Below are 57,671 nucleotides of genomic sequence, written 5' to 3'. Positions count from 1 at the left end.
CATTGTAGGTGGGTGCTGGTGCGGGGTCGTCACTACTCGAGCATCCGCTCATTGCCATAGATATGGTCAGTGCTACGACTGCCACTCTCAAATAATTCATAAACTTTTTCATCTTTGTTTTCTATTTAATGATTTATATTGGGTTGTTAACTCATTTACTTCTTGAAGAGCTTGTTGAGCACCGTAACCTGGTACTCGTAGAAGGCGCGTGTACGTGCGTCGCCGCTACCCATTCTCGACTTGTAGAGATTGTGTATCTTCTTGAGGGCGGCGGTGATGAGAGGACGGCCCACGCCGGCAGAGAGCTTGGAGCCGCTCATGTTGTGGCGGGCATAGGATACCTCGTCGCTGCTGGCGGCACAACCGGCGTTGCAGAAGCTGTGAGAGTCGGCTGTGGCCTGGGCCATAAACTCGCTGAGTGCAAGCTCGGGATCCTTCTCGGCAAGGCCTCTGCCACCAAGGGGTGACTCCTTGGACATTGAGGGGTCAAGGTTAGAGAATTTGCTCAATGCCAGGACTACTGTAGTCTGCAAGTTCATGTCCTCCTGGGTAAGATTCTTGCCCTGGATGGAGTTGCGGAAGACGATACCATAAGCATCGTTGAGATAACCGTCAAGGGTATAGAGTCCCTTCTGGCCTGAACGCTCGCCCTCGTAGATGCCTCCCATCGCTCCGGGGCTGTATATCTTGGCTGCAATGGTCGACTGGAAGTTGTCAAACGAGTTGGAATCGATGCCCAACACACGCATAATTTCTTTGGGGAGCATGATGTCGCTGCAGTGGAGGGCCTGGTTTACGAGCCACTCCATCGCTGCCTTCTGCTTGGCCTTGGGAATGTATGCCTTGGCATACTCCTTGCTGCCGTCCTGAACCAGGTCGGTATATTCTACACCGCCGAGGTAGGGCATCACATGGGTGAGGTAGCGCATGTACTGGCTAAGACAAGCCTTGTACATCTCCTGGATTTCCTCGTAGTCGTCGTTCTTGACGCCGAGCCACTGGGGTATGTTGGCGATAATCTTCTTGAGGTTCTTGATACCATAGTTGTTGGCCTTCATGTGGTCGTCGCCGAGGTCTTCCATCTGGTCGGTGGGGTCGACGGTGAGGAACAGCTGCTGGGCACCGAACTTATACATGGGGTCGCCCTTCTTGGCCTCGATGATGGCGTTGAGATACTTGTACTCGTCTTCGGGAGTTTTGGCGTCCTTGAAGAGACGGTAGCCCCAGTTGATGGCGTGTATATCGTATACACCGATGATTGGGGGAACCATGCGCACACCGCGCTCGAGGTCGCCGGGCTGTGCCACGTAGTTGTTGCGGGCGTAGTCCATGATACTGGGCGTGGTGCCATACTTCTGGGTGAACGAGGGGCTGCGCAGTGAATCGACGGGGAAGGCGTAGCTGGCGCCCATGTTGTGCATCAGACCCAGGGTGTGGCCCACCTCGTGAGAGGTGACATAGCGCAGCGACTCAGACATCACGTCGTCGTCGAAGGTAGACTTGCGCACGCGGGCGTCGACGGCTGCGGTCTGGGCAAAGCGCCACTCATGAACGAGGGCGATGACATTGTGATACCACATCACCTCGCCCACCAGGATTTCTCCGGTGCGGGGGTCTACGTAGCTTGGTCCGGCGGCGTTGGCAGTACCGGTGGCCATGTAGCGGATACAGTTATAGCGGATATCGTCGGGGTCGAAGTTGGGGTCGTCGGTGGGGTAGTCTTTGGCGACCATCACGTTCTTGAAGCCGGCAGCTTCAAAGGCCTGGTTCCAGTCTTCGATACCAGCCTTGATGGCTCCTCTCCACTTCTCGGGGAAGGCAGAGTCTACATAGTATACTATCTGCTTCTTGGGCTCAACCAGCTCGCCGTTGTAGTACTTCTCCAGGTCTTCGTCCTTGGGCTCCACGCGCCAGCGGTGGATGAATTCCTTGGGGTCGATGTAGTCCTTGTTGGATGAATAGGTGTAGAACTTGGTGCTGAAGTATCCCACGCGGCTGTCCTGATAGCGCATCTTCATGGGCTCCTTGGGCAGAGCCACGATAGAGCGGCGCATCTGCACGGTGTAGGCTCCCGACTCGGCGTTGTAGTTCAGTCGGCTGGTAATCTCAAGGTTCTTTTCAAAGCTCTTTACTCCCATCAGCTTGGAGGCAGATGCGTCGAACGAGGCCGACTTGGTAGAGCGTGTGTTTACACTCTGGCGGATGGGGGTGATGCACTTCTCGTTGGATACGAAGAACGATGTCATGTCGATGAGCAGTGTATCATTGCGCGAAGCCTTTATCTTGAAGGTCTTCATGATGGGGTGTACGAAGTTGCGGTTGAAAGCCTTCTCAATGGGGTCTCCGGGCACTACGCGCTCGTAGTTCTGGTAAGAGTGCATGTATACGTTGGCCGTGTCGGCAGAGAGCGAGAACATGAAGGGAGTCCCCACCATTTCGCCGGCATTGAAGTTGGCGTTCTCGCTGGTGCTTACCATGCGGTTGGCCATCAGGTAGAGCACATCGAGGTTGCTCTTGGTAACCTGCAGCAGCAGCTCGCCCTTCTTGTTGACATAGGCTGTGAACATACCGTGGTAGGCGGTAGCGCCGTTGATGGCCTTGTCAAACTTGTCGGTCTTCTTGGCAGATGACGAGGCTTCGGTAGCTGCTTTCTTCTTCTTTTTCTTGAAAATGCTCATTTCTACATTGGCAGCAGCGTCGGCAGTAATCGCAAGAGCCATCGTGGCTAACAATAATGATTTGATCTTCATCATAATTTAGTTGATTATAGTATAGTTTATATTAAAAATTCTTGTAACTGATATTGACTATCTCGGGGAAGCCCTTCCACACGTGCTTCTGGCTGACCTTAATCTTGTCGGCGGTATCGGTGACGGCAAACTTGTAGAACTTGCCGCCGCGCTGGTTGCTGGCGCCGTCGCTATAGGTGGCCACATAGAAGCAGTCGTTCTGCTTTTCATCGGTCACGATATCGTTGAAGATGGCGGTAGCCGTGCCGTCGAACGTGCAGAGCAGCACGGGGTCCTTGCCGTTGCGGAAGTTGTAGCCGTAGAGGTGGTTGCCCTCGGCGTAGATGAGGTAGCCCTGCTTGGTGGTGAGGCTGAAGAGGCGTGCCTGGTAGAAGCCGGGAGCCGTGAGGGGTATCTCGTAGCGTTTGCCCTTGGTGGCCACACCGCTCTGGCGGGTGATGGTGTAGGTGTAGATATAACGCTTGCCGCCGATGGGGTCGTAGAGGATGGTGGCGGTCTGTCCGCCGCTGTAGAGCGAATTGACATTGGCCACAAAGGTGAGTCCGCCTGTGGTGAAGTCCTTCTTGGTGTCCCAGCTGAAGGGCTCGTCGGTGTCAGAGTCGGCGAGGTTGTTCATCGAGGTACCCATGGCGCGGAGGTTGCAGAACACGCGGTCGCGCGAGTTGTACACGACATACTGCTCGATGGCAGCCGCCGAGTTGTCCTCACCCGTGTGGTTGCAGGCGATGCCTGGCGCGGGGGTGAAGTAGTCGTAGCCGTTGCTCTGGAGATAGTAGCTCACCGGCGTACCAAACTCTCCCTCGTTGAGGCTGTTCAGCGCGTAGGCATACTTGTCGGCAAGGAAGAGTGCAGGCTTGTTGCTAATCTTCTGGATGTCGTGCATCACGATGGAATGGCGGTAGCCCTTGATGTCGGGGTCAAAGATGGTCAGCTCCTGTGGGTTGTCCAGGTCTTCGCGACCATAGCGGTAGGTGCCGTTTTCGGTGCAGACATACACCTGGTTCTCATACGACTCGGGGCTGTTGTCTGTCCACACCATGATGGGCTGCTTGAGCGCCAGGCCCTTGTTGGCAAGGATGTCGGTGAGGTGCAGGGTGTCGCGGCTGATGGAGAGCATGTCTACCACCATGTTGCCAGATTGGTCCTTGCCGGTGAGTATCCAGCCGCGGGTATAGAGGTTGTTCACCTTGAGCGTAGCCTGACGGCTGTAGACGATGCCCGTGGCAAGGTCGGTAACCTTGAAGAACAGGTGGTAATCGTCGGCCTTGAGCTTGACCTTGTAGTCCAGATTGCGGTCGGTTCCCAGCTGGGTACGCTGACCCACATGCTTGTTGGAACTCACAGCTACCCACTCGTAACTGTAGCCGCCAGCCGACTCCTGACCCTCACGGTAGCTCAGTTCGGGGCTGATTTTAAGGTCATCCACGTCGGAACGCAGCAGATAGACGGTGTCGCCGTCGAAGCCTTTCTGTCCGATGGTGACATCGTTGATCTGGCTGTAGCTGTAGTTGCCCTTGTCGTCGAAACAGGCGCTAAGCATCACGCCAGCCAGGGCGAGCAAAAATATGTTTGTTCTCATCTCAGTCTTAGTATTTGATGCCTTCGCCGGCAGTCATCTTCACGCGCTTGCCGTTGGCGTCTCTATAATCTTCATAAATCGTATTTCCCTTGCTCTCCTGGTCCTTGAGGTACTGGTCAAACTTGATGGCGAGTGCCTTGGCCTTGGTAAACGACATGCTGTCCTCGGTGGCGAAGTCGAGCAGCGTCAGACCGAAGAGGCTGCATATCAGCTTGCATTTCTTCTCGGAATAGGTGCCGAAGAAGTAGGTGCGGAAACCTGGCAGCTGTACCCACTTGTTGCTGATGGTGATGGTGTGGTGCAGCACGTCGACTCCGGTCTTGTCAGAGCTGTTGGGGCGCAGCCATTGGGCCATCGGGGTCGCGAAGTCTTCGTTGGCGACGAGCTCGAGCTTCAACTGGCGCTCCTTGCCCTCAAGGTCGTCTCTCAGGTAGAAGTGTATGGGGATGAGCACATAGACCTCGCCAGCCTTGACGGTATAGCTGTTGTCCAGCGCGTCGTAGTCCCAGCCTTCCTTGGCCTGCTCGGCATCCTCGGGAGCCACCACCTGTACCGTCACCTTGCGGTCGTGGCCCACGGCGGGACCTATGACCTTGGCTCTCACCATGAGGGTGGTGTCGCTGATGGTGCTGTATACGGCAAAGGGTATCTGGGTCTCTGCGGTGTAGTCCTGCTTGCTGTCGTCGAGTCCTCCCTTGGTGGCCGACATGGCAAAATAGATGCCGCTCTCGCCCGAATAGGTCTCTATCTCCTCAGTACATGCGGCGAGCATCCATCCCGCCAGGCATGTGAGTAATATATGGATATGTTTCATCTTGTCTCTTATTTGCGTAGTTGCTGTTCACTGTCGGGCAGGTCGAAGACATAGGTGCTGTTGGTTATCTGCATGTCTTGGAGGTTGGGGTTGTAGAGTCGGGGGATAGAGGTGATGCCCTTGCGCTTGTAGTACCAGAAGAGCTGGCCCTCGCCGATAAACTCGCGCACATACTCGTCCTCGATATATCCGTTGAGGCCGATGTTAGACTTGAGCTGGGGTATGTTGCGGGCCTTGCGGATGGGGTTCAGCGCCTTGTAGTCCTTCGTACATTCGGCCTTGATGAGATACATCTCAGACATACGAATCATGGGCAGCAGCCGGGCAAACTCAAAGCCGTTGTCGGTCACGTCGCCGTACTTCACGAAGAACTGGCCCACATTGCCCTCGGTGTCGCGCTGGGTCTGCCACTGACACTTGCGCAGGTCGCCGTCGTCCTCGTAGAGCTGGCTTATGCCGTAGTCACTCATCTTGAGCACGTTTTTGGCTTCGAGCTTGTAGGAGAATATCTTGTCAAAGATATCGGTGGTGCGCTTAGAGTGGTAGTTGCCGAAGAGTATCTCCGACGAGAAGATGCGGTCCTCGGCACTGGTGTTGGCAGAGCCCGATGTGGCCTGGCCGTTCACCTGCTCACGGGTGGCAAAGGGGAAGAAGCGCGAGGCTCTGTCTATCACGTCGTTGGCATATTTCACCGCATTGCCGGTGTCGCCGGCATAGAGGTAGACTCTCGCGGTGAGAGCCAGGACGGCGAAATAGTTCATGCGCTCGTTGCGGAATCTGTAGAAGTTGTTGCCCGAGGCATCCTCGGTGGCGAGCTTGCCCTCGGTGATGACGGGGTCATAGTCTGCCAGCAGCTCTTCGGCTGCCTTGAGGTCGGTGGTGATGTTGAAGATCACGTCCGAGGCTGGTAGGAGCGGCTTGACCTTACGCTCGGTGTCGTTGACATAAGGGATGCACTCCTTGCCGGGCTCATACTTGTAGATGGGACCGAAGATGCGCAGCAGGTCGAAGTGGAGCATGGCACGCAGCGCCAGCGCCTCGCCCTTGATGATGTGGTAGCCCTTGTCAGAGAGCACGTTGCGGTTTTTCTCACAGTGCTCCAGCAGCGTATTGATGTTGCCAATCAGCGCGTAGCCCTTGGCCCAGGTGTCGCTTACGGCGTCCTTCATCTTCTGGTGGTCATAGTTGGCCAGGAGCACATAGGCGTGGGTGTTGAGGGGCTTCGAGGTGTCGTAGTATTGGGCCAGCACGTCAAAGGTGGTAGTGGTGAGTGTCTGCCCGTAAAGGCTGCTGTTCAGCAGGTCGATGTAGATACCGTTGAGGGCGGTGCGGAAACCGTTCTCGTTTGAATAGAGTGCATCTTCCATGATGCGGTCTTCTGAGTCGACCTTCAACCACTCCTCGCAGGATGTGCAGCAGAGCAGTGGGATAATCAGCAGGAGTGCCAGTTTATATTTGTTCATATTTTTAGCTTTTTTCTTATCGTTAGAATCTGATATCAAATGACAGCGATACGCTTCTGGAGAACGGATATTCGGTTCCGCGTTCCTCCTTGAACGAGGCGAGACGGAAGATGTCGTTCATGTAGACTCTTACCGAAGCTCCCTTGGCTCCGAGGGCACGTATCCACTTGGCGGCGGTCTCATAGCCCACGCTGAACGACTCGCCAGTGAGCACGTTTTCGTCCATCACGAAGCGCGAAGACATTGGGGTCGACTCAAAGTTGTTGATGGCTTTGAAGCGGGCAATGTCGCCAGGCTGCTTCCAGCGGTCGTACAGCGCGCGACGGTCCACGTTGTAGTACATCAGGTCTTCCGACAGGTTTTCCACCTTATTATATAATGTAGAGGCAAAGACCTGGGCGCCGAGACGGTAGCGCAGGTTGGCGCTGGCAGAGAACTGCTTGTAGTAGAAGCTCACGCCCACCACGCCTTGCAGCTTGTCGGCGGTAGTACCTACTACGACCTCGTCGTTCTTGTCGTACTGGAAGGTGTAGGTGCCGTCCTTCTTGATGAATATCTCCTGACCGGTAGCGGGGTCGATGCCGGCAGAGCGCACGGCCCAGATGTCGTCGGGGCTGCCGCCGTCGTAGTAGCGGCGGTAGGAGTTGTTGTTGCTCGCAGCCTCATTCATGGCCTGCAGCTTGTTGCCGATGTTCTTGTACTGGGTCTCGCTGTGGTTGAAGCTCAGGTTGAAGTTGAGGCGCATGTCGTCGCGCTTGATGGCATTGACCATCACCGTACCCGAGAAACCCTGCGAAATCTGGCCGCCGAAGTTGGTGTAGAGCGAGGTGAAGCCCAGCGATGGGGGCATGGTCACCGATACCAGCAGAGGGTCGGTCACTTTGTGGTAGTAGTCTGCCGAGATGCGCAGACGGCTCTTGAAGAGCTCCAGGTCTATACCCCAGTTCTTGTCGATGGTCTTCTGCCATGCCAGATTGGTGTTGGCAAACTTCGACAGGATGGCGCTGGTGCCGAAGTGGTTGGTGTAGCCCGAGTTGTAGATGTATGTACCCGATGAGAGGTAGGCGTCAAAGTTCTGGTTGCCGGGGTTACCGATAGAGAAACGCAGTTTGACCAGGTCGGCCCATGGCAGATGGAACCACGATTCCTTGTTGATGTTCCAGCCCACACCCACAGCCCAGGTATTGGTGAATACCTTCTGGGCGCCGAAGACTGAGGAACCGTCCCAACGCAGGTTGGCGTCAAAGAGATAACGGTTCTTGTAGGAGTAGTTGCCGTTGAAGTAGAAACTGGTCGAACGGCTTATCGTTTTGTTGTATGTCGGCTTGTCGCCTTCGGTAAATCCAGCCGAGAACTGTGGGTTCTGATGCAGGTCGCTGGTAAATCCATAGACCATATAGGCGTTGCGGTTCACGGTCTTTTCGCTGAAGTACCAGCCGCCCACCAGGTTCACGGTGTGGGCGTCGTTGAACACCTTGCCGAAGGTGATGGTGGTCTCGCCGTTGTAGGCGAAGTTGTCATCGTTTTCACTGCCGTAGCTGCCCTTGAGCGTGGCGCTCAGGAAGTCGGGGTGCTTGGGCGACTTGAAGGTCTCGTTCTTGGAGACCGACTTGCTCAGACCCAGTCGGCCACGCAGCTGGAAGGCGTTCCAGAACCGCCAGATGAGGCTGAAGTTGTTGCGCAGCGTCATCTCGTTGGTGTGGTTCTTGTTGACGATATTGTAGAGATACAGGGGGTTGTAGATGGTGTTGCCAGCCACGTCGGTCGACTCGAGCAGCGTGGGGATAGAGCCGTCGTCGTTGTACTTCAGATAGTAGGGGTTGGCCTGTGCGAAGGTCGAAAACTCCACCGGCTCGTGGTCCGAGTTGGTGATGTCGATGTTGAAGTCATTGCTGAAGATGAGCGACTTGGTGCGGTAAGTCAGCTTGATGTTGCCGCTCACGGTCGAGCGGTCAGAGCCCTTCATCACACCGTCGTCATTGCTGTACGACAGACCGACGCCGTAGACCATTGAGTCGTCGCCGCCGTCGATATACATGTTGTGCGAGTGGTTGAGCACGGCGCGCAGAGGCTCAGACAGCCAGTAGGTGTTCACACCGCGTTTCACCTCTCTCAGACGACTGTAGTAGAGGGCGTCGAGAGCGTCCTGGCTGGTATAGGCGTCCTTGGCGGTATAGCGGCCAGCCAGGCGTTCATACTCCAGCTTCTCCGAGGCGTTCATCAGGTTGTAGTCGGTCAGGTCGGGCATCTGCACGGCAAAGTTGCCTGAGTACGATACGCGCAACTTGCCCGACTCGGGTCTTACGGTCTCGACCACGATTACACCGTTGGCAGCCTTCGAACCGTAGATGGCCGACGAGGCGGCATCCTTCAGCACGGTCACGTTGGCGATGCGGTCCATCGGCAGTTTCATGATGTCCTGGATAGTCACTTCGACGCCGTCCATGATAAACAGGGGCTGGTTGCCGGTGTTGTCATAGTCAGACTCGAGCGAACCCACGATACTGGTCTTGCCGCGTATCTCCATATCGGGCATGCGGTTAGGGTCGGAACCCCAACTGCTGTTTTCGACCACGTTGAGCGAAGGCTCAAGGGTCTTAAGACTCTGTATCAGGTTTTTGGTGCCTATCTTCTTGAGTTCGTCCTTGGTGTAGGTGCTGGCCGAACCCGTAAAGCTCGATTTCTTTCTCACGTAGATACCCGTAACCACTACATCCTTGATTTCGTTGGCTTTCTCCACCATTGTTACGGTTATCGACTTTTGCCCGGTGTAGGCAATCTCCTGGCTTTCCATGCCCAGGAATGAGATGACGATGGTCTGTTTGCCGCTTGGGATATTCTTCAGTACGAAGTTGCCATACATGTCGGAAACACAGACGATGTTGGTGTGCCCTTTCACCTGGACTGTTGCACCAGGGATGGTTTCTCCAGAAACTTCTTTGACCACGCCGGTCAGGGTTCGTTCATAGGGCTTGGAGGACTCGTTGTTCACTTGCGCTAAACATACACAAGGTAGTAGAAGAGCGAGCAGAAAAAAATATCTCATTTACAGTAGTTATAATTATGCATGCACAAGTAGTAAAAAAAATCATATTTAACGTTCCTTTGATGAAAAACTTTCAGTTTGTACACGTTTTCTTGACTTTTATGTATCATCTGTTTTCTTTTGTGGCGGTTTTTGCGGTTTTTGGGGATGCTCGGGTTTTTGAAAGTTTAACGCTTGGCGGCGTAATGATGGTCCTGAAATTTGGACAGTATGCGGAAAGGGAGTAATTTTGCATCTCTACAACATAAACAATCATGAATACTAAGAAATTGGCTTACCGCATCATCGCTACGGCTGTCGTCTGCGTCGCTACTCTCAGCATCAACGCTGCCGAGGTGGTCTACCGCATCGTGGAATACAACAAGACCATCGGCGATTTCACCCTTGCTGCCAGCGGCAGCGTGCCCCACAACTCCTGGGCTTATTTCGAAAATGACTTTGGTGCCACTACAGGCAACCGCTACAACCAGATACCGCGCAACCGCAAGGCTTCGCTTGTGCTCCAAGGCTGGCAGGGATGCCGCATCAAGAACATCACGCTCAGCATGTGCTCCAACAACAAGGAGGGCGAGGCTGCGCTCGTCGTCGCCGACGGAGAGACCACGGTCTACACCGAGGCTGCCGCCGAGTTCGGCAGCGACAAGTGGTTCGGACGCTGGGTGAGCAAGGACCTGGGCGTCTATGTCGACGTGACGCGCCAGCTCGACCTCGCCGCCTTTACCTCCGACGAGGCAGTCATCACCGTCAAGGGAGGCACAGCCAAGGGCTCGGTCTATCTCGACGCCATTACCATCGAGTATGATGCTCCCGAGGGCGCAAGTCTTGAGTCTCCGCTGGGTTGGAGTTACGAGAAACTGGAAGCTAAAGGCACCCTCAACGAGGGCGACCAACTGATGATATTCCGCAATGGCTGCGCCGCTGCCGACATCGACGGCATGGAGAAGTCGCAGTATCTCGATGTGGTGGCGCTTGCCAATACCACCGATGTCAGCGATCCCGATGTGCTGCGCTTCAAGCTCGCCAAGGGCGAGACTGCCGGCTGCTGGACGCTCACCGACCAGTTCGGACGCCGCCTGGGTGCCACCGCCAAGGGCAAGTTGGCTTGGAACGCCGGCGACACCCAGTGGAAGATAGAACTGGGCTATGGAGGCGCCACCATCACCAGCGCCACAGCAGCCTATGGCACCCTCAGGTTCAATGAGCCTGAGAGCAGCTACGCCCGATTTGGACTCTACACCTCCAAGACGCTCCTGCTGCCGTTCCTCTATCGCAGGACCACTCAGCAGCAGCCCGTCGCCATCTCGTCGATAGACTTTGGCGCGAGCGAGCAGTCGGCGAGCATCGACCAGAGCGTTCTGGTGCTCCGCCCCGAGCTCAAGCCTTCCAAGGTGACCGACCGCCGCCTCGTATGGACCACCGACAATGCCGATGTGGCTACGGTCAACGGCGGACTGGTCATGCTCAACGGCGTGGGCGAGGCCACCATCACCGCCACCTCGCATGATGGCGGCGCCAAGGCCTCGATACTCATCAAGGCCCCCGCCTCGACGGGCATCTCTCCCCCCGCCCCCCCCGCCACTGCCACCCCTGCCGCCCGCAAGGTCATCGAGGGCAACCGCGTGGTCATCATCAAGGGCGACCACCGCTATAGTCTCGACGGTCAGCAGCAGAGATAGCATCGCCACCGCTATAGTCTCGACGGTCGGCTGCAGAGATAGCATCTCCACCGCTATAGTCTCGACGGTCGGCAGCAGAGATCGCATTACCTTCACCATATTCACCCCACGGCAAGGGCTGGGCACCACATCGGCGTCCAGCCCTTGCTGCGTCTGTAGCCCACATTTCTCTCTCCCTTTGGGCTGAATGTACTCCGCCATCACCGATTATATCTTCGCAGAGTTTGATTTCATCTTCGCAGAGTTTGATTTCATCTTCGCAGAGTTTGATTTCATCTTTTCAGAGTTGGAAATAATCATTGCACAACTTGATTTCACCTTTTCAGGGCATGAGTTTATCTTTACCGTCATCGCGCCGCTCTTTGGCGTGGGCGTGTATTAGACGCTGGCAATTATGACATTACCACTAAAAAATAGCCCGACTTATTTTGCCATCATCCGAAGAATGATTATCTTTGCAACCAATAAAACCTAAATAAAAAATATAGTCAATTAAATCAACATTGTTATGGAAACAACCAATGGGGGTAGCCGTGGCTATCTCGTCAGCATCGTCATGGTGGCAGTGCTTGGCGGATTGCTTTTCGGCTACGACACCGCAGTTATCTCCGGAGCCGAGAAGGGGCTCCAGGCATTCTTTATGGGTGCTACCGATTTCACGTATACCGACTTCTGGCACGGGTTCACCAGCTCGAGCGCGCTCATAGGCTGCATCATCGGCTCTGCGCTTTCGGGTGTGCTTGCCACCGGCCTCGGCCGCAAGCGCACGCTTATCCTTGCCGGTATCATGTTCTTCATCTCAGCGTGGGGGTCCATGTGCCCGGAGAGCATGATACTCCCCGTGGGCAAGCCAGACCTTACGCTGCTGGTGGTGTTCAACATCTACCGCATCATCGGCGGTGTGGGCGTAGGATTGGCTTCGGCCGTGTGCCCCATGTATATCGGCGAGATTGCGCCGAGCCGCATCCGCGGCATGCTGGTCAGCTGGAACCAGTTTGCCATCATCTTCGGTCAGCTGGTGGTCTACTTCGTCAATTTCTTCATCCTCGGCGACCACATCGCACCGCTCATCCAGAGCGTGGGAAGCGGCATGAACGAAATCGTCAATGGCACTGAGGCTGCCTGGGCCATCGAGACGGGCTGGCGCTATATGTTTGGCTCCGAGATGGTGCCCGCCGGACTCTTCGCCGTGCTCATCTGCTTGGTGCCCGAGACTCCGCGCTACCTCGTGATGGTGGGCAAGGACGACAAGGCCGAGCGCGTGCTGGCGCGCATCAACGGTGCCGACGAGGCGCGCCGCGTGCTGGCAGATATCAAGAACACGGTGACCCAGAAGACCGAGCGCATCTTCACCTATGGCGTCATGTGCATCGTGGTGGGCGTCATGCTGTCGGTATTCCAGCAGGCCATAGGCATCAATGCCGTGCTCTACTATGCGCCGCGCATCTATGAGGCGATGGGATTTGACAACCCGATGAAGCTCACCGTCTTCAACGGCGTGCTCAACCTTGGCTTCACCTGCGTGGCTATCTTCACGGTCGAGAAGTTGGGCCGCAAGCCGCTGCTCATCGCCGGCTCGCTCGGTATGGCGCTCGGTGCCATCGGCGTGGCGTTCACCTTCGGCGTGGCTGAGCTCAAACTGCTCTGTATGATTAGCATCATGCTCTACTCGGTGTCCTTCATGTACTCCTGGGGCCCCATCTGCTGGGTGCTCATCGCCGAGGTGTTCCCCAACACCATCCGCGGTGCTGCCGTGGCCATAGCTGTGGCGTTCCAGTGGATTTTCAACTGGATAGTCTCGACCTCCTTTGTACCTATGGCCAACAGCATGGGATATATGTTCACCTACAGCCTCTACGGAGTCATCTGCATCCTCGCCGCCGTCTTCGTATGGCGACTGGTGCCTGAGACCAAGGGCAAGACCCTTGAGGATATGAGCCGCCTGTGGCGCAAGGAGAAGTAGGCGGTCATCTCTGACATTACAAACGACAAAGCGGCGGGAGAAACTGCACTGGTTTCTCCCGCCGCTTTCGACTTTATGGGGGTGGTGATACTACTTGAACAGCTTGAGCGCCTGCTTGACGGCGGGGCTGCTCTCGTTGACCACGTGGAAGTACTCGCTCATATCCCAGAGGTCACGGGCAATGAGCCCTTTGATTTGCAGGCCCAACGTGCGACGCGTGGCGCGCAGCTCCTCGTCATCACGGGGCTTGATATCCTTCTTCCCAGCCTCTTCCTCTATCTGCTCAAAGAGCTCTTGGGGCACTTCAAAGCGGGCGTTGAAGTCGGCAAAGGTGGGGTAACGCTCGCCCAACTCGCGGCGATGACTGTCGAGCCAGGAGACCATAGCCGGAACCACCACGCCGGCTGCCGTAATCTTGCGGTGCAGCTGGCTGTACTGCGTAGTGTCAAGGGGAATGAAGTAGTCGGGCATGATACCGCCGCCGCCATAGACCGTGCGATGCTGGCGCAGCGTCTGGTACTTCAGCGAGTCAGCAAAGTGGATGCTGTCGGCGCTGTAGAACTCGCCGTGCTTGTAGCGGGTGTCGATATCCTTGTTGTAGTCTACCGCGTTGCCCTTGGTGTAAGGCTTCTGGATGCAGCGGCCCGACGGGGTGTAGTAGTGGGCGATGGTAAGACGCATCATCGAACCGTCGGGGAACTCGATGGGGCGCTGGACGAGACCCTTACCAAAGGTGCGACGTCCCACGATGACTCCGCGGTCCTGGTCTTGCAGCGCACCGCTGACGATTTCTGACGCCGAGGCAGAGAACTCGTTGACGAGGACCACTACCTTGATCTTGCGCAGCTTGCCGTTGCCGTCGGCATGATATTCGCGTCGCTTGTCATTGCGTCCTTCGGTATAGACGATGAGGTCGTTTTTGCCCAGAAACTCGTTGACTATCTGCGTGGCGCTCAGCATATAGCCGCCGCCGTTCTCCTGAAGGTCGAGGATAAGGTTCTTCATCCCCTCTTTGTTGAGCTTCTTCACCGCGTCCATGAACTCCTTGTAGGTATATGCCCCGAAACTGCCTATGCGTATATATCCCACCTGTGGACGTATCATATAGGCTGCGTCGATGGTGTTGAGGGGTATCTTGTCGCGCTTCACGTCGAAGTAGAGCACCTCTGCAATGCCTCTGCGCACCACTCCCAGCCGTACCATGGTGCCTCGCTTGCCGCGCAGCCGACGCATGATTTCGCTCTGGTCCATCTTGACGCCGGCTATGGCTGTATCGTTGACGCTGATGATGCGGTCGCCTGCCATGATACCCACCTTCTCTGACGGGCCTTTGACCACGGGCTTGATGACGAGCAGCGTGTCGGCAGAGATGTTGAACTGCACGCCTATGCCGTCAAACGACCCGCCCAGCGATTCGTTGAAGGCGCGCGCCTGCTTGGCTGTCGAGTAGCTCGAGTGTGGATCGAGATTCTCGATCATGCCGCGGATGGCGTCTTCTGCCAGTTTGTTGTCGTCGACCGTGTCCACGTAGAGCGCGCTGATGGCCAAGGCGGCCTTGCGCATCTTGTCGTAAGGATTGTATGTCCCCTTGGCAAACAGGTTTTGAGCCATAAGGGTAGAGGTTATAGCCGACAGGATGGCTATAATCAACATTCGTTTCATAACTATATATAATATAAGGATGTGATTAATCGAGTGGTGCAGAGTCGGGCTCGGGAACGTCTTCTTCGACTACGAGGTTGTCGATAATGAAGTTCTGGCGCTCCATAGTGTTCTTTCCCATGTAGTATTCCAGCAGTTTCTTGACCTGGTCGTTCTTGTGGAGCGTCACCTGTTCAAGTCTGATGTCGGGGCCGATGAAGTGGGCCATCTCCTCGGGGTCTATCTCGCCCAGTCCCTTAAATCGGGTAATCTCGGGCTCAGGTCCCAGCTCGGCGATGGCTGCCAGACGCTCTTCCTCGTTGTAGCAGAACCTTACCACATAGTCCTTGTTGCCCTTGCCGGCAGACTTGCCTTCGGCTTCTACTACCTTCTTGTTCTTTATCTTGTTGCGTTTGTTACGTACTCTGAACAATGGCGTCTGCAGAACATAGACATGGCCCTTCTTGATGAGGTCGGGGAAGAACTGGAGGAAGAAGGTGATGATGAGCAGACGGATGTGCATACCGTCGACATCGGCATCGGTAGCCACGATGACCTTGTTGTAGCGCAAGTCATCAAGTCCCTCCTCGATGTTGAGCGCCGCCTGCAGCAGGTTGAACTCCTCGTTCTCATATACCACCTTCTTGGTGAGTCCGAATGAGTTGAGTGGCTTGCCGCGGAGTGAGAATACCGCTTGGGTGTTGACATCGCGGCACTTGGTGATACTGCCGCTGGCAGAGTCGCCTTCGGTGATGAAGATACTCGATTCCTCCTTGCGCTCGTCCTTGGCGTCAGAGTAGTGTATACGGCAATCGCGCAGCTTGCGGTTGTGCAGATTGGCTTTCTTCGCACGCTCTCGGGCCAGCTTGGTGATACCTGCCATCGACTTGCGCTCGCGTTCGCTCTCCTTGATTTTGTTCTCGATGATTTCGGCCACATCAGTGTGGATGTGCAGATAGTTGTCCACCTCTCTCTTGACGAAGTCGCCCACGCACTTGTTGATAGATTCGCCGTTGGGAGCCATCAGGGTGCTTCCCAACTTAATCTTTGTCTGACTCTCAAACACCGGTTCCTCCACGTTGATGGCGATGGCAGCCACCAGACCATTACGGATATCGGTGTATTCATAGTTCTTGTTGAAAAACTCTTTGATGGTGCGGGCAATATGTTCCTTAAACGCCGACTGGTGAGTACCTCCCTGCGTGGTATGTTGGCCATTGACAAACGAGTAGTACTCTTCGCCATACTGGTTGGTATGGGTAAAAGCTATTTCGAGGTCCTCGTTCTTGATGCGGATGATGGGGTAGAGGCCCTCGACGGTCATGTTGTCGGTCAGCAGGTCTTCCAGTCCGTTTCGACTGCGTATGCGTCGGCCGTTATACATGATGGTAAGCCCCGAACTCAAGTAGGTGTAGTTGCGGAGCATGGTCTCGACGATATCATCGTGGTACGAGTAGTTCTTGAAGAGGGTGTTGTCGGGCTCGAAGTAGATGTAAGTACCGTGTTCGTCCTGAGTCTCTTCGGTGGTGTCGCTCTTGAGGATGCCACGCTCAAAGACCAGACTGCGCACGAGTCCGTCGCGATAGGAGCGTACCTCGAAGCGGCTGCTCAGTGCGTTCACCGCCTTGGCACCTACGCCGTTGAGGCCCACGCTCTTCTTGAAGGCTTTGGAGTCATACTTGCCGCCGGTGTTGAGCACGCTCACTGCCTCTACGAGTTTGCCTTGGGGGATGCCGCGGCCATAGTCGCGCACGCTCACACGCAGATTGTCCATGACATCGACCTCGATGCGGTCGCCCGCCTTCATCTTGAACTCGTCTATAGAGTTGTCTATGATTTCTTTGAGCAGTACATAGATGCCGTCTTCGGCAAGATTGCCGTCGCCCAGACGACCGATATACATACCGGGACGCGTGCGCACGTGCTCCATGTCAGAGAGATGGCGTATATTGTCGTCGGTATAGTCGACGGGGGCTTCGTTCTGTCCGTCCACGACGGGCAATGTCTCTTTTTCGTCTTCTTTCATCATTCTATTGTTTTGCGGTAACAGCGGCGGCGCTTATGGTTGGTAGGAGCTAATGGACCCCACTGGCTCTGCACACCCTCGTTAGACTCCATTTCTACCTGGCTCTCGCCCCACTTGAAGCCGTAGGCCTGGTAGCGGGGGATGAGGTCGGCAAAGAGCAGCGCGTTGGCTCCCTTGGCACGGTATTCGGGCAGAAATCCCATCAACAGCAGGTCCACGCCTTCGGTCTTGTGGAACTTTATAGCACGCAGCAGGTGGTACCAACCGAAGGGGAAGAGGCGGCCGCGACGGCATTTCTGCAGCGCGCGGGAAAGCGAGGGGATGGTTATGCCCATTCCGGCCATCTTGTTGTCGTTGTTGCCGTCTTCGATGACCGTGATGAGGCTCAGGTCAGCCAGTGGCAGATACATTTTTATGTATTGTTCTATCTGCCGGTCGGTAAGTTGGGAGAAGCCATAGAGGTCTTTGTAGGTCTCGTTGACCAGTTCAAAGAGCTTGCGGCCATATCCGCCCTTGAATATGTCCTTGCGGGTGAGCTTGCGCACGTGCAGATTGTAGCGTTTCTCAATCATCTGCGCTATCTTTGAGTATTTCTCCGGTATCTGGTCGGGCACTTCGAGGAAATACTCCACATAGTCGTTGTCCTTGCTCCATCCCTCAAGACGCTCCATGTGCTCGGGGTAGTAAGGGTAGTTGTAGATGGTGGGCATGGTACCCAGTTTGTCGAAACCCATGGTGAGCATACCCTCGGGGTCCATGTCGGTGAAGCCCAGCGGACCCACGATGCTCTTCATGCCTTTCTCGCGACCATAGTCTTCGACAGCCTGGAGCAGTGCGCGCGTCACCTCGATGTCGTCGACGAAGTCTATCCATCCGAAGCGCACGTCCTGGCGGTCCCAGCGCTCGTTGGCACGGTGGTTGATGATGGCTGCTACGCGGCCCACCAGGCGTCCGTCGCGATAGGCAAGGTAGTATTCGGCTTCGCAGAAGTCGAAGGCGGCATTGCGGTCGCGGCTCAAAGTGTTGAATTCATCGCTGTAGAGGTTGGGCACGTCATAGGCGTTGCCGGCATATAAATCGTAATGGAAATCGATGAAAGTACGGAGGTCTTTCTTGTTTTCCACACGCTTGATTACTATATTTGACATATTATTATGGTGGATATCATTAATATGCAAAAATAGTAAATTAAACGGAGATTGCTGCAGAAAATTATCAGATTTTTTCGCAGACGAGCAAAATATGGCTGCCGTCGCGCTGGGTAGTGCCGAAGATATAGGTGGTCCCGCCGTCTTTCAGGCGCAGCCGTTGGCGCAGTTGGACGGCGCTGAGCGGCATGTTGCGTACCGTGATGTTGGCGCGGTCTATGCCGTCGAGGGCACGGCGCAGCTGTTTGCGGTTGAGGGTGGTTGTGGCGGTGGTGTGGGAGCCGCGACCCGGAAAGTGGGCTATGGCTTCGCTGCCTATAAAGAGGTTGGAGTTTTGGGCTATCATCCTTGTCTGGTACCGTTGGCATACCTGTGCCATCAGTCCCGACTTCATTACCGATGCGTTGGGTTCATAGAGATACATCCCCTCGCCAGCCGGAATGTCGAGATAGCGCGGCTGCGAGTCGTCGGGGGTGAAGACGCACACCTGGCGGTCGTTCACGCAGTACACGGTGGGCACACCCTTGCTCTCTGCCGAGCATACGAGCAGCAGTTCCTTGCACTCGCCGCCCACCGAGACGATGTGTACCTCGCTCACGCAGCCCAAGGCTCTCACCGCCTCGTGCCAGTCGAGCATGGGCGAGAGCTTCACCATCACCCATCTGCCTTTGGCGCATAGGGTGGGGGCAAGCCCGAGCACATCGGGCGTACAGTCGGCGATGGCGTAGGTGCGGTCGCCGGCGGCGTCGCGTCGGGCGGGGTCTATGTATATCAGCGTCTGTGGGGCGATGGCGTCGAGTGCCTGTTCTGCCTCGGTACACATCACCGTGGCTGTGCGCCCGAGCACCGAGAGATTGTGGCGCATCAGCTCACACAGCTCCTCGTTGCGCTCCACATAGGTGGCGCTTCTGAATGTGGTCGAGAGTGCCAGAAAGTCTATGCCGAAACCGCCTGTGAGGTCGGTCATCGACGCGCGGTCGCCCTCGGCGATGAGGCGGCGTGCCACGCGCAGTTTGTAGTGGGCTGCCGTTTGCGACGAGCATTGCTCCATTGACAGATGCACGGGATAACGTATGCCCTCGATGCGTGCCAGCAGCGGCAGTTTGGCTGCCGCCACCTGCCGCCCCCGTATCTGGTCGAGCGCCCAGGGCATATCCACCTCGGGATGCTTGCTCCCCATGAGTGCCAGTTGCCTTACATCGTCGCCGGCATGGTCGCGCACAAACTGCAGTGTCTTTTCGTCCACTCTCTTGGTCATGTTATCTCTGTCAGGGGGATGGGTTATGGATGTCCGTCGCTCTTCTTGACCAGTCGTCTGAAGTTCTTGATGCGGTGGAAGGTCAGCATATTGGCGTCGTGACCGCTGTGAGCGAGTTCGCCGTCGGGACCTTCGTATGCGGTGCGCGATACGTAGATGATGTCATTGCCCTCGGTCATCCAGTCGATATACTGGAAGGCGTGGCGTTTCATGTCGGGATGGGCGAGCAACGTGGCGTGGCGCGTCCATTCACGCAGGTCGGGCGAACTGATGAGTACCACGTAGTTGCGCACGTACAGACCGGTGGCTGAACCTTCTCCCTCGGGCGCGGCGTTGACCAGACTCCAGTAGCGATGGGTGAGCGAGTCGTAGCGGATGGTAAACTTCTTGCAGCCGCCAGGCATATCCACCAGGTCTTTGTCGTCAAACGACAGTTCGCGGCAGTCGTCGCTTACCTTGATTATCGCTGCCTTCTCGGTCACTCCGTTGGGCGTGTTGGCTCTCATCACGTCTACCATATTTCCGTCAGGGCCTACCACGGCGTTGCCGTCCAGCCATCCGTAGACCTTCTCCTTGAGATGGGGCATGGCGTGCAGGTTTACCGAGCGTGTCCAGTTGGAGGCTTCGAGCAGGTCGGCGCCCACGGGCACCGATATCATCATGGCGCTATACCGCATGGGCCATGTAGTAGCGGGTGCTTTGGCATATTCTATGGCCTTCCATATCTTTCCCTGATGCACCACCACGGGAGAGGGGGCGCTGTGGTATTCGCCCTCGGCGAGCAGACCATGGTGGCTGTCGCTCGGAGTGGTCCACGACTTGCCGTCGGTAGAGCGGCGTACGACCAGGTTGCCATACTCACGGTCTGTACCGATGAGGTAGAGCGTGTCTGATATGCAGAATACTGACGACCAGAACTGCCCTTTGACCACCGACTGTCTTTCCCATGTCAGTCCGCGGTCTTCCGACTTGTATACCTCTGTATTATATTCCGTCTGGCCGTTGGCAAAGAGGTCGTGGGTGGCTATGTAGTCACCGTTGGACATGATGCAGATGGAGGGCGAGCCCACATACATGCCTTTGCTTGCAGGGTGATAGCAAATGGTTACTCCGGGTGCCGAAGCCCACATCCAGGAGAGGTGCAGCAGGCACCCTAAGAGAAGCACAGTTCTACGTATTGTCTTCATTAGGTTTATGTTTTGTATCCACAAAATTACGCAAACTATCGCGGAGAACAAAGAAATGTGGGTAGAAACTAAAATAGTTGACGGAATATTTGTCGATTACGTTGTCTTTTCATATATTTGCAGCTATAAAACCATACAGGGCATAAGCGTACTGCCTGCAACCTATATAAAAACGACTAAAGTCAGTCTAAATAATAAAACCAATGCAATTATGAAAAAATCATTACTCATTGCCGCTATGTTCGGCATGTCTGTTGCTGCAAGTGCCCAGCAGACCTTCACCCACATTACCATCAAGAGTGGGTTCAACCAGGACGTCATCTGCGAGGATAAAGATCGTATCACCGAGACTACCACCTAGTCCGATGCACCCGACCTGCAGGGCATCGACGGCTCAGGCTTCGCCTTCTTCACCACCAGCGTGCAGACCAATGGTGCCATGTGTGGCGACGACGGTTTGTTCAAGTCTTCACGCACCGGCGCCACCTTCAAGGTGATGCCCACCCAGCTCAATGCGCTTGTGCTCAAAGGCACCAAGAAGACCACTATTGCTGGCAACTCTGTCGTCATCCCCGGTAGCGTGGTTCAGGGCGAGCTCGTCTTTGAGACTCCTATCAAGGCCAAGTCCATCTATGTCGTGGGAACCAGCGCCGACGGCGACAGCAAAATCAAGGTGACCATCAACTATACCGACAACACCACCGCCGATGGCAGTATCACCATGTACGACTGGGGTAGCAGTTCCTCGGCTGCCAACCAGGCAGCCGTAGTGACCAGCCTGGGCCGTATCGCCACCAAGAAGAACTGGGCAGGTGATGCTGGAAAGATAGATGCCTATGTCTTCAAGCTCTATGAGTCTGCGGTCAACACCGACAATACCAAGACCATCAAGAGCGTTACCGTCGAGCAGACTTCCGATGACCGCAGCGTAGCCATCTTCGCCGTTTCTACCAGCAACGATGTTGTGGCCAACGGCATCGGCGAGGTAGAGGCCCCCTCGGCTGTCGCTGCCTTCTACACCCTTGACGGTGTGCGTGTGGCAGAGCCCGTTCGCGGCGTGACCATCGTCAAGTACACCAACGGCGTAACCCGTAAAATCGTCAAGAAGTAATACCTTATTAATATATACGCGCACGCGAGAGCCGCGTGCGCCGACTGACAGAAAGAGCGGATGCAGCTACCTGCATCCGCTCTTGTTATATTGTCTGGCGTTAGTTTCCTATTTCTTTTTCTTGAAGAGGCCCTTCACCTTGTTCACTGCACCCTTGGCGGCATCACCCACCTTGGCACCGGCACTCTTTCCGGCATCTTCTTTCACGCTCTTTGCGGTGGGCACACCACCCTTTACACTCGGAGTTGCCGATGGTGGATAGCCTGCCAGTTCGCCGAAGTACTTGTAGAGGCGGTCGTCTTCATTCTTGTCGCCCGATGTGGTCTTTACCTTTGACTTCTGGACACCATATCGGGGATGGCTCAACTCTATTTCTATAGGCGTAGACTTGCTGTCGAGAATGATGGTGACCTTGTATTTGTTGTTCTTGTCTTCCTTTTCGCTGATGACGAATACCTCTTTGTTGCCACCCTTCTTGTAGCTTTGGATGTCAAAGCAGGGGTCGCTGTCACCGTCCATCCAGAACAGTTTCTTGTTGCGGTCAATCACGTTGCGTCCGAAGTCTGTGTACAGCAGCTGGATTTGTGCTGATGCGCCTACAGCCATGGTAAAAAGCGCCAGCATTACTAATAATCTCTTTTTCATAATGTTTGTGTTAGTTAATAATTAAGACAATGTCCGCTGCAAATTTAATAAAATATCTCGTCAACGCAATGCCTGTCGCCGTTTTTTTTAGGGTATAAAAAAAAGATACCTTGTCTCCCGACAAGGTACCCTTCATTTCTAAAAAATAAAACCTATATAAAAAATTGTCTATTGAAGTCTAAACTTGAGTGAGTTCTTAAGGTTGTTGGTGCCATTGCCAACGAGAGCCACAAACTCTCCGTCTTCGGCAGTCCAGCTCTGAGTCTTGTCGTTGTAGAAGCTCAGTGCCTTGACGTCGATGGTAATGTTCACCTGGCGGGTTTCACCTGGCTGGAGATAGACCTTGTCAAAGCCTTTCAGCTCTTTGTAGGGGCGCTCCAGCGAACTCTCTTTGTCGTGGATGTACAGCTGCACCACCTCGGCGCCAGCGCGTCGGCCGGTGTTGGTTACATCTACGGTGAATGTTATCTTGCCGTCGCGACTCATGGTGGTCTTGTCTGCACGCAGGTTGGCTATCTTGAACTGTGTATAGCTCAGTCCGTAGCCGAATGCAAACAGCGGTGTGGTCTTGGCATGGTCTACCCAGCGGTAACCCACATAGAGACCCTCCTTGTATTCGCGGTCGATAATCTTCTTGTCCTTGCGCCATGTGCCGGGATAGGTGTTCAGCGCATGAGCACCTACATCCTCCAGCTTGGCGGGCATGGTGAAGGGCAGCTTGCCCGATGGGTTGGCGTCGCCAGCGAGTACGGCTGCCAGGGCGTTGCCTGCCTCTGAGCCCAGGAACCATGCCTGTACGATGGCGGGAACCTTGGCGTGCCAGGGCATTGCCACGGCGTTGCCCGATACGTTGACGTATACCATATTCTTGTTTACGGCTGCCAGAGCCTCTATCAGCTCGTTCTGTCCGTAAGGCAGTTCCAGACCCTTGCGGTCATAGCCTTCGGCGTCCTGGCCGTCACACTTGTTGAGTCCGCCCACGAAGATGACGTAGTCGGCACCCTTGGCCTTCTCTATGGCTTCGCGTTTCAGCTCTTCGGCAGGGCGGTTGTCGCGCAGGTCTGTATTGAAGCGGTAGCCCGAATAGCTCACGATGGTGTCGCCCACATATCCGCGGGCATAGTCTATCTGTACCTTGTTGCCCAGACGAGCCTTGAGTCCATCGAGAGGACTTACCTCGCGCTGTACCTTCAGTGATGAAGAACCACCACCTACGGTCATGGGCTTTATGGCGTTCTCTCCTACCACCAGAATGCGCTTTGCGTTGGCGTTGAGGGGCAACAGCGAGCGCTTGTTCTGCAGCAGAACGATACCCTCTTCACCTATCTTGCGAGCCACATCGTAGTGGGCTTCAGAGCACATGAAACCGTAAGCGCGGTGACGGTTCATGGTTGTGCGGAAGTGCAGTCTCAGCACGCGGCGAACCTTCTCGTCGAGGTCTTTCATGCTGTATTTGCCTGAGAGGATGCCCTCCTTGTAGGGACGCGCCAGGTAGTAGTACTCATAGGCGTTGTCCTTGCCCTTGGCGAGACCGTCGGTGTGGGTACCGAACTCCATGTCCAGACCATACTTCACGGCGTCGTCGGTAGTGGTGTGCACGCCCCAGTCGGTCATGGCTACACCGTCAAACTTCCAGTCACCTTTCAGTATCTTGTTGACCAGCACGTCGTTGGCGCAGCAGGGCTGGTTGTTGTAGAGGTTATAGGCACACATTACTGCCCATACCTTGCCTTCTTCCACGGCAGCCTTGAAGGCGGGGAGGTAAATCTCGTGCAGCGCACGGTCGCTTACCACCACATTGTAGCGTTTGCGGAAAGCCTCTTCATTGTTCAGCGCAAAGTGCTTGGCACATGCGGCAGTACCGGTACTCTGGATGCCCTGGATATAGGGAACTACCATGCGCGAGGCGAGGAACGGGTCTTCGCCGAGGTACTCGAAGTTGCGGCCGCCGATGGGCGAGCGATAGATATTCATGCCGGGGCCCAGCACCACATCCTTGCTGCGATAGCGGGCTTCTTCGCCCAGGCTTACGCCATAGTCGCCGGCAAGTGCGGGATTCCATGTGGCGGCAAGACAGGTAAGTGCGGGGAAAGCCACACAAGAGTCATTGGTCTGTCCGGCGTCGTGCCACTTGTCCCACAGTGTGTTGGGGCGTATACCATGAGGGCCGTCGTCGGTCCAGAGGTCTGGAATGCCCAGTCTGGGCACGCCTGCTGCCGAGAACTTGCTCTGTGCATGGATGACGGCTATCTTTTCATCGAGGGTCATGCGGCTGAGCACGTCATCGATGCGTTGTTCCACAGGTTTGGTTTCATCAAGATAGGTCGGAAGCGTCTGCGCTCCGGCGTTCATTCCAATTAAGAGTAAACACGATATTAGCAGCTTTTTCATATACATTATTATATTAATTGCTGCAAAGTTACCACAAATCCTTGACATGTACACATAATTAATGATAAATCTTTGTGCATAAGGTCATTTTTGTCATCTTTTTTGCGCAAAAGTTGAGCCGGGTCGGGCTTTTCTTCGTTTTTTCCCTACTTTCCTCCGCAGTGAGGGCAGGCGTCTCTGCCAGGATATCTTGTAAAAATGCCATTCTGCAGCACAAAGTTGCGCTTTTCTTTCCATGGATAGGCAGAAAATAGTAATTTTGTACACTATAGTTAGTCATTACCATCATGTCTGCGAGCCACCCGACGCAGACCACAAACCTGATAGAGATGAAAAAATTACTGATTACACTCGTTGCTATGATGTTTGTCAACGCCATACCCACCCATGCACAGCGCCAGACCACGCGTGGCATAGGTGTCTACCCAGGCCGCCAGTCTGAGAGTTTCGCCCCCACGCTCCGCCGTAACTTCGACTACCGCAATACGGCTCTCCACCGCATGGTCTATCATTCTTCATCACTCGATGCCAACCTCACCGGACAGCTCGTCACCGACGGTACCGTATACAGGGGCGAGCCTTGCCGTCTGCAGGTGTCTATGCCCGACGGCGTGGTGGCGCGCCGCGATGCCGAGAAACTGCTCGACGGCAACGTGCATACCCGTCTGATGGTCAAGGGCGAAGATACCTTCGTGCAGTTTGACTGGACGGCGATGGATGTAGACATCGATGCCTTCGACATCCTCGCCGAACCCGTCTATCAGCCCGGCCGGGGCACCGGAGGCTACGCCATAGACTTCCTTGCCTCCAACGACGGCAAGACATGGACCCTCGTGGGCGGAGAGCGGGGTGACGGCATGCCCGGCGAGCCCACCCGACACACCGGAAGCAACGACCCCAACAAGCAGGAAGACCCCGTGCGGCTGCCCATGCGACTGGTCAAGAAGCAGATACCCTTCTCCAAGCCCGGACGCTACTCCCATCTGCGCATAAGACTCCACATGACGGGCTGCACCTACTGGCGGTTCTACGAGGCACGACCCATGCGCCACGGCCGTGAGCAGCTGGCGCTGCCCTCATCCTGTTATACCAGTGCGTGGATGAGTGCCGGAGGTGCCGACGAGTGGCTCATGGTCGACCTGGGCACGCCGGTGATAGCCGACCGCGTGGTGATGCACTGGATACACCCCGCCCGCCGTGGCGAGATACTCGTCTCCAAAGACGGCGACCAGTGGCAGCAGATAGGCGACCTGGGCCGCATCAAGGTCAAGGGTGGCGTGCAGACTCTTCGCCATCATTTCACCGCCCGCTATGTCAAACTCATGATGCGCCAGCCCGACCCGTCGGGCCACTATGCGCTGAGCGAACTCCAGGTGATGGGGCGCGGAGGTCTCTCTGCCATACCCGCCGAGCGGCAGGGTATGGTCCACGGCCGATACTACCTCAACGGAGGCGATTGGAGGCTCTTCCGCGACGGGGCGGCTGACTCTGTCCTTGCCACGGTGCCCGCCACAGCCCTGCAGAGTTATATTAATATAGGTGCGGTGCCCAATACCAACCACGCCGACAACCTGCGCATGGTTTCAGAGTCGTTTTTCCATTCCGACTTTACCTATACCACCATCTTCGACGCCCCGGCCGAGTACGAGGGGCGCCATGTGTTCCTCAACTTCGATGGTATCAACTGGAAAGCCTCTGTCCGCCTCAACGGCCATGACCTCGGGCGCATAGAGGGAGCCTTCATGCGTGGACGCTTCGATGTGACCGGCTGTCTCCTGCCCACGGGCAACCGCCTCGAGGTGAGGGTGGAACGCCCCGCCCACTTTGGCGCAGTCAAGCAGAAGACCACCGAGAGCACCGACATGAACGGCGGCGTGCTGGGAGCCGACAACCCCACCTTCCATGCTTCGATAGGATGGGACTGGATGACCTCTACGCCCGGCCGCGAGACCGGCATCTGGAACGACGTCTACCTGAGTGCCAATGGTGGCGTGAGCCTGGCAGACCCGCTGGTAGACAGTCGCATAGACCCCGCCGACTCGCTCGCCACGATGACCCCCAAGGTGTGGGTCACCAACCACCGCGACACCGCCGTGGTGGCTACGCTGCGCGGATGGATAGGGGCGATAGACTTTGCCCGACAGGTGACGCTCCAGCCCCGCGAGAGCCGCGAGGTGACTTTCTCGCCCGACGAGTTTGCCCAACTGCAGCGCCAGCCCATGCACCTCTGGTGGCCCGTGGGCTATGGCAAGCCCCACCTCTACCGTGCCGGTTTTGCCCTTCTTGAGGGTAGTGAGCAGATAGACTCGCTCCACTACCAGGTTGGCATACGACAGATGACCTACAAGGAGATGGGCACCCGTCTGCAGTTCTTTGTCAACCACCGCCGTGTGGTTCCGCTGGGCGGCAACTGGGGTTTCTCCGAGACCAACCTCTGCTACCGAGGCAGAGAGTACGACCGCGCGGTGAGGTATCACAAGGAGATGAACTTCAATATGATACGCAACTGGGTAGGACAGACCGGCGACCGCGAACTCTATGAAGCCTGCGACCGCCATGGTCTGCTGCTCTGGCAAGACTTCTGGCTCGCCAACCCCTGGGACGGCCCCGACCCTTATGACAACCGTCTCTTCATGGCCAATGCCGAAGACTATATCCGCCGCATCCGCCGCCACGCCTCGATAGCCATCTACGTGGGCCGCAACGAAGGCTATCCGCCTGCCGAGCTCGACAGCGCCCTGCGCCGCCAGGTAGACCTGCTCCATCCGGGCTTGGGCTACATCTCCAGTTCTGCCGACGACGGTGTGTCGGGTCATGGCCCCTACCGGGCGGTCGAAGCCGAAGAATACTTTACCAGCCAGAGTCACCGACTGCACTCCGAGCGCGGTATGCCCAATATTCCCACCATCGAGAGCCTGCGACGCATGCTCAGCCCAGCCGACCTCTGGCCTATCGGTGAGGGATGGGCGCAGCACGACTTCACCCAGAAGGGCGCGCAGCGGGGCTCGACATTCCTGGATATGATGCAGCGCCGTTTCGGACCCGCCGCCGACGCACGCCAGTTTGCCGAGTGGGCACAGTGGATCAACTACGACGGCTATCGCGCCATGTACGAGTCGGCGCAGCAAGATAGACAGGGACTGCTCATCTGGATGTCGCATCCGGCATGGCCGTCGATGGTATGGCAGACCTACGACTACTATCTCGAGCCTACGGCTGCCTACTTCGGAGCCCGCAAGGCGTGTGAGCCGCTCCACATCATGTACAACGCCCATACCCGCAAGGTGCAGGTGGTCAACATCACCCCCGTCACCCACTGCGACATGGAGGCGCTGATAGAGACGATAGACATGCGGGGCAGGGTGATACGCACCGACTCGCTATGGGTAGACGCCTATGCCGACGCCACCACCGATGTGGCGGCTGTGCGCATGCCCGACAGCCTCTCGGTGGGCTATCTCCGGCTGAGACTCTACGAGAGGGGGTATCTGCGCTCAGACAACTTCTACGTACAGGCAGCCACCCCCGAGTGTTACAGCGCGCTGAAGCATCTGCCCGTGACACGCCTTACGCTCCGCGAGAATTTCAGCCGACAGGGCGAAACCTGGCATGGACAACTGACGGTGACCAACACCTCCGACACGCCCACACTCATGATACGCCTCTGCCTCAAGGGCGACGACGGCGAGCAGATACTGCCCGTGGTCTATAGCGACAACTACTTCGCGCTGATGCCGGGCGAGAGCCGCGATGTCACGGTGGAGTTTGCCGACGAAGACCGCCGCGACAGCCAGCCCCACATCGAGGTAAGTGCCTTCAACGGCAAGGCAGAATAGCCCGCAGCCCAAGCCGCAACAGCTGGCGACAAGGCTGGCTGCATCCAAGCCACCGCGCGCTGCCGTTAAGCCACCGCACGCCACAAGCAAGCCATTGCACCAACCCCGACCATCATCGCCAGGGTCGGTGCAATGGCTTTCTTTATGCCGGCGGTCGAGTAGGGCGCCGCCGCGATGGTCATGGGCGGCTCGTATCGGTAGGCACGAGGGCTCGTGACATAAGAAACGTGAGCTCGTGACTTATGATACGTGGGCTCGTGTCAATAGTTACGAGCCGGCAAAGGTGGTCTCGGCTTGACGGTTGGTGGCTTCGGGATGGTCGAGAGGGGCTGCCTAACCTCGTAGGAGCCAGCGCAGAAGGGGGTTCCTTAAAAATATTGCGCGCGAGAGTAATAAAAAAGGCAATCTCTTGCGTCAATTCTCAGATATTTTATATCTTTGCAACGTAAGAAATAAAAAATAAAACCTAAACATACGTATTGAGTATGAACAAACATTTGTTGTTGGGCTTTGACGTGGGCAGCAGCTCGGTCAAGGCTTCTCTGGTAGATGTCAACTCCGGAGAGTGTGTGGCTACGGCTTTCTACCCCGAGCACGAAGCACCGATTAAATCAATCAGAAACGGTTGGGCTGAGCAAGACCCTGAAATGTGGTGGGCCAATGCCAAACTGGCGCTTGCCCGCATCATGGCCGAGAGTGGCGCCAAGGGCGACGACATCCGGGCGATTGGCATCTCTTATCAGATGCATGGTCTGGTGTGTGTCGACAAGGCACAACGGCCCGTGCGCGACGCCATTATTTGGTGCGATTCGCGTGCTGTACCCTATGGAGAGAGGGCTTTTGCCGACCTGGGCAGCGACCGCTGTCTGTCGCATCTGCTCAACTCGCCCGGCAACTTCACCGCCGCCAAACTGGCGTGGGTCAAGGACAACGAGCCCGAGGTCTATGAGCGTATATACAAGGTGATGCTGCCCGGCGACTACCTCGCCATGAAGCTCAGCGGCGTCATCAACACCACCGTATCGGGTCTCTCCGAGGGTATGTTCTGGGATTTTCAGGCCCACGCTGTCGCCGGCTTCCTCCTCGATTACTATGGTTTCGACAGAGACATCCTCGCCGACATCGTGCCTACCTTCGATGTGCAGAGCCGCGTGAGCCGTGAGGTGGCTGACGAGCTGGGACTCAGCGAAGGTACGCCTATCAGCTACCGCGCTGGCGACCAGCCCAACAACGCGCTCAGTCTGAATGTCTTCAATCCCGGCGAGATAGCCTCAACGGCTGGTACGTCGGGTGTAGTGTATGGAGTGTTAGGCGATGTTAATTATGATAAAAAGAGTAGGGTAAATACCTTCGCGCATGTTAATTATACTGAGGACCTCACGCGTCTGGGCGTGCTCCTGTGTATCAACGGCACCGGCATCCTCAATGCGTGGATGCGCCGCAACGTGGCTCCCCAGGGCATCTCTTATGCCGACATGAACGCGATGGCTGAAGGTGTGGCACCAGGTGCCGACGGACTGCGCATCATCCCCTTCGGCAATGGTGCCGAGCGGGTGCTGGAGAACCGGGAGGTGGGATGCTCCATCCACGGCATCGATTTCAACCACCATACACAGGCTCATCTGGTGCGCGCTGCCCAGGAAGGCATCGTATTCAGCTTCTGCTACGGCATGGAGGTGATGGCAGAGATGGGCATGGACATCCGCAAGATACACGCGGGAAAGGCGAATATGTTCCTGAGCCCGGTATTCCGCGAGGCGCTCGCCACCACCTCGGGAGCGACCATCGAACTCTATGAGACCGACGGCAGCGTGGGCGCCGCAAAGGGTGCCGGCATGGGCTGCGGCATCTACAGCAGTCACGAAGAGGCGTTTGCTACCTTGCGCAGGCTTGCCGTGATTGAGCCCGATGAACAGAAACGTGCGCAGTATGCACAGGCTTATGCCGAATGGAAAGGTATATTGCTACCAATGACATGACAATCTAAATATAATAAAACTTATATGTACTAATTATGGCAAAAGAGTATTTTCCACAGATTGGCAAAATCCCCTTTGAGGGCACTGCCAGCAAGAACCCTATGGCTTTTCACTACTACGACCAAAACAAAGTAGTTGCAGGTAAGAAAATGAAGGACTGGTTGAAGTTCGCAATGGCGTGGTGGCACACTCTGGGCGGCGCAAGCGGTGACCAGTTTGGCGGACAGACACGCTCCTACGAGTGGGACAAGGCCGACAGCGCTCTGCAGCGCGCCAAGGACAAGATGGACGCAGGCTTTGAAATCATGGAGAAGCTGGGCATCCACTATTTCTGCTTCCACGATGTGGACCTCATCGACCCCGCCGACGATATCGACGAATACGAGGCCAACATGAAGGCCATCACCGACTATGCGCTCGAAAAGATGGCTGCCGCCGACGACATCCGTCTGCTCTGGGGTACTGCCAACGTATTCAGCGACAAGCGCTATATGAACGGTGCTGCCACCAATCCCAACTTCGATGTAGTGGCTCGCGCTGCCGTGCAAATCAAGAACGCCATCGACGCCACCATCAAACTGGGTGGTCAGAATTACGTGTTCTGGGGTGGACGCGAGGGTTATATGAGCCTGCTCAACACCGATATGAAGCGTGAGAAGGAACATCTGGCTCAGATGCTTACCGCTGCACGCGACTATGCCCGCGCCAAGGGGTTCACCGGCACCTTCCTCATCGAACCCAAGCCCATGGAGCCTACCAAGCACCAGTATGATGTCGATGTAGAGACGGTAGTAGGCTTCCTGCGCGCTCACAACCTGCAGGACGACTTCAAGGTAAACATCGAGGTCAACCACGCCACACTCGCCGGCCATACCTTTGAGCATGAACTGGCTGTTGCCGTCGACAACGGCATGCTGGGCAGCATCGATGCCAACCGTGGCGACGCCCAGAACGGATGGGACACCGATCAGTTCCCCATCGACAACTTCGAACTCACTCAGGCCATGATGCAGATTATCCGCAACGGTGGTCTCGGCAACGGTGGCTCTAACTTCGACGCCAAGCTGCGCCGTAACTCTACCGACCCCGAGGATATCTTCATCGCCCACATCAGTGGTATGGACGCTATGGCTCGTGCGCTCGAGAACGCAGCCGAAATCCTCGAAAACAGCGAGCTGCCCCGCATGGTCAAGGAGCGTTACGCTTCGTTTGACAGTGGCAAGGGCAAGGACTTCGAGGATGGCAAACTCTCGCTTGAGGACCTCGTGGCTTACGCCAAGGAGCACGGTGAGCCTGCCCAAATCTCGGGTAAGCAGGAACTCTATGAAACCATCGTAGCACTCAACTGTAAATAACTATGATATAGGCAATATTAAGGCTACACAATTACACTTTTTTCATAAATGTGCCGTCAGCAGAACGTGAGTTTAGCTGGCGGCTTTTCTTTTAGATGCATTTGGAAGCGTGGGGGTGACCTTGGCGCGCAGGGTGATGACATGGGGCATCGTTGGGAGGAACTTGGTGAGCGAGGGGATGGTATGTGGCATCGCTGGGATGAGCTTGGCGTGCGCTGGGATGGCTGCTGGCGGTGGCAAACAAACAAGCGGTGGGGCAGAAACCAGATGTGTGTCTGGAGTCTGCCCCACCGCTGTTTTATCGATGAAATCGGTGATTTTTGTTGTTATCTTGGCGTTTCCGTCAGTGTCACTGGGCCTATCAGACCTGAAGGCTGCAACTTGGAATCTTTCTTGTAGAAAGGATAGGAGGTATAGGTGTAACGCTTGGGACAATCGGGCTGCTGGTCGCCGATGATGCGATTGCGCCAGAGGGTGGTGACGCGTATCTCGATGTCATTGTTGCCACGACGTAGGGCGTCGGTAATCTCGGTAGAGAACGGTGCGCGCCAGAGTATGCCCATGTTCTTGCCATTGACGATGACCTCTGCCAGTGCGCTCATCTGCCCGAGGTTTATCCAGAGCCGCTTGCCGTGTATCTGGGCTTTGGTGAGCTTCACAGAGTTGCGGTATGTGGCGGTGCCGGCGAAGTAGCGGATGCCCGCGTCGTCGCTCTCGCTGAGCGAGCGCAACTGCGCCATCGTGGTCTGTGCCGGTGCGCCTCTGTCGGGCTGGAAGGTCACGGTCCAGGGGCCCTCGAGCGTGGCGGCGACGGTCTGGGCGTCGACTTTGACAGCCTCTGCCGCCGTGGGGTCGCTCTCGGTGCGGAAGACGATGAAGTAGGCTTCGCCGGGGTTCATCTGCAGACTTACCTGGGTATAACCAGCAGCGGGGGTGTAGTCTACTGCACTCACCTCGCCCGTCTCGGGATGCCACAAGTAAGGCTTCATGCCCGTCACCCTGAACCTCGCGTCAAGAGAGCGTGTCTGGTAGCTGCGGTTGTTGACCCAGTATATCTCTGCCTGTGGCGTCTGTCGGTGTACGAAGCGCAGGCTGTCCATGTGGTCACAGTAGAAATCGGGCGCGATGCCCCATGCGGCGAGGGCGTCGGCGATGCTGGCGCTCTCCTTGACATTGGGACGGTTGGCATCCCATATCTCGGCTACCAGGCGGTCAAACTCTGCCTTGTCATCGTTGAGGCTGAGCACTGCCTGGGGTCTTGCGCCGCAGAGTTTCATGCCCTTGTCGACCATCGCGGCGATGTGGCGCAGCGCAGGAACGGTCATACGCTGGGTGTTGGCGTCGAGGGCGAGCACCTGGTAGGTCATCCCCGATGGCGTGGTTATCTTGCCGTCGCTGCAGGTCAACTGCTCCGTCAGCGCGGGTGTGTTGACATAGTCGTAAGACGCTGTCGGCGGAACCTGGGGCTGGTTGGCGTAGAAGAGTCCGGTAACATTGTTGTCGTCGCCATAGTAGTAGGCTACGTCGGCGACATATCTGCCCTGCTGGAGCATATAACTGGTGCGCGAGAGATAGTCTACCCACGGGCGGGCTTGCTCTGCCCAAGTCTCGTGACGGTGGAACCACTGTCCGTAGACCTCCAGTCCCTCTCCCGGAACCTTGGTATCTATCGGCTGATGGGCACTGTCGTGGATGACGATACGGTTGACGCCGCTGGCGAATTCGAGGTCGGCGACAGGCTTGAGCAGGTTGGGCGTGAGGGAATAAGCCAGTCCGTCGCCGTCCAGTCCGTTGGATGTAAGGGATTCGGCGGCGACCAGATTCTGACCATAGATGTGAGCCACAGACGCCGATTCGCGTATGTCACCTTGCTTGCCGGTCTCGCCGCGGTCATTCATGTGCATCACGGGTTCACTCGCCCACATCGCACCCATAGGGATAGTGCAGTATTGCTTGACAGCCATGCCGTCGGCTTCATAGACGCGGCACGACTCGTGGCTCTCGAAGTAGGTACCCATATCCCGCGCCTTCATGGTGTCGGCTACCTGGCGGTAGAGGTTCTGCTCGATGAGCTCTCCGATGGTTCGGCGCCAGTCGAAGAGGAACCGGTCGGTCTTTTCGCTGCTCTCTACGATGGTTCCCGCCAATGCCGGCATCCACGGCAGCAGTTCGTAGCCGCGTCGGGCTTTGAACTCTTCTGCCATTCGTGGCGTCCAGTTGGCTATTCCTGCCTCATAACTGTCGATGAGCAGGTTCTGGAGTCCGCGTTTGCCCATCATGCCGCGCGAGGCGTCGACATAAGTGGCGAGATAGGTGCTTATATATCGCTGCACAGCCTCTGCCGACATCTTGTCGACCTCGAGTCCGGTCGCCTCGGGCGACGCGGGATGGTTCATCTTGCCCGTGAGCGAGTAGCCGAAGCGCAGTATGCGCCAGCGGCCCATCGGCGCTTTCCACGTGAGCCTTCCGGTGCTGTCGGTGAGATGAGTGAGGTCTATCACATCAGTCAGCGCCGTGGCCTTGTCGGTCTCTGGCGTGGGGTAGAGCGGCAGGTCGACCGGCGTGCCGAACGCGGCTTTCTCTTCGGCATGGTTCACGCGGAAGGAGGTAAACAGGTTGAGCTCGCTGATGGCGAGTGGACGGCGGTCGGTTTTCCATACCACTCTGAAGTAGCGCGCCGTGGTCGGCGTGATGTCCACGGTGGTCAGCGGAGCACCTCCAAGCACCAGGTCGCATACCTTGGTGAAGTGCAGACCATCATTGCTTGCTTCCAACCATTTGGTCGGCGCGGGCCGCTTGTTGCGCCACTGACTGTGCTGACGCCCGTCGCCCATAGCCAATGCCCTGATGGTGTATGCCTTGTCGAGTTCTATCTTTATCCAAGCCACCTTGCCGGTGCTGTCGGCAGTCAGCTTCTGCGTCTTTGCCATGTCGCCGTCGGTGAGCATGGTCAGGTCTATCGCGCCGTTGCTCGCCGTCGCCTTCGCGCCCATCTCTCCGAGCGCCATCTCGCCGTTGGTCCTCACAGCCACCACGGCGATGTCCTTGTAGTAGGTCTTGCTTGACGCGGTGCCCCTCGCCCTGATGTTCTGGAAGGCTCCGCTCACGCTGTAGGGTTCAGGCAGCGTCATGTTGATGGTCTTGCCTCCCTTGACGGTGACCTCCCTCCATACCAGTTTCTTCATGGCGTCGCAGGGCTTCACCCACGGTCCTCCCGTGTTACTCCACCCCGGCGTGGCGGTCATCGTCGCTTCCATGCCGAGCGAGTCTGCCAACGCCACAGCATACGCATAGCACTCTTTCCATTCGGGTGTCATGTAGATGATGCGTTGTGGCACCACCTGTGGTGTCTTCTTTCCGGCGTCGAAGATATGGATGCCGCCGAGTCCTGCCCGATTCATCCATTCGAGGTCCTTGCGGATGCCGTCGCGGGATATGTTGCCGTTCATCCAGTGCCACCACACGCGCGGGCGGGCGCTCTGTGGCGGATTTATAAATCCCTCCTTCAGTACATCGGTTTGTGCCGCTGCGCCTATCGTTATCGAGGCCAGCGCCGTAAGCATGATGTTTCTTTTCCAGTTCATAGTGGTTATGTTGTTGTTTGTTCTTGTTTTCCGATTGATTACCCTGTCTTGCGTCGGGGGTATCTCCGCACTCGTGGTGATGACCATTGCGTTCGTGGAGATGACCTTCGCGCTCTTGGAGATGACCTTCGCGCTCGTGGAGATGACCTTTGCACTCGTGGTGATGACCATTGCGCTCTTGGAGATTGCCGTCGCTCCCGTGGAGATTGTCGTCGCTTCCGCCGCGCTTGCCCTTTATTTATATAAGGTGATGGTGACGGGCCCCAAGAGTCCTGCGGGCATCAGTATGTTCTTGGTTTTCTTGCTCCAGGGATACGAGGTCCACGTGTAGGTTGTCTCCCCGGCCTTGGCGAGTTTGTCGCCGCAGATGCGGTTCTTCCATGGGTTGGTTACGCGTATCTCCAGCGTGTTTTCGCCCGACTTCACCGCCGCCGAGATGTCGATGGAATGGGGCGAAAACCACGTTAATCCGCAGTATTTGCCGTTGACCCAAACCTCAGCCATATAGTTGACCGTGCCCAAGTCTATCCGGTAAGTCTGGGCACTGTCGACAGCGCCGAGGAAGAAACGGTTGTGATAGGCGGCGGTGCCCGAGAAGTATTTTATTGCCCGAGCCTCGGTCGGGTTGGCTATGGCGAGCGTGGTGTCGATATACGACTTGAGCGAGTCCATCACGATGGCGTCTGGCGTGCCCATCTTCCGTCCGAATACCACGCGCCATGGACTGGCTATCGTGTCACTTCTGAGCGGCAGAGACTCCGTTGCGTGGTGACGCAGACGCTTGTCGGCCTCGCCGCTGAAGACGACAAACAGCGCATCTGCCGACTTCAAATCCATTTCCACGTAGGTCGAGCGGCTGCCAGTCATGTAGGTCACGTCGCTGATTTCGCCTGTCACGGCGTTCCATATCTGTGGCTTGCGCCCAGTGGTCCTGAACTCAAACCAATCGTGCATATCGCTCTTCGAACGGTTGTTGACCCAGTAAATCTCAGCATCTCCAGTGGTGCGGTGTACGTAGCGGATGCTGTCCATGTGCGTGCAGCGGAAGTCGGGCACATCGAGCAGCGAGTCGATGGCATGGCGGGTCGAGCCGGTGTCGACGATGTTGTCACGCTTGCCACTCCAGAGGTCGTCGGCGATGCGGTCAAACTCAGCCGAGTCTGTCTTCAGCCCCATAGCCCGTGCCGGACGCCGCCCCACGATGGTCGCCCCCTGGTCTGCCAGCCTCTTCACGGCTTGCAGCGACGCCAGAGAGAGTCGGTCCGAGGTACCTCCAAGCACCAGCATGCGGTAGCGGCTGCCGCCCGGAGTCACGAGCCGGCCGCCGTCTGTATCGAGGTGGTGGCAGAGGATGTCGCTGTTGATGAAATCCATGTTACAGCTCGATGGAATGGCTGGTTTCTGCTTGTCGAAGAGTGCCGTAGCGTTGGCTTCATCGCCATAGAAGTAGGCGACATCAGCCACATTGTTGCCCTGTTGCAGCATATAACTGCTGCGAGCCATATAGTCTGTCCAGCCACGAGCCTGCTCGGCCCAGGTGCTCAGCCGGTTGAACCACATGCCATAGATGTCGAGACTCAGACCCGGCACCATGCTGTCGATGGGCTGGTGGGCACTCTCGTGGATGACGATGCGGTTGACGCCACAGGCAAATTCGAGGTCGGCAATGCGCTTGAGCATAGCCGGATAGAGCCCGTAGACCAGACTGTCGCCCTGTGACGGGCCGTAAGCCGTAAACGACTCTGCCGCCACCTGCTTGCGCCCGAATACATGGGCAGCCGAAGCCGACTCCATGAGGTCTGCCTGCATTTCGAGGAACATTTTCTGGGTGAAATCAAGTGTCTGCGTGCGTGCCCACATTGCCGCCATCGGTATATCGGCCTTACACTTGGGTGCCAGTCCATCGCCGACAAACGGGCGACTGTTTTCCATGGCTTCAAAGTAAGTGGTGAGACCCAGCTTATGGGCTATGCGCCCAACCTGACCATAGAGATTGTCGGTGATGAGCTCGCCCAGCGTCAGGCGCCAGTCGTCGAGAAACCTGTCTGACGCCTCTGCCGACCCGATTACCTCGCCTGCCAGTGCCGGAAGGTAGGGCAGCAGGTCATATCCGCGCCTGCTCCTGAACTCCTCACGCATGTGGCGGGTCCAGGTGGCATATCCCGCTTCATAACTGTCTATGAGTAGACCGTTGACCACGCGCCCTATCATGCTGTCGCCCACCACGCAGCGGTAGGTGTCTATGTATGCCTCCATGTAGCGGCGCACGGCGGTCGAGTCGAGTTTGTCTACCTCCAGTCCGGTCGCTTCGGGCGACGCCGGATGGTTGGTCTTGCCCGTCAGTGAGTAGCCGAAGCGGTATATTCGCCATCGTCCCTCGGGAGCCTGCCAGCTGAGCCGCCCCTGAGCGTCCATATATCGGGTGAGGTCGATGACGCTGTCCAGCCCCGTGGCATGGCTGCCGGTGTGGGTGGGGTAGTCGATGAGACGCAGCGGACCGCCAAAGCCAGCCTTTTCCTCGCTGTGGTTGACGCGACTCTCTGTGCTGAGCGTAAACTCGCTGATTGTCGCTGGTCGGGCATTGGGCTGGTAGACCAGACGGAAATATCGTGCCTCGGTAGGTGGCAGAGAGAGGGTGAGGCGGGGCGTGGCGCCGTTGGGCACGTTGCATACGCGCCGCCACTCACGGCCGTCGTCGCTGGCTTCGAGGTATTTGGTGGGGTTGTTGGGGTATTTCTCCCATGCGCCCAGCAGATGCGAGTCGGCTATGGTCATCGACCTGATGGTGCGGGGGCTGTCCAGTTCCACTTGTATCCAAGCCTGCTTCTTCCGCGGCCCTATTGCGAAGGTGTGGGTGAAGTCGCCGTCGTAGAGGTGGCTGCCGTTGATGCTGCCTTCCGACGTGGTGATGCGCTTTACCATGCTTGCCATCCCCACGGCATCGTCTGCCACCGGCACCGCGATGACATACAGGTCTTTATAATATGGTGTCTGCTTTACGCCCTTGCCCTTGTTGCGATAATTCTGGTATTCTCCGCTGTGGGTGTAGGGTGCGGGCAGCGCCATGCTCGTGAGGGTGCCGCCGTTGATAACGGTGTCGCGCCACTCTATGCGTTTCATGGCGTCGTCGGGCGTTACCCATGGACCTCCGGTGTTGCTCCAGCCGGGTGCCGAGGGCAGCACGATGTCCATGCCGAGCGAGTCTGCCAGCCCTACGGCCAGCCTCAGACAGTCGTTCCACTCGGGTGTCATGTATTTCACGCGTTGCGGCACTATCTGTGGTGTGTTCAGTCCGGCGTCGAAGAGGTGCACACCGCTGATACCCACACGGTGCATCCACTCGAGGTCCTTGCGGATGCCGTCGGGGGTGATGTTACCGTTCAGCCAGTGCCACCACACCTGAGGGCGAGCCTCATGTGGAGGGTTCAAAAAGCCCGATTTCATCGAACTTGTCTGCCCCTGTACGAGCAGTGAGCCACACAGTGCCAGCAGAGTCATTGCAGAGCGTATCATTCCAATTATTAGGGTTTGTATGGTATATGTCTATTGCTTTCAGGAATAAAAAGATATGCAATATTACCAATAAAAACCAAGATACGCAAGAAAAGACGGCAAAAGTTGTTGTTTATCTGCGTCTTGCCATTCTCTTTGTGCGCTTGGGAGTGGCCTTGGGACGGGGCTCCATGCCCGGCACATCGCGCGTGATGGTGGCTCTGACGATGCGCACGTCGGTGAGCGGACGGTCATTGGTGTCGCGCTCCACCGCCTGTATCTTCTCGACCACATCCATGCCCTCTGTCACCTCGCCAAACACCGTATAGGCACCGTCGAGATGGGGTGTGCCGCCCAGGGTGGTATAGACGCGCTCCATCTCAGGACTCATGGTGATGCTGTCGCCGAAGAGCTGTTTCAGGTTCTGCCGTCCGCGCTCCAGGGTGGTCTCGTCGCACACCTTGCCATAGACGATATAGAACTGGGTGCTGCTCGAGCGTCGCTCGGGGTTGGTCTTGTCGCCCTCGCGGGCAGCCGCCAGTGCGCCGCGCTTGTGGAAAATCTGCGGCAGCCGTATCTCGGCGGGCAGGGTATAGTCGAGCGAGGTGTTGCCCAGCAGTTCGCCGGCGGGGGCATGCTTACTGCGCGGGTCGCCCGCCTGTATCATGAAGTCGGGGATGACGCGGTGGAAGAGCAGCGAGTCATAGAAGTGGTGGGTACGGATGAGCTTGAGAAAGTTGTCACGGTGCTGCGGCGTCTCATTGTAGAGCTGCAGACGGAAGTTGCCTATAGTGGTCTCGATGAGCACTTCGGGGCGCTGCGACGTAGCGGGCGCTGTCTGCGCCTTGGCGCCGAGGGCTGCCATGAGCAGCGCCAGGGTAGAGATGAGGGTCTTCTTCATATCAGTAGTTGTGCGGTTATCGTTTGTTTTCGTCCATTTTATCGCAGTCGATGCGCTCGAGACACCAGAGGAAGGCGTCGGCCATGCGCTGGTCTTCGTGGTCGAAGTGGCCGCCCTTGTTCCATGCGAGCGTGGTGCTGCCGGAGCCCAGCTGTGCCTTGAGCCGCTCGTGGTGGCGGCGTATGCAGTCGCCCACGGCGGCCATGCGCTGGTTGCGGGCATGCTCTTCGCGGTCGCCCAGGCTCATGTATACCTTGCGTGCCATGCTGGGGTGGCTGTCGGCATAGTTGTCCCAGTCCTTTATCCACACCGAGGGCGAGGCTGCCGCCACTGCGTCGAAGAGAGGACACTCCGATGCCGCCCAGAGACTGAAGAGTCCGCCCAGAGAGTAGCCTCCGAGGATACAGGGCAGCTGTCCATACCTATTATATATATAGGGCAGCAGCCGGCGGGTCACATAGCCGAGCGTATCTATGGCGTGACGCCCCACCTCGGGGTCTCTCGCCACTGCCTCGTCGGCCCAGGGCATGAGGGAGAGTGCCCACTGCTGCAGGTCGATGCCCACAAAGACAAAGCCCATCTGGGAGCCTTGCTCTATGAGGCTCAGTTCGCTGTCTATGGTCTTGCGCTCGTGGCGGGCGGTCAGCTGTATGAGCACCGCCTTGGGTGTGCCTGCCGTGTGGATGAGACAGGGCTGGCTGTCGATGTCCAATGCTTTCATTTCGGTCCTTTTCTATATAAACGACGAAAGGGTTGGAAATATTATGTGCGACCGCCAAAAAACATTCTTGCCCAATGTGGCTATAGTCATGTGCTGTGACTTTCCTATGTACAGGACTGTTCAAAGTGTCGCATTGCTCAACCAAAACACGATGAAAACGGGAAAAATAGAGGATATGTCTAAAAAGTGTACTTGTATAAGAAAAATGACCAAATGACGCATAAAAATCATATTAAAACCAAAATTACGGACAAAATGACCAAATGGGAGATGCGCGCAGATTATTTTCTTGTGGTGCGCGAGATTTCCCATTACCTTTGCAACAATCAAGCAAGCCACTCAGCGTGGACAAAAAATTGTAAAGGATAATCCCGCAACGGGAAAGACCATTAAGGAAAAAGAAAACCATCAAAACGCAAGAGTTATGTACTCAAAATTCGACAATCTGGACATCACAGTGGATTCTTCGGTGAAGAACATCACCCGCACAGCCTGCATGTATCTCTCCGAGGCCATCGAGCACGGCATCATGCTGTCAGAGAATCCTACAGCCAATATCGTGATCTATGACGACCGCATAGATTTTGGCATGTGTATGAACCCTACCATGGACATGATGAACGAGGCTTACTTCCCCAACTTCTATGTGGAGAACGACAGCATCGTCTATCGTTTCGCGGGTAACGCTGACTGTGAGGTGACCGACCAGACCATCGACTACGTAGGCGCCTATGCGCCCATGACCAGCGAGGACAACCACGTGTTCAACATGATTTACTCCAAGTACGCATAAAAATCTAACTTAATAGAAAATAGCCGTCTTATACAGACATACACATTCTTTATATAAATACCCAAAGAGCCGGAGGCATCTGATAGAAGATTCCCTTTTGGCTCTTTTTTTTGTCCATACCTGTTGATGTGCGTAGCGCACTCATTGATATTACTTTCATGTCAATATTTCCATAATTTGAGGTTCTATATGAGTGATTTGCGCCCTGCAATAACTAAATAGAACTTGTCATTAACCGATAACCAAGCTATAGTATGTTTGTTTTTTCCCATGCGGTTTTATTTTATTGTCATATAGCGTTTGTCGTCATAGAAGGTCGTCATAACATCATCCCAGTCACACCCACTTGTGCTGACAGGCAGGGCGGAGTCAACATAAAATCCCCGGACTGCCTGTTGTGGGCTGTCCGGGGATTGCTGTGTGGTCAGTGATGTGCGGTGTGAGCGCAGTCACTCACTATTCGTTATGCTCTTCTATGGCTTTGAGCCTGTGGCGACACTCCTCGAGAATGTCCGTGAGCGCCTCTACGGTGTCAGCCCTGAGCATGGCTATGCGCGTCTGCTTGAAATCGGGTATGCCCTTGAATATGGGACTTGCCGCGAGATGCCGGCGGGTGTGGAGTATGCCCCTGTATTCGTCAATGCGCTCCACGTTGATGCGCAACTGCTCCTTGAGTACGTCAATCTTCTCGTCGAGCGTCAGCGTGTCGCGTCCCTCGCGTATATCCTGGAATATCCATGGGCGGCCGAAGGTGGCGCGGCCTATCATCACGGCATCCACGCCATAGTCGTCGAACGCGCGTCGTGCCGACTCAGGCGAGTCGATGTCGCCGTTGCCGATGATGGGTATATGTATGCGCGGGTTGCGCTTCACCTCGCCTATGAGAGACCAGTCGGCCTGTCCGGTGTACATCTGGCTGCGTGTGCGGCCGTGGATGGTGAGCGCCTGTATGCCGCAGTCCTGCAGCTGCTCAGCCAGTTGGGTGATGATGAGGTTGTCGCTGTCCCATCCCAGTCGGGTCTTGACCGTCACGGGCACGTTGACCGCCTTGACCACCTCGCGCGTGATTTCGAGCATGAGCGGCACATTGCGCAGCATGCCGGCTCCGGCGCCTTTGCCCGCCACCTTCTTGACGGGGCATCCGAAGTTGATGTCTATCACGTCGGGCTTGGCCTCTTCCACTATCTTGGCAGCCTCGACCATCGAGGCGGTGTCTCGGCCGTAAATCTGTATGCCCACGGGCCGTTCTTCGTCGTGCAGCACCATCTTGTTGAGCGTGGAGCGTATCGAGCGGATGATGGCCTCTGCCGATACGAACTCGGTATATACCATGGCGGCGCCAAACCGCTTGCAGAGCATGCGGAAGCCTATGTCGGTGACGTCTTCCATCGGCGCCAGAAAGAGTGGGCGTGTGCCCAGGTCTATATTTCCTATTTTCATAACTTACTTATTTGAGCAGATGATACATTCCGCCGGCGAGCGACCTTACCACGCCCTTCATCTCGAGCGTGAAGAGCAGTGCCGAGAGGCGCGATATGGGTATGCCGGTCTTGACGGTGAGCAGGTTGACCTGCAGGTCGTTGGTGGCGCTGAGCACGTCGACGACGGTCTGCTCCTCTGCCGAGAGGTCGGGAAACAGCTGCCGCTCAATGCCCATGCGCGTGGCTTCGAGCAGCCTGTGGTCGTTCCAGTTGACGGCATTGACAAAGTCCTCGGCCGAGGTAATGAGTCCAGCGCCGTTGTCGCGTATCAGGTTGTTGCATCCGCGACATTCCTCGACATCCACCGGACCGGGGAAGGCAAACACGTCGCGGCCGTAGTTCTGGGCGATGTCGCAGGTGATGAGTCCGCCGCCCTTGGCAGCGCTCTGGATGAGCAGGGTGGCATCGGCCATGCCCGCCACGATGCGGTTGCGCCTTACGAAGTTCATCTTGTCGGCACGCGTCTGGGTCATAAACTCGGTGACGAGTCCGCCCTGGTGCAGCATCTGCACCGCCGTGTCGCGGTGGGCGGTGGGGTAGAGGTCGTCGAGCCCGTGTGCCAGCACGCCCACAGTCTCAAAGCCCTGCTGGAGCGCCTGGCGGTGGGCACAGATGTCTACGCCGTAAGCCAGTCCGCTCACGATGAGCACGCGCGGACACAGCTGTCGCAGGTCGGCGACAAAGCGGCGTATGATGTCCTGTCCGTAGACCGTGCAGCGGCGCGTGCCCACGATGTTGATGACGCGCTGCTGGTTGAGGTCGGCATTGCCCTTGTAGTAGAGCACCAGCGGCGCGTCGGGGCAGTCGTTGAGTCGCTGCGGATAGTCGCTGCTGCCATAGCAGAGCACCCTTACGCCATGCTCCATGGCCCACGCATACTCTACCTCGGCACGATGGGCGGCGTCGCCGCTGTTGCGGAAAGCCTCTACCAGCCTGGGCGAGGCGTCGGGCACCAGTTGGCGTATGTCGGCGCTATGCTCCATGATGGCCGTGGCAGACCCTGCCCGGCGCAGGAGGTCGAGCATGCCCGCCATGTTGTAGAAGCCTATGCGGGTGAGGGTGATGGCGTGGATGACGTCTTGCTCGTGGCTCATGGGTGCGTGCTGTCGTTGAGATAGGGGGCAAAAGCCTTGTCGTACTCGTCGCTTGTGCCCAAGCGGCCGTTGATGAGCACCGCCAGTTCGACGGTGGCACGGAAGCAGAGGCGTTCGTCGCTGGCGCGGAAGATGTCGTGGTCGAACACCCAGCGTATGCCTTCCTTGCGCAAGGCCAACCGGGAGATGAGCACGTCGTCGCATCTGAGCGGCTGCTTGTACTGCAGGTTCATGCGCGCCACTACGGCGTCGATGCCGCGGCTGTGCATCTCGGCAAAGCTCAGCCCCGTGTGCTTCAGGAAGAGGTGGCGGGTGTGCTCGGTATAGTGCAGATAGTTGGCATTGTTGACGATGCCCTGGATGTCGCACTCGTAGTCTCTCACTTCCATGCGGGTCTCAAAGATATACTTCTTTATCATTGTCTTATGGGTTGTATGCTGTTTGTCTATAATGGTGACAGTGTTGGGGGCGGTTTCGGCCCATTTCATCGGGCTTTCAGATACTCGTAGCCGAAACGGCAGCGCAGACAGTCGCGGCGGTCGCAGTAGGCCGACTTCAACTGGATGAGCGCCTGGGAGTCGCCTGCATTCTCGACCTCCAGTCCGCACTCGCGCCAGAGCCTCACGATGTGGTTGTTTTCGGCGTGGGCCTGTTCGAGCAGACTGAAGGCGCGGTCGCAGAGCGCCTCGTTGCCCTTGTAGCGCCCGTAGGCGAAGAGCAGGGGAATGACGGTGTTGATGATGAGCAGATTGATGGAGAAGGGCGACATCTGCTTGTCGTTGCTCTCGGCTTCGGAGCCAAAGGTGTAATGGGTCTTCCAGTAGGGGGTGACAGATGTGTGCAGCGCCTCGGCCAACTGGGCGACGGTGGTACACTCGAGTATGCGGCTCAGCCCTGCCTGGCGCGAGAAGTAGAGCTGCGCCAGCTGCGAGATGCGTATGTGGGGGAAGTTCTGTGGTCGCAGCCGCAGAAACTTCCATAGATGGTGGTCCATAGGCGTAAGGCCGAACTTGTGGGCGAGGTAGCGGTACTCGCTGCGCAGTCGGCAGCAGTAGTCGTCGTGGTTGGCGCTGTCGCGATAACGCTCCGGGACGGCTTCAGGGGCGAGCAGCCCGGCTTGGCCCATAAACATGGCTTCTACTTGGAAAAGGTCGTCGCGATGGTGGGCCACATCGTTCAGCGGGATGTGGTATGCCCAGGTCTCAAAGGCGTCGCCATTGACGCCGAAACCGTAGTTGCGCGCCAGCGTGACGAAGTAGGCTGCTTCCCACGAGCCGTTGCATCGCTTCAGCCGTTGTCCTATGGCTTCGGTCTTCTGTTCCAGCCGCTCGGTCTGCAGTGCGCTCATCCAGCTGTGTACGGTGAGGCGGCTCAGCGACGGAATGATGTGGTAACAGGGTGGGTATTTGTCGGTGGCGGCGAGCTCGGTATAGCGCATACTGATGTCCTGGGGCACGCTGAGCTGGAGCTGCGGCGGGCGCTCTCCGCTCTCGGTCACCACATCGGTGTCTACCGTCTCGGCTATATGCAGTATCACGTTGTTGTATCGTGCATCGCGCTGATGGCCATGCTGATACCAGTCGGAAGAACGGGTATGGATTTCGATGTTGCCCACCCACAGGGTGCCGTCGATGCGTATCTTGGCGTTGAAGAAGTCGGGTCCGGCATTGTTGTTGTGCAGTCCCGGGTCTATCACCTCGACCTCCAGCCCGTCGGTGGTGGAGAGATGGCCTAACGGAAACATCTTGTGTTTCCATACATAGTGCAGCAGTTGTTCCATTGGCGTGAGCAAAATACTTATCGTGCAAAAATACGATTTTTTTCGCAAACGCCCGTTGGATGTGGATGAAAATATGCTGTGCGCCATCAAACTAATCACTTTTCGCCGCCCCGTCGGCTGCGGCGGGAGGGGTGGGGGCGTGTCATGGCGACGCCCCTTGGCGATAGCGGAGCGGTCGGCAGGGCGGCCGTCGCTACGGCAGTTTCGGCCTCTGCGTCCTCTTAAATCACGTTAACAGCAGCCCTCTATATATATAATAAGGTAAAAATGCTGCTGTGGGAGGTAAAAAATCGTGACCAATGGCGGATTATCCCAAATTTTATGTTTAACTTTGCCCTTGATGCCCACAAGCCATCGCACGCAAAGCGCGGTGACGGGCGGGACAAACAGAACAAACAGCAAGCAAGATATGAAAATAGCACTTATCGGCTACGGTAAGATGGGGCACATGATAGAAGAGATTGCCCGTCAACGCGGCCACGAGATTGTAAGCATTATCGATGTCAACAACCAAGACGATTTCGACTCGCCTGAGTTCGCTTCGGCCGACGTGGCCATCGAGTTCACCAATCCTACTGCCGCCTATGGCAACTACCTCAAGGCGTTCAGCCATGGCGTGAAGGTGGTGAGCGGCTCTACAGGCTGGATGAAAGACCATAAGGACGATGTGGTCAACCTGACCAAGGACGGCGCCAACACCCTCTTCTGGGCTTCCAACTTCAGCATCGGCGTGGCCATCTTCTCGGCCGTCAACCGCTATCTGGCCAAGATTATGAACCAGTTTGACGAGTACAATGTGTGCATGCAGGAAACCCACCACGTGCACAAACTCGACGCCCCCAGCGGCACCGCCATCACTCTGGCAGAGGACATCATCGACAACATAGACCGCAAGAAGGACTGGAAACGCGGTGTGACTTACTGGACCGAGGACGGCCACCAGGACGAAGGTGACGGCAACATCACCGACGAGGACCTGGTCATCAACTGCGTGCGCGACGGCGAGGTGCCCGGCATCCATACCGTCATCTACGACTCTGAGGCCGACATGATAAGCATCGAGCACAGCGCCCACTCGCGCAAGGGCTTCGCCCTCGGTGCCGTGCTGGCTGCCGAGTTTACCGCCCAGCACAGCGGACTGCTCACTACTTCAGACCTCTTCAAATTCTAAACGACTATGATAGACAAGACAAAAGCCAAACTCAATATGAAAGTGCAGTGGACCAAGTTTGTGGTTGTACTGGCACTGTATCTTCTCTTTCTCGTATGGGTGAAATCGTGGCTCGGCCTGGTGGTTGTGCCCTTCATCTTTGATGTGTATATCACCAAGAAGATACGCTGGCAGTGGTGGCGTGATGCCGAGGCTCCTGTGAGGTTTGTGATGAGTTGGGTCGACGCCCTCGTGTTTGCACTGGTGGCTGTCTACTTCATCAACCTCTTCTTCTTCCAGAACTATGTCATCCCCTCTTCTTCGCTTGAGAAGAGTCTGCTCACGGGCGACTATCTCTTTGTGAGCAAGGTGAGCTATGGCCCCCGCATCCCGCAGACCCCGCTCACCATGCCTCTCACCCAGCACACGCTGCCCGTAATCAATACCAACAGCTACATCTCCTGGCCCCACTGGGACTATCGCCGCGTGAAGGGCTTGGGCCATGTGGAGCTCAATGACATCGTGGTGTTCAACTATCCTGCCGGCGACAGCATCCTCACCGAAGAGCGCTATTCCACCCAGTACTACTCTATGGTCTACGGCTTCGGCGCCAACCTCTATGAGCAGAAGTACGGTGCCACGCCCGATGTGAGCAGCATGAACCCTATGGAGCAGCGCCGCTACTATGGTGAAATCTACGGGCTGGGCCGCCACTATCTGGCCAGCATGCCCACGGATTTTGGCGACATCAGCAGCCGTCCTACCGACCGTCGTGAGAACTATGTGAAGCGCTGTGTGGGATTGCCCGGACAGACCCTCCAAATCAAGAACCATATCGTCTATCTCGACGGCAAGGCCAACAAGGAGCCCGACAATGTGCAGTATGCCTATGCGGTAGCCCTGAAGCCGGGCAAGGAAATCCCCGACGAGATGCTGCAGCAGCTGGGTATCTCTATGGAAGACCTGCTGTCGCTCAACCAGAACGGATATATGCCCCTCACGGCCCGTGCCGTCAAGGCGCTGCGTGAGCGCAAGGATCTGGTAGACTCCGTGGTGTTCTACAACGACCCCTCGACCTTCGAACTCTATCCTAAGAACGCCTACACCGGATGGACCCGCGACAACTATGGTCCCGTGTGGATTCCTAAGAAGGGCGCGAGCATCCAGCTGACCCTGAAGAATCTGCCCATCTATGAGCGCTGCATCAAGGTGTATGAAGACAACGACCTGCGCGTCGACGACCGAGGCCGCATCTTCATCAACGGCAAGCAGGCCAAGAGCTATACCTTCAAGATGGACTACTACTGGATGATGGGCGACAACCGTCACAACTCGGAAGACTCGCGCTACTGGGGATTTGTGCCCGAAGACCACGTGGTGGGCAAGCCCATCTTCATCTGGTGGAGCTCTGACCCCGACCGTAAGGGCTTCGGCGGCATACGATGGAGCCGTCTGTTCCGTTGGGTAGATAACATCAAGTAAGTAGGACTATGAGCGGCACTGTCAAAACCCTATTGATTGTGGCAGCGGCAGCAGTGCTGCTCTTCCTGTTTCGTGTGTCTGTATGTACCATCTACACCATCCCCGACAACACGCTCGCCCCTGCCGTGAAGCAGGGCGACAGAGTGCTGGTAAATCGCTGGAGCTATGGACTGCGTGTGGGTGGCAACGACTGGATAAGCTACTGCCGTATAGCCCGTAAAACGGTAGAAAAGGGCGATTTCATCGCTTTCGATGCGCCTGTCTCTTCTGCTGCAAAGAGGGCTGTAATGATGGGTAGAGTAGTGGCTGTGCCCGGCGATACGGTCAAGATTGACGGCCAGATGTATGTCATCCCGCGTGGATGCCAGGTGTGTACCTGTGGCTGCATGTCGTCATGCATCGTCAACCCCAACCAGCATGGCGGCGATATGCTCGTCGCCGAGAGCGACATCATCGGCAGAGCCACCTCGGTCATCTACAATTTCAACAATTATTATTTCGACAACTCGCGATGGTTTCTCCCGATACGCTGACACCAGCCCTTCTTTCCACCACTTATTTCGGTCCGATACAATGGTATCAGAAACTCCACCGGCATAAGCCCTGTCTGATAGAGCGGCATGAGAGTTTCATCAAGCAGACCTACCGCAACCGCATGGTCATCGCCACGGCCAATGGCGCGCAGACGCTCTCTATCCCCGTGACCCACGACGACTCGATGCTTATCACCGATATCCGTATCTCTGACCACGCCAACTGGCGGCATGTGCACTGGAACGCCCTCGCTTCGGCCTACGGCGAGAGTGCTTTCTTTGAGTATTATCAGGATGACATCCGTCCCTTCTTCGAGCAGAAGTGGGAGTTTCTGTATGACTTCAACGAGGCCATCATGTACAAGATGATAGAGCTGCTCGACCTGCGTGTGGATGTGGGTGCCACCGAGAGCTATATCAAAACAGAAACTCACGATAATGCCGATGCTATCGGTGATTATCGTGAGTCTATACGTCCGAAGAAGCCGCTGCCTGATGCGGCTTTCTGTCCTCAGCGTTATTATCAGGTCTATGCCCAGCGGCATGGATTCATTCCTAATCTGAGCATCCTCGACCTCCTCTTCAACCAGGGCAACGAGTCGATACTCTATCTCTGATACCTTATTTATATATAAGCGTGGTGAGCTGCGTAGGGTCAAAGACCGTCTGCGCCACCTGCTGTATGTCGGCGGCGGTAACGCTGTCTATCTGGGCAAACAGCCGCTCGGTGTCCTTCTCCCAACCATAATGGAGGAAGCTCTTGGCAAAATCGAGGGCAAAGTTCTCCCTGTTGTCGCAGGCGATGCCTATCTGCCCCTTCAACTGGCGCTTGGCGTTGGCGAGCTGGGTCTCGGTGAGGCTGTGGTCGCACACGCGGTTGAGCTCGCTCCTCACCAGGCGCATACAGCGCTTCACGTCGTGAGGGTCGCAGCCGAAATAGGTGGCCCACATGCCTGTGTCGCCATAGCAGACCATCGAACTCTCCACGGTGTAGACCAGTCCGTGGCGCTCGCGCAATGCCATGTTCAGGCGGGCATTCATGCCCGGTCCACCCAGGATGTTGTTGAGCACAAAGAGCGCTATGCGTCTTGGGTCGTGGATGTCGAAGGTGCGGTTGCCCATCATCACGTGGGCCTGGTGGGTATGGCGCTCGCTCACGATGGTCTGACCCGTAAGCGGCTGCATGAATGGCGATGGAATGGGCGAAAATGGCTTGCGCTGGGTACCCTTGGCAGCTACCGTGCAGTCCATAGCCTTGCACAGCATACGGGTGAGTCGGCCGAAGTCTATGTCGCCGTAAGCGAAGAAGATGGCGCGGTCGGCACGGTAATGCTCGCGCGTGAAGCGGAGCGCATCGGCGGTGGTGAAGCGTCTCACCCTGTCGGCATTGCCCAGGATGTTGTGGCCCACGGGATGCCCGGCGAAGACCAGGTTCTCAAACTCGTCGTAGATGAGTTCGGCGGGGCTGTCGTGATAACTCTCTATCTCGTCGCAGATAATCTCCACCTCCTTGTCTATCTCGTGCTGGGGATAGACCGAATGGAAAACCATGTCGGAGAGCAAGTCCACCGCCCGCGCAAGATGGTCGTTCATCACGGCGGCATAGAAGAAAGTGTCTTCCTTATTGGTGAATGCGTTGAGGTCGCCGCCCACGCGCTCAAGAGCGTTGATGATGTGGCACGCCTTGCGCCGCTCAGTGCCCTTGAAGGTGACGTGCTCGCAGAAATGGGCGATTCCTTCGTCATCTTTGGCTTCGTGGCGCGAGCCTGCAGCCACGCCATATCCGCAGAAAACTACCCGTGACGCCGAGGGGCGGTGTATCACCCTCAGACCATTCGACAGAGTGCATGAGTTATATTCCATAATTATGTGCAAAATTACGGAAATTTGCTTTGATAATTGCGTAAAAATATAGATATTTGCATCTAAAATAACTGATATGCGCAAAGTAATAGGAATAGGCGAGACTGTGCTCGACATCATATTCAAGGACAACCAACCTGTGGGCGCTGTGCCTGGAGGTTCGGTCTTCAATGCCATGATTTCCCTTGGCCGTTGTGGCGTGGCTTCCACGATGCTTACCGATACCGGCCGCGACCGTATCGGCGACCAGGTGGTAAGTTTTCTCAGTGACAATGGCGTCTGTGCCGACTATGTGCAGCGCTTTGCCCATGGCCAGTCGCCCGTGTCGCTTGCCTTTCTCGATGAGGCCAACAATGCCCAGTACATGTTCTATCGCGACTGTAAGGTAGACCGCCAGGACATCAATATCCCTGACCTCCACGCCGACGACATCGTGCTCATAGGCAGCTACTATGCCCTCGACCCCGCCGTGCGCCAGCAGGTGGTAGCCCTGCTTGACCAGGCGCGCGCTGCCGGTGCCATCATCTATTACGACATCAACTTCCGTCCTTCCCATCGCACCGATGTGATGAAGGTCACGCCCAATCTGCTCGACAACCTTGACTATGCCGACATTGTACGTGGCAGTGTCGACGACTTCGAGGTGCTCTACCGCAAGCAGGACCCCGAGACCATCTACAAAGCCGAAATCTCGTTCTACTGCAAGCGCTTCATCTGCACCCGAGGCGCTCAGCCCGCCGTGGTGCTGGCCGACGGTGGCGTGGTGGGCGAATACCCTGTCGACACCACCGACACAGTGAGTACCATAGGTGCCGGCGACAACTTCAACGCCGGTTTCATCTACGGTCTGCTGCGCCAGGGCATCACCCGAGACCATCTCGACCGCGGGCTTACGCAGCAGCAGTGGGACGGACTCATCGCCGACGCGCTGGCGTTTGCCGCCGAGAGTTGCAAGAGTATCTACAACTATATCTCAGTCGATTTCGGCAACAACAAGCAATTACCAAATCATATTTAATATGAACATTATTAATAATAACATTTACTATGTAGGAGTTAACGACCGCAACAAGTCGCTCTTCGAAGGACTGTGGCCGCTCCCATATGGAGTCTCTTACAATTCTTACCTCATCGACGACGACAAAGTGTGTCTCATCGATACCGTGGAGGTCGATTTCTTTGCCCGATATATCAGCAATATCCGCGAAGTCATCGGCAGTCGCCCCGTCGATTATCTCGTCATCAACCACATGGAACCCGACCACAGCGGGTCTATCGCCCTGCTGCGCCAGTATTATCCCGATATGCAGGTGATAGGCAACAAGAAGGCCATCGGTATGCTCGAGGGCTTCTATGGTGTCACCGATAACTGTGTAGAGGTGAAAAACGCCGAATCCATCGCTCTCGGCAAGCACAACCTTACCTTCCACCTCACCCCCATGGTTCACTGGCCCGAGACCATGATGACCTACGAGTCTGCCACCCAAACCCTCTTCAGCGGAGATGCCTTTGGCTGCTTCGGAGCCCTCAACGGAGGTGTCATCGATGACGCCATCAACACCGACTGGTGCTGGGACGAGATGACCCGTTACTACTCCAACATCGTGGGTAAGTATGGCATCCCTGTGCAGAACGCCCTGAAGAAGCTCGCCGGTCTGCCGCTCGCCTACATTTGTTCCACTCACGGCCCGGTTTGGCACAGCTACATCGACAAGGTCGTGGGCATGTACGACAGCATGAGCCGCTACGCCACAGTGCCTGGCCTGGTCATCTGTTATGGCACCATGTACGGCAACACCGAGCGCATGGCCGAGGTCATAGCCGAGGCAGCCTCCAAAGCCGGCCTCAAGGACATTCTGCTTTACAATGTCTCCAAGACCCATCACAGCTACATCCTGCGGGATATCTTCAAGTATCGCGGACTCATCGTCGGTGCGCCCACCTATAACGCCGGACTCTACCACGAGATGGATGTGCTGCTGGCAGAGATTGCCAACCGCGACGTCAAGGACCGCCTCTTCGGGTGGTTTGGCAGCTACGCCTGGGCAGGTAAGGCCGTGCAGAAGATTACTGAGTGGAACGATACCCGACTTCACTTCGAGGCCGTCGGCACTCCCGTTGAGATGAAGCAGTCTCTCAATGCCGAGACTCAGGCTCAGTGCGAGGCGCTGGGAAGAGCCATGGCCGAAAAGCTCCTTGCCGATGAGTAATCCCCGCACGCTGAAAGACTGGTTTATAGCGCTTCGCCCCTGGTCTTTTTCCACCTCTGCCATTCCCGTGATAGCGACGTTGGCTTTTGTGTGCTTTGCTTCTCATCACGACATTGACTTGGGGTCTTCAGCCTCTGCTCCCGACTACGCCAACGGTTTCCTCAGCCTGCTGATGATTATGCTGCTCCATGGCGGAGGCAACCTCGTGAGCGACTATTACGACCATGTGCGTCGCGTAGACCTCCCCGGCTGCCCCAATGGAGTCCATTGGATATCGTCGGGCGTGTTCCGTCCGCGCGAGATATTGGTCTATGGCCTTCTGCTCCTTGCCATAGGTGCTGCCGTGGGCGTGCTTATCCTCTTCCGTTCAGACATTGAGGTGCTGTGGATAGGCGTCCTTGCGGTGGCGTTGCCCTTGGGTTATCCCTGGCTCAAGGCCCATGCCCTCGGCGATGTCGACATCCTGCTCTGCTTTGCCGTGCTGCCCGCGCTGGGTACCTGCTTTGTCATGACAGGCGTCTACTATCTCCCCGTGATTTTCCTCAGTCTTCCCTACGGACTCCTCACGGTGTCTATCCTCCATGCCAACAATACCCGAGACCGTGCCAACGACCGCCGGGCCGGACTCCTTACCCTCCCGCTCATCCTCGGGTGGCAGGCGTCGCGCCGCCTCTATGTGGCCTATCTTGTCGTGCCCTATCTGTTGGTACTCTTTGTCATGGGATTTTATTTCGGCCACTCTGCCACCATCCTCTGTCTGCTCCTTGTGCTGCTCACGCTGCCCGTTGCCGTGCGCAACATCAGGGCGATGATGACCGCAGAGGCCGAGGACGAGCAGGACATCGGTGTGCTCGACCAGATGTCGGCGCAGCTGCAGCTCGTCTTCGGACTCTCTTACTCCCTTGGATTTGCTTTGGCCTCTTTTGTATAAAAACATGGACAATATGACGATGGAATCGGCAAAAATCAACGACTCTCGGGTCTGGATAGCGGTGGCTGTGGCCGCTGTGCTATGGTTTGTGATGTTCTCGCCCTGGACGGCTCCGATGGTCAACTTCTGGTATGCCATGACCGCCTCGGCCGTCATCCTTGTCACCCTCTCCACCTGCTTCTGCCGCCAGTGGCTTGCCGACATCCGCCCCACCGCCAGCCAGCTGGCCCTGGGGTTGGTCATCGCCCTGGTGCTGTGGTGCGTGTTCTGGGTGGGCGACAAGGTGTCGCAGCTGCTGTTCAGCTTTGCCCGCCCCCAGGTCGACATGATTTATGGCATGAAGAGCGGCACAGCCTCTACCCTCATCGGCGTGCTGCTCCTGCTTGTCATCGGCCCTGCCGAGGAGATTTTCTGGCGCGGCTATGTGCAGCGCCGCCTCTCCCAGCGCTGGAATGTCAATGTGGGGTTTGTCGTCACGCTTGCCCTCTATACGTTGATACATGTGTGGTCTTTCAATTTCATGCTGCTCATGGCTGCGCTGGTGGTAGGAGCCTTCTGGGGACTTCTCTACCGTCTGCGCCCGCAGTGGCTCACCGCCCTTGTCATCTCCCACGCCGTGTGGGACGCCTGCGCCTTTGTGTTTTTCCCTTTCTGAATGTTTTTCCTCAACCGTCTGACCTATGAAGAGATTTAAGTTTGGACTCCTGCCACGCATCCTGGTGGCCATCGTCTTGGGTATCGTTGTCGGCAACTGGCTGCCTCTGCCCCTAACCCGTGTGTTCATCACGTTCAATAGCATCTTCGGCCAGTTTCTGGGCTTCATGATACCCCTTATCATCGTCGGACTGGTCACCCCCGCCATCGGCGATATCGGTCGCGGTGCCGGACGGCTGCTGGTCGTCACCGTGCTCATAGCCTATCTCGATACCGTCTTTGCCGGACTCCTCTCCTTTGGCACCGGCTCCTGGCTCTTCCCCGACATGATAGGCAGCGTCACCTCTGCCCAGGTCGAGAAGGCCACCGCCATCGAGCCCTATTTCACCATCTCCGTGCCGCCGCTCATTGATGTGATGAGTGGTCTGCTCTTCTCCTTCGTCGTGGGCTTGTGCATCGCCTATGCCCAGCTGCCCACGCTCAAGGGACTCTTTGCCGACTTCAAGGCAGTCATCGCCACCACCATCTCCAAGGCCATCATCCCCCTGCTGCCCATCTACATCTTCGGCATCTTCCTCAATATGACGCGGTCTGGCCAGGCTTACCATATCCTTGCCGTCTTTGCCCGTATCATCGTGGTCATCTTCATCCTCCACCTTTTCATCCTGCTCTACGAGTTTGTCGCTGCCGGCATCATTGCCCGCCGCAATCCCTTCAGACTCCTCTACAACATGCTTCCTGCCTATTTCACTGCCCTCGGCACCTCGTCGTCGGCAGCCACCATACCCGTGACCCTCAAGCAGACCATGCGTAATGGCGTGAGCGAGAGCATCGCCGGATTTACCGTGCCCCTCTGCGCCACCATCCACATGTCGGGGTCTATGATGAAGATTACCTCGTGTGCGCTCGCCATCTGCCTCATGGAGGGCATGGGCCACGACACCCTCACCTTCATCAATTTTATCCTCATGCTCGGCATCATGATGGTGGCAGCGCCCGGAGTTCCCGGCGGAGCCATCATGGCAGCCCTGGCGCCCCTGGCGTCTATCCTGGGCTTCAGCGACGAGCAGCAGGCGCTCATCATCGCCCTCTACATCGCGATGGACTCATTCGGCACCGCCTGCAACGTTACCGGCGACGGAGCCATCTCGGTGGTGGTCAACCGCCTCTTCAGCCGGCACAGAGCTTAGCGATGTCGTCCAGCGAGTGGGCCACGTCGATATAGTCGTGCCATGACCCGCGCACGAAGCCACGCTCCTGCATATCGTCGAGCAGTTCGATGAGTTTGCCCCAGAACCCCTTCAGGTCATAGACTATCACCCTCTTGTTGTGATAGCCTATCGTGTGGGCTGCCACCACGGTGAATATCTCGTCCAGGGTTCCCACGCCACCAGGCAGAGCCACGATGATGTCGCTCTGGGCCACCAGCAGGTCCTTGCGGTCGCTCAGATTGTCACAGGCAATCTCTACATCCAGGTCGGCAAACTTCTTGCCACCGCGTTCCACGAGCGTGGGCACCACACCTATCGTCATGCCACCATGGTCCTTCACCGCCTTGCCTATGCACTGCATCAGGCCGATGTTGCAGCCGCCGAATACCAGCGTATGCCCGTTGTCAGCCATCCACCGCCCCATCTCCTCAGTTGCCGTGAAGAAGTCGGGGTCTATGTTGTTGTTGGCCGAACAGAAAACTCCAATTTTCATAATGCTTTTTGTCGTTGTATGTATTAATAGGTACAAAGTTACAACAAAAAGCAAACAATTTCCCATCCTTCTTGGGAAAACCGGGATAAGACTTCTTGCCTATTCCCATCCCGTCGTAATCAATAGGCAATATGCGCCGTAGACGGTACGCACCCCCGGCAACTCTGAACCTCGGGTTATCGGCGTGGCGCTATGTGTCGCGGAAAGATAAAGTGTGGAGATTGGCGAGGCATAATCATCAAGAGAGAACAAATGTCCATTCATATACGAATCCATTGACATTGTGTTCCTTCCCCTTGGGGAAGGCCAGGATGGGGCTTTCTCCTGGCAACTCTGTAGGAGTTGCGATTTCTCAGCCCAGGGTTGAGGTGCGCAGCGCCTCTACCCTGGGTATTGGTACAAAGAAGGATAGCAACTCTGTAGGAGTTGCGCTTAGCCGCAGGCGTTACCGCAGCAGGAACATCTGCGGGACAGCGGCAAATATTACAATCATTAATAATAAACAAGGTGATACCAAAACACAAAAAGCCGTGGTGACAGCTGTCGGCTTCGCCTGGGTGTGCCTGTCGGTGACGCCCGTCAGAAAACGAGTTTTCCTCCTCATCGTCCTCACCATCCCCACCGTCATGCACGGCATGACGACAGCAGCCGCGACGGTAAAAAAAGCGGCCCTTGGCCGTTCAAAAAGTCCGCCGTTGGCGGTACAAAAACAACAGCTTGTCGACGACCCTCCCAACTCTCCCAAGGGGTGGGATTTCATTCTTGCTGCGTTTGTGGAGGTTGTAGTAACACTCATTTCTCTTGGTGAAGGCTCGGCTGGGGTTTCCCTTGGCTGGCTCGTAACGTATGTCACGTGGTCTCGTATCAATTGTTACGTGCTCACGTGCCTTATGTCACGAGCCTTCGTGTCAAATGTTACGAGCCGGCGAGGGTGCCCTCGGGGGTGTAGAGATGCCCTTGCGTGATGCGCACCGTCCGTCAACGGCATCCACATCGGCCGCTATCGACATCCACACCGTACGGTATCGACATCGTTATTGGCCGATGCGCATAGCACGTGATGGTCGCGACGACAAGGAGGAAAACTCGTTTTCCGACGGGCGGTGACACCAGCTCCACCAAGGCGAAGCCGCCAGCAGATGCTGCGGTTTTTTGTGTTTTGTCGTTACCTTATTTAATATTAGGGGTTGTGGCATTTGTCATCGGCTTGCTGATTTTTCTGCTGCGGTAACGCCTTCGGCTAATCGCAACTCCTACAGAGTTGCTACAATTGAGGGGATTATTACCCAGGGTAGAGGTGCTTTGTACCTTCCTGAAAAAAGTTGAATGGATTTTACATTAACCCGACTATAAGTTGATTGTTTTTTTACTTAACCCTAGTCAAGGTTGAATTTATTCTCTTAACCCTATTGAAAGTTGAGTATTGTCTT

General features: G+C 56.4%; 45 protein-coding genes (1 of these 45 running past the window's edge). 20 read left to right on the top strand and 25 right to left on the bottom strand.

Translation table 11 applies throughout. The features are described 5' to 3' along the window. The 6 genes in view from CIK94_RS05110 to CIK94_RS05085 are tightly spaced (at most 55 nt apart) and all read right to left on the bottom strand, a layout consistent with a single transcriptional unit that may run on beyond the window. On the bottom strand, positions 1-100 hold the start of the coding sequence (locus CIK94_RS05110; protein ID WP_158216515.1) for a BACON domain-containing protein. 935 nt of this gene lie to the left of the window's left edge; 100 of the gene's 1,035 nt are visible here — the first part of the coding sequence; the start codon lies at positions 98-100; its stop codon lies beyond the left edge, outside the window. Between the two features lie 55 nt (positions 101-155). After that, positions 156-2,753 (bottom strand): zinc-dependent metalloprotease, encoded by a 2,598-nt coding sequence (locus CIK94_RS05105; RefSeq protein WP_254046141.1) that lies wholly within the window; start codon positions 2,751-2,753, stop codon positions 156-158. A 28-nt stretch (positions 2,754-2,781) separates the two neighbouring features. After that, positions 2,782-4,329: a PKD-like family lipoprotein gene (locus CIK94_RS05100; RefSeq protein ID WP_094421658.1), complete on the bottom strand. Its 1,548-nt coding sequence runs from the start codon at positions 4,327-4,329 to the stop codon at positions 2,782-2,784. A gap of 7 nt (positions 4,330-4,336) precedes the next feature. Beyond that, on the bottom strand, positions 4,337-5,143 hold the full coding sequence (locus tag CIK94_RS05095; protein WP_094388849.1) for a DUF4843 domain-containing protein: 807 nt from the start codon (positions 5,141-5,143) through the stop codon (positions 4,337-4,339). An 8-nt stretch (positions 5,144-5,151) separates the two neighbouring features. Continuing rightward, positions 5,152-6,606 carry a RagB/SusD family nutrient uptake outer membrane protein gene (locus CIK94_RS05090; protein ID WP_094385506.1) on the bottom strand — a complete coding sequence of 485 codons (1,455 nt, stop codon included), beginning with the start codon at positions 6,604-6,606 and terminating at the stop codon, positions 5,152-5,154. 22 nt (positions 6,607-6,628) lie between these two features. After that, positions 6,629-9,598: a SusC/RagA family TonB-linked outer membrane protein gene (locus tag CIK94_RS05085; protein WP_254046140.1), complete on the bottom strand. Its 2,970-nt coding sequence runs from the start codon at positions 9,596-9,598 to the stop codon at positions 6,629-6,631. 71 nt (positions 9,599-9,669) lie between these two features. On the opposite strand from CIK94_RS05085, the gene CIK94_RS05080 reads away from it, so the two are divergent. Both CIK94_RS05080 and CIK94_RS05075 read left to right on the top strand, forming a co-directional pair. Beyond that, positions 9,670-9,879 (top strand): hypothetical protein, encoded by a 210-nt coding sequence (locus CIK94_RS05080; protein WP_094421656.1) that lies wholly within the window; start codon positions 9,670-9,672, stop codon positions 9,877-9,879. A gap of 27 nt (positions 9,880-9,906) precedes the next feature. Next, complete coding sequence (locus tag CIK94_RS05075) at positions 9,907-11,328, top strand: Ig-like domain-containing protein (RefSeq protein WP_094421654.1); 1,422 nt, start codon at positions 9,907-9,909, stop codon at positions 11,326-11,328. Here the strand turns inward: CIK94_RS05075 and CIK94_RS13995 are convergent. After that, the gene (locus CIK94_RS13995; protein WP_144008301.1) at positions 11,282-11,494 is read right to left on the bottom strand and encodes a hypothetical protein; all 213 of its coding nucleotides are present in this window, start codon (positions 11,492-11,494) and stop codon (positions 11,282-11,284) included. The genes CIK94_RS05075 and CIK94_RS13995 overlap by 47 nt on opposite strands. Positions 11,495-11,515: 21 nt before the next feature. Between CIK94_RS13995 and CIK94_RS05070 the strand changes: the two genes are divergently transcribed. Next, positions 11,516-11,710 carry a hypothetical protein gene (locus CIK94_RS05070; RefSeq protein WP_094421652.1) on the top strand — a complete coding sequence of 65 codons (195 nt, stop codon included), beginning with the start codon at positions 11,516-11,518 and terminating at the stop codon, positions 11,708-11,710. A 126-nt stretch (positions 11,711-11,836) separates the two neighbouring features. Continuing rightward, positions 11,837-13,291 carry a D-xylose transporter XylE gene (gene xylE / locus CIK94_RS05065; RefSeq protein WP_022310513.1) on the top strand — a complete coding sequence of 485 codons (1,455 nt, stop codon included), beginning with the start codon at positions 11,837-11,839 and terminating at the stop codon, positions 13,289-13,291. A gap of 90 nt (positions 13,292-13,381) precedes the next feature. Here the strand turns inward: xylE and CIK94_RS05060 are convergent, their stop codons facing one another. From CIK94_RS05060 to CIK94_RS05040, 5 genes are all read right to left on the bottom strand, one after another. Next, the gene (locus tag CIK94_RS05060; RefSeq protein ID WP_094421650.1) at positions 13,382-14,953 is read right to left on the bottom strand and encodes a S41 family peptidase; all 1,572 of its coding nucleotides are present in this window, start codon (positions 14,951-14,953) and stop codon (positions 13,382-13,384) included. Between the two features lie 25 nt (positions 14,954-14,978). Beyond that, positions 14,979-16,958: a DNA topoisomerase IV subunit B gene (locus CIK94_RS05055; protein ID WP_094421648.1), complete on the bottom strand. Its 1,980-nt coding sequence runs from the start codon at positions 16,956-16,958 to the stop codon at positions 14,979-14,981. Next, positions 16,958-18,106, bottom strand: a complete 1,149-nt coding sequence (locus CIK94_RS05050) for an N-acetyltransferase (protein WP_094421646.1) — start codon at positions 18,104-18,106, stop codon at positions 16,958-16,960. Before CIK94_RS05050 ends, CIK94_RS05055 begins: the two co-directional genes overlap by 1 nt. A 67-nt stretch (positions 18,107-18,173) precedes the next feature. Next, positions 18,174-19,364, bottom strand: a complete 1,191-nt coding sequence (locus tag CIK94_RS05045; RefSeq protein WP_094421645.1) for a class I SAM-dependent methyltransferase — start codon at positions 19,362-19,364, stop codon at positions 18,174-18,176. A gap of 23 nt (positions 19,365-19,387) precedes the next feature. Further along, positions 19,388-20,551, bottom strand: coding sequence for a sialidase family protein (locus tag CIK94_RS05040; protein WP_144008300.1), 1,164 nt, complete (start codon positions 20,549-20,551; stop codon positions 19,388-19,390). Positions 20,552-20,762: 211 nt separating this feature from the next. Here CIK94_RS05040 and CIK94_RS14355 point away from each other — a divergent pair, with 211 nt between their 5' ends. Together CIK94_RS14355 and CIK94_RS05030 are read left to right on the top strand one after the other, a co-directional pair. Beyond that, a complete protein-coding gene (locus CIK94_RS14355; RefSeq protein ID WP_158214770.1) occupies positions 20,763-20,912 on the top strand; it encodes a hypothetical protein in 150 nt (49 codons plus the stop codon). Between the two features lie 60 nt (positions 20,913-20,972). Next, positions 20,973-21,662 (top strand): hypothetical protein, encoded by a 690-nt coding sequence (locus tag CIK94_RS05030; protein WP_094388837.1) that lies wholly within the window; start codon positions 20,973-20,975, stop codon positions 21,660-21,662. 108 nt (positions 21,663-21,770) lie between these two features. Here the strand turns inward: CIK94_RS05030 and CIK94_RS05025 are convergent, their stop codons facing one another. Together CIK94_RS05025 and CIK94_RS05020 are read right to left on the bottom strand one after the other, a co-directional pair. After that, a complete protein-coding gene (locus CIK94_RS05025; protein WP_144008299.1) occupies positions 21,771-22,307 on the bottom strand; it encodes a hypothetical protein in 537 nt (178 codons plus the stop codon). A 168-nt stretch (positions 22,308-22,475) separates the two neighbouring features. Next, positions 22,476-24,704 carry a glycoside hydrolase family 3 C-terminal domain-containing protein gene (locus CIK94_RS05020; RefSeq protein ID WP_254046035.1) on the bottom strand — a complete coding sequence of 743 codons (2,229 nt, stop codon included), beginning with the start codon at positions 24,702-24,704 and terminating at the stop codon, positions 22,476-22,478. A 323-nt stretch (positions 24,705-25,027) separates the two neighbouring features. Here CIK94_RS05020 and CIK94_RS05010 point away from each other — a divergent pair, with 323 nt between their 5' ends. From CIK94_RS05010 to xylA, 3 genes are all read left to right on the top strand, one after another. Next, the gene (locus CIK94_RS05010; protein ID WP_094388856.1) at positions 25,028-28,534 is read left to right on the top strand and encodes a discoidin domain-containing protein; all 3,507 of its coding nucleotides are present in this window, start codon (positions 25,028-25,030) and stop codon (positions 28,532-28,534) included. Positions 28,535-29,019: 485 nt separating this feature from the next. Beyond that, positions 29,020-30,513, top strand: a complete 1,494-nt coding sequence (locus CIK94_RS05005) for a xylulokinase (protein ID WP_022309863.1) — start codon at positions 29,020-29,022, stop codon at positions 30,511-30,513. 32 nt (positions 30,514-30,545) lie between these two features. Further along, positions 30,546-31,868, top strand: coding sequence for a xylose isomerase (gene xylA, locus CIK94_RS05000; protein WP_094388834.1), 1,323 nt, complete (start codon positions 30,546-30,548; stop codon positions 31,866-31,868). A 326-nt stretch (positions 31,869-32,194) separates the two neighbouring features. Here xylA and CIK94_RS04995 read toward each other — a convergent pair whose 3' ends face one another. Further along, the gene (locus CIK94_RS04995) at positions 32,195-35,452 is read right to left on the bottom strand and encodes a glycosyl hydrolase (protein ID WP_094421641.1); all 3,258 of its coding nucleotides are present in this window, start codon (positions 35,450-35,452) and stop codon (positions 32,195-32,197) included. Positions 35,453-35,459: 7 nt separating this feature from the next. Here CIK94_RS04995 and CIK94_RS13990 point away from each other — a divergent pair, with 7 nt between their 5' ends. Next, the gene (locus CIK94_RS13990; RefSeq protein WP_144008298.1) at positions 35,460-35,783 is read left to right on the top strand and encodes a hypothetical protein; all 324 of its coding nucleotides are present in this window, start codon (positions 35,460-35,462) and stop codon (positions 35,781-35,783) included. On the opposite strand, the gene CIK94_RS04990 is transcribed toward CIK94_RS13990, so the two are convergent. From CIK94_RS04990 to CIK94_RS04980, 3 genes are all read right to left on the bottom strand, one after another. Continuing rightward, positions 35,687-38,965, bottom strand: a complete 3,279-nt coding sequence (locus CIK94_RS04990; protein WP_094421639.1) for a glycosyl hydrolase — start codon at positions 38,963-38,965, stop codon at positions 35,687-35,689. The two genes, CIK94_RS13990 and CIK94_RS04990, sit on opposite strands and share 97 nt — an antisense overlap. A gap of 112 nt (positions 38,966-39,077) precedes the next feature. Beyond that, positions 39,078-39,845: a peptidylprolyl isomerase gene (locus CIK94_RS04985; RefSeq protein ID WP_094421637.1), complete on the bottom strand. Its 768-nt coding sequence runs from the start codon at positions 39,843-39,845 to the stop codon at positions 39,078-39,080. 16 nt (positions 39,846-39,861) lie between these two features. Next, a complete protein-coding gene (locus CIK94_RS04980; RefSeq protein ID WP_094421635.1) occupies positions 39,862-40,566 on the bottom strand; it encodes an alpha/beta hydrolase-fold protein in 705 nt (234 codons plus the stop codon). A gap of 424 nt (positions 40,567-40,990) precedes the next feature. Here CIK94_RS04980 and CIK94_RS04970 point away from each other — a divergent pair, with 424 nt between their 5' ends. Further along, on the top strand, positions 40,991-41,359 hold the full coding sequence (locus tag CIK94_RS04970; RefSeq protein WP_094387325.1) for a hypothetical protein: 369 nt from the start codon (positions 40,991-40,993) through the stop codon (positions 41,357-41,359). 456 nt (positions 41,360-41,815) lie between these two features. On the opposite strand, the gene dusB is transcribed toward CIK94_RS04970, so the two are convergent. The 4 genes from dusB to CIK94_RS04950 form a co-directional block, all read right to left on the bottom strand. Then, on the bottom strand, positions 41,816-42,799 hold the full coding sequence (dusB, locus tag CIK94_RS04965) for a tRNA dihydrouridine synthase DusB (protein WP_094387326.1): 984 nt from the start codon (positions 42,797-42,799) through the stop codon (positions 41,816-41,818). A gap of 7 nt (positions 42,800-42,806) precedes the next feature. Beyond that, the gene (gene dprA, locus CIK94_RS04960) at positions 42,807-43,934 is read right to left on the bottom strand and encodes a DNA-processing protein DprA (RefSeq protein ID WP_094421633.1); all 1,128 of its coding nucleotides are present in this window, start codon (positions 43,932-43,934) and stop codon (positions 42,807-42,809) included. Further along, positions 43,931-44,350, bottom strand: coding sequence for a thioesterase family protein (locus tag CIK94_RS04955; protein ID WP_094387351.1), 420 nt, complete (start codon positions 44,348-44,350; stop codon positions 43,931-43,933). The genes dprA and CIK94_RS04955 overlap by 4 nt, the downstream gene beginning before the upstream one ends. Before the next feature lie 68 nt (positions 44,351-44,418). Continuing rightward, on the bottom strand, positions 44,419-45,714 hold the full coding sequence (locus CIK94_RS04950; RefSeq protein WP_094421631.1) for a DUF2851 family protein: 1,296 nt from the start codon (positions 45,712-45,714) through the stop codon (positions 44,419-44,421). Between the two features lie 409 nt (positions 45,715-46,123). Between CIK94_RS04950 and dapB the strand changes: the two genes are divergently transcribed. The 4 genes from dapB to CIK94_RS04930 are packed head-to-tail and all read left to right on the top strand — an operon-like array spanning position 46,124 to position 49,496. Next, positions 46,124-46,885, top strand: a complete 762-nt coding sequence (dapB, locus tag CIK94_RS04945; RefSeq protein ID WP_022309849.1) for a 4-hydroxy-tetrahydrodipicolinate reductase — start codon at positions 46,124-46,126, stop codon at positions 46,883-46,885. A gap of 6 nt (positions 46,886-46,891) precedes the next feature. Next, positions 46,892-48,346, top strand: coding sequence for a signal peptidase I (lepB, locus tag CIK94_RS04940; RefSeq protein WP_094421628.1), 1,455 nt, complete (start codon positions 46,892-46,894; stop codon positions 48,344-48,346). A gap of 8 nt (positions 48,347-48,354) precedes the next feature. Further along, entirely contained in the window at positions 48,355-48,879 is a 525-nt protein-coding gene (gene lepB, locus CIK94_RS04935; protein ID WP_022309847.1) for a signal peptidase I, read from the top strand. Next, the gene (locus CIK94_RS04930) at positions 48,858-49,496 is read left to right on the top strand and encodes a WbqC family protein (RefSeq protein ID WP_094421626.1); all 639 of its coding nucleotides are present in this window, start codon (positions 48,858-48,860) and stop codon (positions 49,494-49,496) included. The genes lepB (CIK94_RS04935) and CIK94_RS04930 overlap by 22 nt, the downstream gene beginning before the upstream one ends. A 4-nt stretch (positions 49,497-49,500) precedes the next feature. Here CIK94_RS04930 and CIK94_RS04925 read toward each other — a convergent pair whose 3' ends face one another. Continuing rightward, positions 49,501-50,742 carry a pitrilysin family protein gene (locus CIK94_RS04925; protein WP_094421623.1) on the bottom strand — a complete coding sequence of 414 codons (1,242 nt, stop codon included), beginning with the start codon at positions 50,740-50,742 and terminating at the stop codon, positions 49,501-49,503. A gap of 76 nt (positions 50,743-50,818) precedes the next feature. Here CIK94_RS04925 and CIK94_RS04920 point away from each other — a divergent pair, with 76 nt between their 5' ends. Genes CIK94_RS04920 through CIK94_RS04900 form a run of 5 tightly spaced genes read left to right on the top strand, consistent with a single transcriptional unit; the run spans position 50,819 to position 55,727 of the window. Further along, positions 50,819-51,760 carry a carbohydrate kinase gene (locus tag CIK94_RS04920; protein ID WP_094387332.1) on the top strand — a complete coding sequence of 314 codons (942 nt, stop codon included), beginning with the start codon at positions 50,819-50,821 and terminating at the stop codon, positions 51,758-51,760. A 1-nt stretch (position 51,761) separates the two neighbouring features. After that, positions 51,762-52,952, top strand: a complete 1,191-nt coding sequence (locus CIK94_RS04915) for an FprA family A-type flavoprotein (RefSeq protein WP_094387333.1) — start codon at positions 51,762-51,764, stop codon at positions 52,950-52,952. Continuing rightward, on the top strand, positions 52,945-53,883 hold the full coding sequence (locus CIK94_RS04910) for a prenyltransferase (protein ID WP_158216514.1): 939 nt from the start codon (positions 52,945-52,947) through the stop codon (positions 53,881-53,883). The genes CIK94_RS04915 and CIK94_RS04910 overlap by 8 nt, the downstream gene beginning before the upstream one ends. Before the next feature lie 4 nt (positions 53,884-53,887). Then, a complete protein-coding gene (locus tag CIK94_RS04905; RefSeq protein WP_254046138.1) occupies positions 53,888-54,538 on the top strand; it encodes a CPBP family intramembrane glutamic endopeptidase in 651 nt (216 codons plus the stop codon). Between the two features lie 25 nt (positions 54,539-54,563). Beyond that, positions 54,564-55,727, top strand: a complete 1,164-nt coding sequence (locus CIK94_RS04900; RefSeq protein ID WP_094388820.1) for a dicarboxylate/amino acid:cation symporter — start codon at positions 54,564-54,566, stop codon at positions 55,725-55,727. On the opposite strand, the gene CIK94_RS04895 is transcribed toward CIK94_RS04900, so the two are convergent. Both CIK94_RS04895 and CIK94_RS13985 read right to left on the bottom strand, forming a co-directional pair. Next, a complete protein-coding gene (locus CIK94_RS04895) occupies positions 55,708-56,241 on the bottom strand; it encodes a TIGR00730 family Rossman fold protein (RefSeq protein WP_094388819.1) in 534 nt (177 codons plus the stop codon). The two genes, CIK94_RS04900 and CIK94_RS04895, sit on opposite strands and share 20 nt — an antisense overlap. A 445-nt stretch (positions 56,242-56,686) precedes the next feature. Further along, positions 56,687-57,037, bottom strand: a complete 351-nt coding sequence (locus tag CIK94_RS13985; RefSeq protein WP_144008297.1) for a hypothetical protein — start codon at positions 57,035-57,037, stop codon at positions 56,687-56,689. Between the last annotated feature and the right edge of the window lie 634 nt (positions 57,038-57,671).

Source organism: Prevotella sp. P4-51, assembly GCF_002251455.1.
Lineage (GTDB): Bacteria > Bacteroidota > Bacteroidia > Bacteroidales > Bacteroidaceae > Prevotella.
The sequence above is the reverse complement of the archived record's forward strand: the minus strand, read 5'-3'. Positions and strand labels throughout refer to the sequence as shown.

Coding starts and splice junctions, on each gene's coding strand:
- CIK94_RS04895 (WP_094388819.1), bottom strand. CDS start 56,241: ATGAAAATTGGAGTTTTCTGTTCGGCCAACAACAACATAGACCCCGAC.
- CIK94_RS05050 (WP_094421646.1), bottom strand. CDS start 18,106: ATGTCAAATATAGTAATCAAGCGTGTGGAAAACAAGAAAGACCTCCGT.
- CIK94_RS04920 (WP_094387332.1), top strand. CDS start 50,819: ATGCGCAAAGTAATAGGAATAGGCGAGACTGTGCTCGACATCATATTC.
- CIK94_RS04970 (WP_094387325.1), top strand. CDS start 40,991: ATGTACTCAAAATTCGACAATCTGGACATCACAGTGGATTCTTCGGTG.
- lepB (WP_094421628.1), top strand. CDS start 46,892: ATGATAGACAAGACAAAAGCCAAACTCAATATGAAAGTGCAGTGGACC.
- CIK94_RS05020 (WP_254046035.1), bottom strand. CDS start 24,704: ATGTATATGAAAAAGCTGCTAATATCGTGTTTACTCTTAATTGGAATG.
- CIK94_RS04930 (WP_094421626.1), top strand. CDS start 48,858: ATGGTTTCTCCCGATACGCTGACACCAGCCCTTCTTTCCACCACTTAT.
- CIK94_RS04995 (WP_094421641.1), bottom strand. CDS start 35,452: ATGAACTGGAAAAGAAACATCATGCTTACGGCGCTGGCCTCGATAACG.
- CIK94_RS13995 (WP_144008301.1), bottom strand. CDS start 11,494: ATGTGGGCTACAGACGCAGCAAGGGCTGGACGCCGATGTGGTGCCCAG.
- CIK94_RS04915 (WP_094387333.1), top strand. CDS start 51,762: ATGAACATTATTAATAATAACATTTACTATGTAGGAGTTAACGACCGC.
- CIK94_RS04980 (WP_094421635.1), bottom strand. CDS start 40,566: ATGAAAGCATTGGACATCGACAGCCAGCCCTGTCTCATCCACACGGCA.
- CIK94_RS05070 (WP_094421652.1), top strand. CDS start 11,516: ATGTACTCCGCCATCACCGATTATATCTTCGCAGAGTTTGATTTCATC.
- CIK94_RS04925 (WP_094421623.1), bottom strand. CDS start 50,742: ATGGAATATAACTCATGCACTCTGTCGAATGGTCTGAGGGTGATACAC.
- CIK94_RS05005 (WP_022309863.1), top strand. CDS start 29,020: ATGAACAAACATTTGTTGTTGGGCTTTGACGTGGGCAGCAGCTCGGTC.
- CIK94_RS05025 (WP_144008299.1), bottom strand. CDS start 22,307: ATGAAAAAGAGATTATTAGTAATGCTGGCGCTTTTTACCATGGCTGTA.
- CIK94_RS05010 (WP_094388856.1), top strand. CDS start 25,028: ATGAAAAAATTACTGATTACACTCGTTGCTATGATGTTTGTCAACGCC.
- CIK94_RS05060 (WP_094421650.1), bottom strand. CDS start 14,953: ATGAAACGAATGTTGATTATAGCCATCCTGTCGGCTATAACCTCTACC.
- CIK94_RS04910 (WP_158216514.1), top strand. CDS start 52,945: ATGAGTAATCCCCGCACGCTGAAAGACTGGTTTATAGCGCTTCGCCCC.
- xylE (WP_022310513.1), top strand. CDS start 11,837: ATGGAAACAACCAATGGGGGTAGCCGTGGCTATCTCGTCAGCATCGTC.
- CIK94_RS04990 (WP_094421639.1), bottom strand. CDS start 38,965: ATGATACGCTCTGCAATGACTCTGCTGGCACTGTGTGGCTCACTGCTC.
- CIK94_RS04950 (WP_094421631.1), bottom strand. CDS start 45,714: ATGGAACAACTGCTGCACTATGTATGGAAACACAAGATGTTTCCGTTA.
- CIK94_RS05105 (WP_254046141.1), bottom strand. CDS start 2,753: ATGATGAAGATCAAATCATTATTGTTAGCCACGATGGCTCTTGCGATT.
- CIK94_RS14355 (WP_158214770.1), top strand. CDS start 20,763: ATGAAAAAATCATTACTCATTGCCGCTATGTTCGGCATGTCTGTTGCT.
- CIK94_RS05095 (WP_094388849.1), bottom strand. CDS start 5,143: ATGAAACATATCCATATATTACTCACATGCCTGGCGGGATGGATGCTC.
- dprA (WP_094421633.1), bottom strand. CDS start 43,934: ATGAGCCACGAGCAAGACGTCATCCACGCCATCACCCTCACCCGCATA.
- CIK94_RS05040 (WP_144008300.1), bottom strand. CDS start 20,551: ATGAAGACAATACGTAGAACTGTGCTTCTCTTAGGGTGCCTGCTGCAC.
- CIK94_RS05045 (WP_094421645.1), bottom strand. CDS start 19,364: ATGACCAAGAGAGTGGACGAAAAGACACTGCAGTTTGTGCGCGACCAT.
- CIK94_RS04900 (WP_094388820.1), top strand. CDS start 54,564: ATGAAGAGATTTAAGTTTGGACTCCTGCCACGCATCCTGGTGGCCATC.
- CIK94_RS13985 (WP_144008297.1), bottom strand. CDS start 57,037: ATGAGTGTTACTACAACCTCCACAAACGCAGCAAGAATGAAATCCCAC.
- CIK94_RS05075 (WP_094421654.1), top strand. CDS start 9,907: ATGAATACTAAGAAATTGGCTTACCGCATCATCGCTACGGCTGTCGTC.
- CIK94_RS13990 (WP_144008298.1), top strand. CDS start 35,460: ATGTTGTTGTTTGTTCTTGTTTTCCGATTGATTACCCTGTCTTGCGTC.
- CIK94_RS04985 (WP_094421637.1), bottom strand. CDS start 39,845: ATGAAGAAGACCCTCATCTCTACCCTGGCGCTGCTCATGGCAGCCCTC.
- CIK94_RS05100 (WP_094421658.1), bottom strand. CDS start 4,329: ATGAGAACAAACATATTTTTGCTCGCCCTGGCTGGCGTGATGCTTAGC.
- CIK94_RS05055 (WP_094421648.1), bottom strand. CDS start 16,958: ATGAAAGAAGACGAAAAAGAGACATTGCCCGTCGTGGACGGACAGAAC.
- dapB (WP_022309849.1), top strand. CDS start 46,124: ATGAAAATAGCACTTATCGGCTACGGTAAGATGGGGCACATGATAGAA.
- CIK94_RS05090 (WP_094385506.1), bottom strand. CDS start 6,606: ATGAACAAATATAAACTGGCACTCCTGCTGATTATCCCACTGCTCTGC.
- lepB (WP_022309847.1), top strand. CDS start 48,355: ATGAGCGGCACTGTCAAAACCCTATTGATTGTGGCAGCGGCAGCAGTG.
- CIK94_RS04905 (WP_254046138.1), top strand. CDS start 53,888: ATGGACAATATGACGATGGAATCGGCAAAAATCAACGACTCTCGGGTC.
- dusB (WP_094387326.1), bottom strand. CDS start 42,799: ATGAAAATAGGAAATATAGACCTGGGCACACGCCCACTCTTTCTGGCG.
- CIK94_RS05080 (WP_094421656.1), top strand. CDS start 9,670: ATGCATGCACAAGTAGTAAAAAAAATCATATTTAACGTTCCTTTGATG.